This window comes from Micromonospora sp. NPDC000316 (assembly GCF_042898885.1).
GTDB lineage: Bacteria > Actinomycetota > Actinomycetes > Mycobacteriales > Micromonosporaceae > Micromonospora.
In genome coordinates this window covers 1,762-56,965 of sequence record NZ_JBIAZG010000018.1, presented here as the reverse complement: position 1 = coordinate 56,965, position 55,204 = coordinate 1,762, and the positions used below count along the sequence as shown (strand labels likewise).

At 71.1% G+C, this 55,204-nt stretch carries 56 protein-coding genes and 1 pseudogene (1 of these 57 cut by a window edge); 28 read left to right on the top strand and 29 right to left on the bottom strand.

What is annotated here, in order from left to right; genetic code table 11:
• Positions 1-712, top strand: the 3' portion of a protein-coding gene (locus tag ACFY2Q_RS26005; RefSeq protein ID WP_387134490.1) for a substrate-binding domain-containing protein. It extends 1,043 nt beyond the left edge of the window; only the last 712 of its 1,755 coding nucleotides appear in the window; its start codon lies beyond the left edge, outside the window; the stop codon is at positions 710-712.
• Between the two features lie 258 nt (positions 713-970).
• Entirely contained in the window at positions 971-2,437 is a 1,467-nt protein-coding gene (locus ACFY2Q_RS26000; protein WP_387134584.1) for a sugar transferase, read from the top strand.
• Between the two features lie 27 nt (positions 2,438-2,464).
• Here the strand turns inward: ACFY2Q_RS26000 and ACFY2Q_RS25995 are convergent, their stop codons facing one another.
• The gene (locus ACFY2Q_RS25995) at positions 2,465-3,595 is read right to left on the bottom strand and encodes a PP2C family protein-serine/threonine phosphatase (protein ID WP_387134487.1); all 1,131 of its coding nucleotides are present in this window, start codon (positions 3,593-3,595) and stop codon (positions 2,465-2,467) included.
• A gap of 58 nt (positions 3,596-3,653) precedes the next feature.
• On the opposite strand from ACFY2Q_RS25995, the gene ACFY2Q_RS25990 reads away from it, so the two are divergent.
• Positions 3,654-4,373 carry a MarR family winged helix-turn-helix transcriptional regulator gene (locus tag ACFY2Q_RS25990; RefSeq protein ID WP_387134484.1) on the top strand — a complete coding sequence of 240 codons (720 nt, stop codon included), beginning with the start codon at positions 3,654-3,656 and terminating at the stop codon, positions 4,371-4,373.
• 55 nt (positions 4,374-4,428) lie between these two features.
• Here ACFY2Q_RS25990 and ACFY2Q_RS25985 read toward each other — a convergent pair whose 3' ends face one another.
• Positions 4,429-6,102: a SpoIIE family protein phosphatase gene (locus tag ACFY2Q_RS25985; RefSeq protein ID WP_387134481.1), complete on the bottom strand. Its 1,674-nt coding sequence runs from the start codon at positions 6,100-6,102 to the stop codon at positions 4,429-4,431.
• Positions 6,103-6,229: 127 nt separating this feature from the next.
• Complete coding sequence (locus tag ACFY2Q_RS25980; RefSeq protein WP_387134478.1) at positions 6,230-7,468, bottom strand: ROK family protein; 1,239 nt, start codon at positions 7,466-7,468, stop codon at positions 6,230-6,232.
• 87 nt (positions 7,469-7,555) lie between these two features.
• On the opposite strand from ACFY2Q_RS25980, the gene xylA reads away from it, so the two are divergent.
• The 3 genes from xylA to ACFY2Q_RS25965 all read left to right on the top strand — a co-directional run bounded on the left by xylA (position 7,556) and on the right by ACFY2Q_RS25965 (position 11,709).
• Positions 7,556-8,743 carry a xylose isomerase gene (xylA, locus tag ACFY2Q_RS25975; protein ID WP_387134476.1) on the top strand — a complete coding sequence of 396 codons (1,188 nt, stop codon included), beginning with the start codon at positions 7,556-7,558 and terminating at the stop codon, positions 8,741-8,743.
• 9 nt (positions 8,744-8,752) lie between these two features.
• Positions 8,753-10,180 (top strand): xylulokinase, encoded by a 1,428-nt coding sequence (gene xylB, locus ACFY2Q_RS25970; RefSeq protein WP_387134474.1) that lies wholly within the window; start codon positions 8,753-8,755, stop codon positions 10,178-10,180.
• Positions 10,181-10,254: 74 nt separating this feature from the next.
• Positions 10,255-11,709, top strand: a complete 1,455-nt coding sequence (locus ACFY2Q_RS25965) for an MFS transporter (protein ID WP_387134471.1) — start codon at positions 10,255-10,257, stop codon at positions 11,707-11,709.
• 122 nt (positions 11,710-11,831) lie between these two features.
• Here ACFY2Q_RS25965 and ACFY2Q_RS25960 read toward each other — a convergent pair whose 3' ends face one another.
• The 5 genes from ACFY2Q_RS25960 to ACFY2Q_RS25940 form a co-directional block, all read right to left on the bottom strand.
• Positions 11,832-13,505: an alpha-amylase family glycosyl hydrolase gene (locus ACFY2Q_RS25960; RefSeq protein ID WP_387134581.1), complete on the bottom strand. Its 1,674-nt coding sequence runs from the start codon at positions 13,503-13,505 to the stop codon at positions 11,832-11,834.
• A 97-nt stretch (positions 13,506-13,602) separates the two neighbouring features.
• The gene (locus tag ACFY2Q_RS25955) at positions 13,603-14,649 is read right to left on the bottom strand and encodes a LacI family DNA-binding transcriptional regulator (protein WP_387134468.1); all 1,047 of its coding nucleotides are present in this window, start codon (positions 14,647-14,649) and stop codon (positions 13,603-13,605) included.
• Positions 14,650-14,715: 66 nt separating this feature from the next.
• A complete protein-coding gene (locus ACFY2Q_RS25950; protein ID WP_387134466.1) occupies positions 14,716-15,681 on the bottom strand; it encodes a carbohydrate ABC transporter permease in 966 nt (321 codons plus the stop codon).
• A 1-nt stretch (position 15,682) separates the two neighbouring features.
• Positions 15,683-16,729: a carbohydrate ABC transporter permease gene (locus ACFY2Q_RS25945; protein WP_387134463.1), complete on the bottom strand. Its 1,047-nt coding sequence runs from the start codon at positions 16,727-16,729 to the stop codon at positions 15,683-15,685.
• Between the two features lie 66 nt (positions 16,730-16,795).
• Entirely contained in the window at positions 16,796-18,139 is a 1,344-nt protein-coding gene (locus ACFY2Q_RS25940) for an ABC transporter substrate-binding protein (protein ID WP_387134460.1), read from the bottom strand.
• Between the two features lie 250 nt (positions 18,140-18,389).
• Between ACFY2Q_RS25940 and ACFY2Q_RS25935 the strand changes: the two genes are divergently transcribed.
• A complete protein-coding gene (locus ACFY2Q_RS25935) occupies positions 18,390-19,163 on the top strand; it encodes a peptidoglycan DD-metalloendopeptidase family protein (RefSeq protein ID WP_387134457.1) in 774 nt (257 codons plus the stop codon).
• A gap of 53 nt (positions 19,164-19,216) precedes the next feature.
• Here ACFY2Q_RS25935 and ACFY2Q_RS25930 read toward each other — a convergent pair whose 3' ends face one another.
• The 5 genes from ACFY2Q_RS25930 to ACFY2Q_RS25910 form a co-directional block, all read right to left on the bottom strand.
• Complete coding sequence (locus ACFY2Q_RS25930) at positions 19,217-19,714, bottom strand: TspO/MBR family protein (RefSeq protein ID WP_387134455.1); 498 nt, start codon at positions 19,712-19,714, stop codon at positions 19,217-19,219.
• A gap of 154 nt (positions 19,715-19,868) precedes the next feature.
• Positions 19,869-20,012, bottom strand: a complete 144-nt coding sequence (locus ACFY2Q_RS25925; protein ID WP_007464364.1) for a GPGG-motif small membrane protein — start codon at positions 20,010-20,012, stop codon at positions 19,869-19,871.
• On the bottom strand, positions 20,003-20,779 hold the full coding sequence (locus ACFY2Q_RS25920) for a metallophosphoesterase (protein WP_387134452.1): 777 nt from the start codon (positions 20,777-20,779) through the stop codon (positions 20,003-20,005). Before ACFY2Q_RS25920 ends, ACFY2Q_RS25925 begins: the two co-directional genes overlap by 10 nt.
• Before the next feature lie 10 nt (positions 20,780-20,789).
• Positions 20,790-21,065: a hypothetical protein gene (locus tag ACFY2Q_RS25915; RefSeq protein WP_387134450.1), complete on the bottom strand. Its 276-nt coding sequence runs from the start codon at positions 21,063-21,065 to the stop codon at positions 20,790-20,792.
• Positions 21,062-21,709, bottom strand: coding sequence for a nucleotidyltransferase (locus ACFY2Q_RS25910; protein ID WP_387134448.1), 648 nt, complete (start codon positions 21,707-21,709; stop codon positions 21,062-21,064). Before ACFY2Q_RS25910 ends, ACFY2Q_RS25915 begins: the two co-directional genes overlap by 4 nt.
• Before the next feature lie 119 nt (positions 21,710-21,828).
• On the opposite strand from ACFY2Q_RS25910, the gene ACFY2Q_RS25905 reads away from it, so the two are divergent.
• Positions 21,829-22,656 (top strand): dTMP kinase, encoded by an 828-nt coding sequence (locus ACFY2Q_RS25905; protein ID WP_387134578.1) that lies wholly within the window; start codon positions 21,829-21,831, stop codon positions 22,654-22,656.
• On the opposite strand, the gene ACFY2Q_RS25900 is transcribed toward ACFY2Q_RS25905, so the two are convergent.
• Positions 22,641-23,333, bottom strand: coding sequence for an SDR family NAD(P)-dependent oxidoreductase (locus ACFY2Q_RS25900; protein WP_387134445.1), 693 nt, complete (start codon positions 23,331-23,333; stop codon positions 22,641-22,643). The genes ACFY2Q_RS25905 and ACFY2Q_RS25900 overlap by 16 nt on opposite strands.
• 253 nt (positions 23,334-23,586) lie before the next feature.
• Here ACFY2Q_RS25900 and ACFY2Q_RS25895 point away from each other — a divergent pair, with 253 nt between their 5' ends.
• From ACFY2Q_RS25895 to ACFY2Q_RS25885, 3 genes are all read left to right on the top strand, one after another.
• Positions 23,587-24,501, top strand: a complete 915-nt coding sequence (locus ACFY2Q_RS25895) for a MurR/RpiR family transcriptional regulator (RefSeq protein ID WP_387134443.1) — start codon at positions 23,587-23,589, stop codon at positions 24,499-24,501.
• Complete coding sequence (gene murQ, locus ACFY2Q_RS25890) at positions 24,498-25,454, top strand: N-acetylmuramic acid 6-phosphate etherase (protein ID WP_387134441.1); 957 nt, start codon at positions 24,498-24,500, stop codon at positions 25,452-25,454. The genes ACFY2Q_RS25895 and murQ overlap by 4 nt, the downstream gene beginning before the upstream one ends.
• A 410-nt stretch (positions 25,455-25,864) precedes the next feature.
• On the top strand, positions 25,865-26,854 hold the full coding sequence (locus ACFY2Q_RS25885; RefSeq protein ID WP_387134576.1) for an RNA polymerase sigma factor RpoD/SigA: 990 nt from the start codon (positions 25,865-25,867) through the stop codon (positions 26,852-26,854).
• A gap of 72 nt (positions 26,855-26,926) precedes the next feature.
• On the opposite strand, the gene ACFY2Q_RS25880 is transcribed toward ACFY2Q_RS25885, so the two are convergent.
• Complete coding sequence (locus tag ACFY2Q_RS25880) at positions 26,927-27,904, bottom strand: NlpC/P60 family protein (RefSeq protein ID WP_387134439.1); 978 nt, start codon at positions 27,902-27,904, stop codon at positions 26,927-26,929.
• A 538-nt stretch (positions 27,905-28,442) separates the two neighbouring features.
• Here ACFY2Q_RS25880 and ACFY2Q_RS25875 point away from each other — a divergent pair.
• Positions 28,443-28,925, top strand: coding sequence for a DUF6232 family protein (locus ACFY2Q_RS25875; RefSeq protein ID WP_387134436.1), 483 nt, complete (start codon positions 28,443-28,445; stop codon positions 28,923-28,925).
• A gap of 9 nt (positions 28,926-28,934) precedes the next feature.
• Here the strand turns inward: ACFY2Q_RS25875 and ACFY2Q_RS25870 are convergent, their stop codons facing one another.
• On the bottom strand, positions 28,935-29,261 hold the full coding sequence (locus ACFY2Q_RS25870; RefSeq protein ID WP_387134434.1) for a DUF3817 domain-containing protein: 327 nt from the start codon (positions 29,259-29,261) through the stop codon (positions 28,935-28,937).
• Between the two features lie 26 nt (positions 29,262-29,287).
• A complete protein-coding gene (locus ACFY2Q_RS25865) occupies positions 29,288-29,719 on the bottom strand; it encodes a hypothetical protein (protein ID WP_387134431.1) in 432 nt (143 codons plus the stop codon).
• Between the two features lie 130 nt (positions 29,720-29,849).
• On the opposite strand from ACFY2Q_RS25865, the gene ACFY2Q_RS25860 reads away from it, so the two are divergent.
• The 3 genes from ACFY2Q_RS25860 to ACFY2Q_RS25850 are packed head-to-tail and all read left to right on the top strand — an operon-like array spanning position 29,850 to position 31,114.
• Complete coding sequence (locus ACFY2Q_RS25860; RefSeq protein WP_387134429.1) at positions 29,850-30,188, top strand: DUF6158 family protein; 339 nt, start codon at positions 29,850-29,852, stop codon at positions 30,186-30,188.
• Positions 30,188-30,517 (top strand): hypothetical protein, encoded by a 330-nt coding sequence (locus ACFY2Q_RS25855; RefSeq protein WP_387134426.1) that lies wholly within the window; start codon positions 30,188-30,190, stop codon positions 30,515-30,517. Before ACFY2Q_RS25860 ends, ACFY2Q_RS25855 begins: the two co-directional genes overlap by 1 nt.
• Positions 30,518-30,574: 57 nt before the next feature.
• On the top strand, positions 30,575-31,114 hold the full coding sequence (locus ACFY2Q_RS25850; RefSeq protein WP_387134424.1) for a DUF1360 domain-containing protein: 540 nt from the start codon (positions 30,575-30,577) through the stop codon (positions 31,112-31,114).
• A gap of 58 nt (positions 31,115-31,172) precedes the next feature.
• On the opposite strand, the gene ACFY2Q_RS25845 is transcribed toward ACFY2Q_RS25850, so the two are convergent.
• The 3 genes from ACFY2Q_RS25845 to ACFY2Q_RS25835 form a co-directional block, all read right to left on the bottom strand.
• On the bottom strand, positions 31,173-31,367 hold the full coding sequence (locus ACFY2Q_RS25845; protein WP_387134421.1) for a hypothetical protein: 195 nt from the start codon (positions 31,365-31,367) through the stop codon (positions 31,173-31,175).
• A 23-nt stretch (positions 31,368-31,390) separates the two neighbouring features.
• Entirely contained in the window at positions 31,391-31,615 is a 225-nt protein-coding gene (locus tag ACFY2Q_RS25840) for a hypothetical protein (protein WP_387134419.1), read from the bottom strand.
• A 479-nt stretch (positions 31,616-32,094) separates the two neighbouring features.
• On the bottom strand, positions 32,095-33,189 hold the full coding sequence (locus tag ACFY2Q_RS25835) for a 3-deoxy-7-phosphoheptulonate synthase (RefSeq protein WP_387134417.1): 1,095 nt from the start codon (positions 33,187-33,189) through the stop codon (positions 32,095-32,097).
• A 272-nt stretch (positions 33,190-33,461) separates the two neighbouring features.
• Here ACFY2Q_RS25835 and ACFY2Q_RS25830 point away from each other — a divergent pair, with 272 nt between their 5' ends.
• Positions 33,462-33,674 carry a hypothetical protein gene (locus ACFY2Q_RS25830; protein WP_387134415.1) on the top strand — a complete coding sequence of 71 codons (213 nt, stop codon included), beginning with the start codon at positions 33,462-33,464 and terminating at the stop codon, positions 33,672-33,674.
• Here the strand turns inward: ACFY2Q_RS25830 and ACFY2Q_RS25825 are convergent.
• A complete protein-coding gene (locus ACFY2Q_RS25825) occupies positions 33,644-34,399 on the bottom strand; it encodes a phosphodiesterase (protein ID WP_387134413.1) in 756 nt (251 codons plus the stop codon). The genes ACFY2Q_RS25830 and ACFY2Q_RS25825 overlap by 31 nt on opposite strands.
• A 96-nt stretch (positions 34,400-34,495) precedes the next feature.
• Here ACFY2Q_RS25825 and ACFY2Q_RS25820 point away from each other — a divergent pair, with 96 nt between their 5' ends.
• From ACFY2Q_RS25820 to ACFY2Q_RS25775, 10 genes are all read left to right on the top strand, one after another.
• Complete coding sequence (locus tag ACFY2Q_RS25820) at positions 34,496-35,788, top strand: M16 family metallopeptidase (RefSeq protein WP_387134410.1); 1,293 nt, start codon at positions 34,496-34,498, stop codon at positions 35,786-35,788.
• Positions 35,785-37,128, top strand: coding sequence for a M16 family metallopeptidase (locus ACFY2Q_RS25815; RefSeq protein ID WP_387134407.1), 1,344 nt, complete (start codon positions 35,785-35,787; stop codon positions 37,126-37,128). The genes ACFY2Q_RS25820 and ACFY2Q_RS25815 overlap by 4 nt, the downstream gene beginning before the upstream one ends.
• A 185-nt stretch (positions 37,129-37,313) precedes the next feature.
• Positions 37,314-38,339, top strand: coding sequence for an aspartate-semialdehyde dehydrogenase (locus ACFY2Q_RS25810; protein WP_387134404.1), 1,026 nt, complete (start codon positions 37,314-37,316; stop codon positions 38,337-38,339).
• A 204-nt stretch (positions 38,340-38,543) separates the two neighbouring features.
• Positions 38,544-38,984, top strand: a complete 441-nt coding sequence (locus ACFY2Q_RS25805; protein WP_387134401.1) for a PPOX class F420-dependent oxidoreductase — start codon at positions 38,544-38,546, stop codon at positions 38,982-38,984.
• A 224-nt stretch (positions 38,985-39,208) separates the two neighbouring features.
• Complete coding sequence (locus ACFY2Q_RS25800) at positions 39,209-39,625, top strand: CBS domain-containing protein (protein WP_357007972.1); 417 nt, start codon at positions 39,209-39,211, stop codon at positions 39,623-39,625.
• A gap of 361 nt (positions 39,626-39,986) precedes the next feature.
• The gene (locus ACFY2Q_RS25795) at positions 39,987-40,358 is read left to right on the top strand and encodes an SCP2 sterol-binding domain-containing protein (RefSeq protein ID WP_387134399.1); all 372 of its coding nucleotides are present in this window, start codon (positions 39,987-39,989) and stop codon (positions 40,356-40,358) included.
• Positions 40,358-42,418: a glycogen debranching N-terminal domain-containing protein gene (locus tag ACFY2Q_RS25790; RefSeq protein ID WP_387134397.1), complete on the top strand. Its 2,061-nt coding sequence runs from the start codon at positions 40,358-40,360 to the stop codon at positions 42,416-42,418. The genes ACFY2Q_RS25795 and ACFY2Q_RS25790 overlap by 1 nt, the downstream gene beginning before the upstream one ends.
• Before the next feature lie 138 nt (positions 42,419-42,556).
• A complete protein-coding gene (locus tag ACFY2Q_RS25785; RefSeq protein ID WP_387134395.1) occupies positions 42,557-43,309 on the top strand; it encodes a lysophospholipid acyltransferase family protein in 753 nt (250 codons plus the stop codon).
• 84 nt (positions 43,310-43,393) lie between these two features.
• A complete protein-coding gene (locus tag ACFY2Q_RS25780; protein ID WP_387134393.1) occupies positions 43,394-44,002 on the top strand; it encodes an isochorismatase family protein in 609 nt (202 codons plus the stop codon).
• A 4-nt stretch (positions 44,003-44,006) separates the two neighbouring features.
• A complete protein-coding gene (locus ACFY2Q_RS25775; RefSeq protein ID WP_387134391.1) occupies positions 44,007-44,987 on the top strand; it encodes a GlxA family transcriptional regulator in 981 nt (326 codons plus the stop codon).
• Here the strand turns inward: ACFY2Q_RS25775 and ACFY2Q_RS25770 are convergent.
• The 4 genes from ACFY2Q_RS25770 to ACFY2Q_RS25755 all read right to left on the bottom strand — a co-directional run bounded on the left by ACFY2Q_RS25770 (position 44,869) and on the right by ACFY2Q_RS25755 (position 48,735).
• Positions 44,869-45,585 carry a hypothetical protein gene (locus ACFY2Q_RS25770; protein WP_387134389.1) on the bottom strand — a complete coding sequence of 239 codons (717 nt, stop codon included), beginning with the start codon at positions 45,583-45,585 and terminating at the stop codon, positions 44,869-44,871. The two genes, ACFY2Q_RS25775 and ACFY2Q_RS25770, sit on opposite strands and share 119 nt — an antisense overlap.
• A gap of 72 nt (positions 45,586-45,657) precedes the next feature.
• The gene (locus ACFY2Q_RS25765) at positions 45,658-46,371 is read right to left on the bottom strand and encodes a response regulator (RefSeq protein ID WP_387134387.1); all 714 of its coding nucleotides are present in this window, start codon (positions 46,369-46,371) and stop codon (positions 45,658-45,660) included.
• Positions 46,344-47,456: a hypothetical protein gene (locus ACFY2Q_RS25760; RefSeq protein ID WP_387134573.1), complete on the bottom strand. Its 1,113-nt coding sequence runs from the start codon at positions 47,454-47,456 to the stop codon at positions 46,344-46,346. Before ACFY2Q_RS25760 ends, ACFY2Q_RS25765 begins: the two co-directional genes overlap by 28 nt.
• A gap of 100 nt (positions 47,457-47,556) precedes the next feature.
• The gene (locus ACFY2Q_RS25755) at positions 47,557-48,735 is read right to left on the bottom strand and encodes a sensor histidine kinase (protein WP_387134385.1); all 1,179 of its coding nucleotides are present in this window, start codon (positions 48,733-48,735) and stop codon (positions 47,557-47,559) included.
• 256 nt (positions 48,736-48,991) lie between these two features.
• On the opposite strand from ACFY2Q_RS25755, the gene ACFY2Q_RS25750 reads away from it, so the two are divergent.
• Positions 48,992-50,044 carry a hypothetical protein gene (locus tag ACFY2Q_RS25750; protein ID WP_387134383.1) on the top strand — a complete coding sequence of 351 codons (1,053 nt, stop codon included), beginning with the start codon at positions 48,992-48,994 and terminating at the stop codon, positions 50,042-50,044.
• A gap of 50 nt (positions 50,045-50,094) precedes the next feature.
• On the opposite strand, the gene ACFY2Q_RS25745 is transcribed toward ACFY2Q_RS25750, so the two are convergent.
• The 4 genes from ACFY2Q_RS25745 to ACFY2Q_RS25730 form a co-directional block, all read right to left on the bottom strand.
• Positions 50,095-50,988 carry a septum formation family protein gene (locus ACFY2Q_RS25745; protein ID WP_387134381.1) on the bottom strand — a complete coding sequence of 298 codons (894 nt, stop codon included), beginning with the start codon at positions 50,986-50,988 and terminating at the stop codon, positions 50,095-50,097.
• A 208-nt stretch (positions 50,989-51,196) separates the two neighbouring features.
• Positions 51,197-51,616: an ester cyclase gene (locus ACFY2Q_RS25740; protein WP_387134379.1), complete on the bottom strand. Its 420-nt coding sequence runs from the start codon at positions 51,614-51,616 to the stop codon at positions 51,197-51,199.
• Between the two features lie 226 nt (positions 51,617-51,842).
• On the bottom strand, positions 51,843-52,187 hold the full coding sequence (locus ACFY2Q_RS25735) for a hypothetical protein (protein WP_387134377.1): 345 nt from the start codon (positions 52,185-52,187) through the stop codon (positions 51,843-51,845).
• 15 nt (positions 52,188-52,202) lie between these two features.
• Entirely contained in the window at positions 52,203-52,589 is a 387-nt protein-coding gene (locus ACFY2Q_RS25730) for a hypothetical protein (protein WP_387134375.1), read from the bottom strand.
• A 455-nt stretch (positions 52,590-53,044) separates the two neighbouring features.
• Between ACFY2Q_RS25730 and ACFY2Q_RS25725 the strand changes: the two are divergent.
• A pseudogene (locus tag ACFY2Q_RS25725) lies at positions 53,045-55,204 on the top strand (hypothetical protein); the annotation flags it as partial.

Genomic DNA, 55,204 nt, shown 5'->3' with positions numbered 1-55,204 from the left:
CGGCGGCGCGTCGTCCGCGCCGGCGACCGGCGGCACGGCGGCAGGCGGCCTGGACCCGGCCGCGATCCAGCGTGTCGTCTCCAGTTGGTCGATCGCCACACAGTCCGGCCGGATGCTCTGCGTCATCGACGTCTCCGGCTCGATGAAGGAAGAGGTGCCCAGCGCCAACAAGCGCAGCCGGGAGGAGGTCACCGTGGACGCGGCGCGTCGCGGTCTCGGCCTCTTCGACGACTCCTGGTCGATCGGCCTCTGGACCTTCTCCACACGGCTCGTGGGAAACCGGGACTACCGGGAGTTGGTCCCCATCGGCCCGCTCTCCGGCCAGCGGGGTCAGCTCGAGGCGGCGCTCGGCACCATCAAGCCCTCCGACGGTGACACAGGCCTCTACGACACCATGCTCGCCGCGTACCAGGCGGTCCAGGAGGACTGGCAGCCCGGCCGCGTCAACTCGATCGTGCTGTTCACCGACGGCAAGAACGAGGACGACAACGGCCTCAACCAGCAGCAGTTGCTGGCCAAGCTGAAGCAGATCGCCGACCCGGAGCGACCGGTGCAGGTCATCATGATCGGTATCGGTGAGGGCGTCAGCAAGGCCGAGTTGGAGTCGATCACCAAGGTCACCGGCGGCGATGTCTTCGTCACCAAGGACCCGAGTGAGATCGGCAGCATCTTCCTCAGCGCCATCGCCCGCCGCCCACCGGCGCCGCGCTGAGCCGAGGCACAGCACACGGAGCCCGCCGGACCGCTGATGCGGTACGGCGGGCTCCTTGCGTCGCCACGGAGTCGAGGAAAAGTGACGGCAATACGTCGGAAGCAATCGGTGGCCATAGTTACCAGGGCAGGATGTCGACGTGTCCCGGCATTGTCGGTCCGCCCCGGGTTGCTCCGGCCCTCGGTCCGTCTCGACGTGACCAGTCGGCCAGGGTCCGCCTGAGCAGAGTGGGGAGTGCCAGTGATCGCGACGACACTGATGCCTCCCGCCAGCACGCCGCCGAAGCCGGACGGCCGTCCATCCGGGCTGGTCGCCCGCGCCGACGAACGGGCCTACGTCCGCGTCCTGGTGGTGCTGGACACCGCCATCCTCACCATCGCCCTGCTCGTCGGGTACGTCGCCCGGTTCGGTGACGAGGAGCCGAGCGGCTCGAAGATCCCGTACGTGCTTGTGGCGCCGGGGTTGGTCCTCGCCTGGCTGGTCTCGCTCAAGGCGCTCGGTTGCTACGACGACCGGGTGATCGGCTACGGGGCGGACGAGTACCGGCGGGTCAACTCGGCGAGCCTGCGACTGGCCGGTGCGATAGCCATCGCCGGATACATCGCCGACGTCGGCGTCTCCCGGGGTTTCCTCGGCATCTCCTTCGCGGTGGGCACCGTCGGGCTGGAAGTGGCCCGGTTCGCTGCCCGCAAACGCCTGCACCGGGCCCGCTCCCGAGGGTTCGGCTGGTCCCGCAAGGTTCTTGTGGTCGGCGACACCGCCCACGTTCTGGAGTTGGTGCACACCCTGCGCCGGGAGCCGTACGCCGGCTATCAGGTGGTTGGCGCGTGCATCCCGGACGCGCTGTTGGCGCCGGTGGCGCAGCGGCTCGGTGACGTGCCTGTGGTGGGGTCGTTCCGGGGCATTCCGGAGGCGGCCACAGCGATCGGCGCGGACACGGTCGCCGTGACCGCCTCCGGCGAGCTGACCGCCGCCCGTCTGCGCCGGCTCGGTTGGCAGTTGGAGGGCACAGGCGTCGACCTCGTCGTGGCGCCCGCGCTCACCGACGTGGCCGGCCCTCGGATCCACACCCGTCCGGTCGCCGGGCTGCCGCTGATCCACGTCGAGGCGCCCGAGTTCCGCGGTGCGCGCAAATTGGTAAAGGGGTTCGTCGACCGGTCGGTGTCGTCGTTCGCCCTGCTGTTGCTGTTGCCCCTGATCGGGGTCATCGCACTGGCCATCAAACTGGACAGCCGGGGTCCTGTGCTGTTCCGGCAGGTCCGGGTCGGCCGGGGCGGCAAGGAATTCGGTGTCTTCAAGTTCCGGACCATGGTGGTGAACGCCGACGCGATGCTCGCCGAGTTGGCCACAAGCAACGAGACCGACGGCCTCATGTTCAAGATGCGCGACGACCCCCGGGTCACCCGGGTCGGCCGGTTGCTGCGCAAGTGGTCGCTGGACGAGCTGCCGCAGCTGGTAAACGTGCTGCTGGGCCAGATGAGCCTGGTCGGGCCGCGCCCGCCGCTGCCCTCGGAGGTGGCCCGCTACGACGGCGACGTCGCCCGCCGGCTGCTTGTCAAGCCGGGCATGACCGGGTTGTGGCAGGTAAGCGGGCGCTCCGACCTGAGCTGGGAGGACGGCATTCGACTCGATCTCTACTACGTGGAGAACTGGTCCCTCGCCGCCGACCTCACCATCCTCTGGAAGACCTTCGGCGCGGTGCTGAACAGCCGCGGCGCGTATTAACCTGCGCCGGTCACGGACAGGCGCCTGTCACGCCTGCGGGCCCAACCAGTCGAGGCAGACCACCACGGCGTCGTCGATCAGGTCGCCGGCCACGAACGCGCGCAGGTCACCGAGCAGCGAGCGGACGGCGTCCAGCGGCTCCATCGGGCCGGTCCGGCGCAGGAACCGGTCGAGTGCCGTCTCGCCGTAGCGCACCTCGTGCCCGGTGGCGTCCACCACCCCGTCGCTGACCACGAACAGCCGGTCGCCGCGCTCAAGCGTGAACGTCTGCTCGTGGTAGTCGGTCGCCTCGAACATGCCGAGCGGGAACTGCGCCTCCAGCGGCTGCTCGGTGACCTCCCCGCCGCGCAGCAGGACCAGCCGTGGCGAGCCCGCGTCCACAACCGTCATCGTCCCGGTCCGGAGTTCCAACTCCAGCAGTAGGGCGGACAGGTGCCGCTTGCCCCGGTACTCGTCGTAGAGGGCCTGGTCGGCGAGGGCCGCCTGGTCGGCGAGGCCCAGCCCGGCACGGCGGGCGTTGCGCAGCGCGTGGGTGGCCAGCGAGGTGAGCAGGGATGCCGCGACACCCTCCCCGGTGCCGTTGACTGTGGACAGCCAGAGCCGCTGCCCGTCGTCGGACCAGTCGAAGCTGTCGCCCCGCACCGCGTACGCCGGCTCCAACTGCCCGGCCAGGCTGAACGACGGCCGGATCCGGCTGCGGCCGGGCAGCAGGTCCCACTGCATCTCGGCGGCGAGGGTGAGTCGTTGGCTGCGCCGTGCGGCACGGTAGACGTCGGTGCCGGGGGACACGGCGTCCAACTCGTGGGCGAGCGCGGTGGCGATCTCGGCAAGGTCGCCGAGGACCGTCGGATCGTCGGGCACCGGCGCCAGGCGCAGCACACCCCGGCGCTCGCCGCGCATGCTGACCGGCAACCACGCGGTGTCGTCGACGCGCAGGGGTGACTGGTGGTCGAAAGCGCGCCAGGCGGGGTGCCCGGCACCTCGCAGGGGCTCACCCTCAGTGAGGGGAAGCAACTCCGAGAGCCGGTAGTCGACCTGGTACAGCTCGGCCTCGCTGATCCCGTACGCCTCGGCGAGCACCCGTGCGACCCCGCTCACGAGTCGGTCGGCTGGTGTCTCGTTAAGGGTACGTCGTGCCCGATTGACCGGTTCGTTCATCAGGGGGCTCCTTGCTCAAGCTCGACCACCAGCGGGTTCGGAGTAGTCTCGGGCCACCATGGCCGAACTGCCCGGTCCACCGGACCCCGAGACGAGTATGGCTGCCGCGTTGGACGCGGCGGCCGGTGCATTGCTGAGCGTGTGGGATTCCGCCCGGGAGGCGACCGCCAACCGGCTGTCCGGCGTCCAGTTACGTGCGGTGATGGTGGTCGAGCACCACGACGGGATCAACCTGCGCCGGCTGTCCAACCGGTTGGACATGCTGCTCAGCTCCGCCAGCCGGCTCTGCGACAGGCTTGTCGCCGCGGGCATGCTGGAGCGCGAGCCGGGCCGCTTCGACAGGCGCGAGATCTCCCTGCACCTCACCCCGGAGGCCCGTCGGCTCCTCGCGGAGCTGCGGGCGGACCGCCAGGCGCGGCTCGCCGCCGTTCTGGCCGGGATGAGCCCGGCAGGTCGCACCGCGCTGCTGCGCGGAATTCGGGATTTCGACGAGGCCGCCCGCCGGCAGCGGACGCAGAGCATGTCGACGCCGGACGACGGGGGCCAGCCGCGCGGGCGCGGCGACTGGCCGAGCGACAGCGACTGGCCGGACGACGCCGACGAGCCACGCGGGCCGGGGGATCCGGACCGTCCCACCGGACGACCGAGGGACTGGTCGGCGGACCCCGACCGGCCGTCCCGCACGATGCGGCAGAGCGGGCCGACCGCCACCGAGCGGCCGGTGGGCAGCCCGCACGAGTGGCCCACGGGCGAGCCTCCGGTGGCGCGAACAGCCTGATCCGACCGATCGTCGGCCCGACCCCGGTGGTACGCCGTCTGCCCAACCTCGCCGATCACGCCGGTGTCGACGCGCACACCGCCAGCATGGCGATGTCGTCCTGGGCCTGCCCGCCCAGCCATTCGTCCACCAACTGGAGCAGCCTGTCGACAAGCACGGCGGGCGGCAGACCGGCTGCCGAGGCGAGCGCGGCGCGCAGCCGGTGCTCGCCGAACATCTCGCCGGCGAACGGACCACCCCGCGCCTGGGTCACCCCGTCGGTGTACGCGAGCAGCAGGTCACCCGGGTCGAGGTGCACACGGGTGTCGACGAACCGGGCATCGGCAAACGCGCCGACAGGCATCCCGCCGACCGGGACCGGGGTGACCGAGCCGGTGCCGGTGACCAGCAGCGGCGCCGGGTGGCCGCCGCCGCTGATCCGGATGTCCACCCCGGCCGGCCCGCGCTCCAGCGAGCCCAGCAGCAGGGTGGTGAACTGACCGCGCCGCGCCGCGTCGGGTGTGTCGAACAGGGCTCGGTTGAGGAGGTAGATCAGCTCCAGCGGGCGCTGCTCGACCAGCCGCAACGTCTGCAACGACTGGCGGACCCGGCCGGTCAGCACGGCCGCGCCGACGCCCTTGCCGCAGACGTCGCCGAGCGCGAACAGCGCGCCGCGCGAGTGCGGAAACACTTCGTAGAAGTCGCCGCCGATGCGCAGCGTGTCACCGGCGGCCCGATAGCCCCCGGCGATGCTCACGCCGGGCACCGTCGGCAGCTCCGGCGGGAGCAGGCTCGTCTGCAACACCCGAGCGAGGTGGGCCTGTTCGCCGTACAGCTCGGCGGTCGCCAGTGCCGCCCCGGCCCGTGCGGCGAACTCGCGGGCAAGCTCGACGTCGCGCGCGTCGAACCCGGCCCGCCCGTCCCGGCGGATCAGCAGCAGGGCGCCGGCCGGGCCGCCGGCGCCGAGCATCGGGCAGAGCAGCGCGGCGCCCGGTCGGCCGAATTCGGGCGGCAGCACGGCCGCCAGGTCGTCGGGCTCGACGTCCCGCCACGGACTCGGTTCGGTGAGGTCGCCGTCGAGCGTCTCGGCGAGGCCGGGGACGATGGCGGTCAACTCCGGCGCGGCACGACCGGTGACGGGGGCAGGCCCGCCCTCGACGTACCGGGTCCAGCGGGGGTGCTGCTCGGCCGGCGCGAGCGGGCGGTGCAGCGCGATGGCGGCATCGGCCAGGTACGGCACGGCGAGGGTAGTGGTGGTCCGCAGGGCTTGGTCCCGGTGCAGGGAGAGCCCGAGCCGGCTGCCGGCCTGCGCGAGGAACGCGGTGCGGGAGCGCTCGGCCAGCAGGGCCTCGGTGCGGGCGTGCTCCTCGGTGACGTCCCGGACGTACCAGGCGTACCGGCTGCCGGAGAGCTGTCGCCGGAAGCCGCGTAGCTGCCGGCCACGGTGCTCGGCGTCGAATCGCTCGGTGCCGTCGGTGACCGCCCGGGCCAGTGCCGCGACCGGGCACCCGGACAGCTCGGTGCCCGCGACGATTTCCGGGAGCAGCTCCGCCGCCATGGCGTTGACAAGTGTGACCCGGCTGGACTCGTCGGTCGTCACGACGGCCTCGGCGAGCCCGTCGAGCAGCTCGCGTGCCAACGGCGAGTCGGCCGGAAGTGGACCGCCGGTGGGCGGGCTGGCAGGTCGGTGGGACGCCTGCCCCTCGTCGCTGACCGGGCCGGCGTTGCCGCCCCATTGGGTCGTGCTCATCGTCCGACGCCGGCCCGCGTCTGACGCCCTGTGCGCATGCTGCTCCTGCACTCCTTGCCCGGGGATCGTTGCCTGACGGCAAGCGTACCGAGCCCCACTGACAGGCACCCAGAGCGCGGGCCGGTGGTCAGGCGGTGCGGGTCAGCCAGCCGGCGGGGCGGCCGACGATGTGGCGGACCACCGACCCGGCGGCACCCACCACGGCGGCCTCCGGGCCGAGGATCGACGGTCGGACCGTGACCGGTGACCAGGCGGCGGTGAGCACCCGGCCGGCGATCTCGGCGAGCACCGGAGGGCACAGCCAGGGCGCCAGCGGGGCGTACCCTCCGCCGAGCACCACGGTGTCCAGGTCCAGCAGGTTGACAACGCTCGCCACCGCGACACCGAGCGCCGTACCGGCGTCGCGCAGCGCCCGCAGCGCGTCCGGGTCGCCGGCCTCCGCCAACTCCGCCAGCCGCGCGGTGCCGGTGTCCGCCGGAAGCTCCGCCCGGGCCAGCCCGGCGGCTGCCACGATCGCCTCCTGGCCTGCGTACTGCTCCAGGCAGCCCCGCCCGCCGCAGCGGCACGGAACCCCCTGCGGGTCGACCGGGAAATGCCCGATCTCACCGCTCCAACCCCGGACGCCCCGGAACAGCGCGCCGTCCAGCACGATGCCCGCGCCGATGCCCACCTCGCCGGAGATGTGCAGGAAGCTGGCCGGACCGGGAGGTCGGCAGTGCAGTTCGCCGAGCGCGGCGAGGTTTGCCTCGTTGTCCACCACCAGCGCCGGTACGCCGGGCACCTGTTCGGTAAGCGGCGGGTGCGCACCCAGCAGCGCCGGCACCGGTACGTCCCGCCAGCCGAGGTTCGGCGCGAGCCGGACCACCCCGGCGTCGTCCACCAGGCCGGGCACGGCGAGCGCGGCCCCGGCCAGTGTGAGGCCCTGCTGGGCGGCGTGGAGGCGGGCCTGCCCGGCCAACTCGACGAGCTTGGCCAGGGCGTCGGCGGGTGCCACCGGGCGCAGGTCGGCGCGGTGCACGGTGCGGTGTCGCACCTGGCCGGCGAAGTCGACCACGCACACCGCCAGATAGTCGACGTTGACCTCCAGGCCGAGTCCCGCCGGCCCCTGGTCGGCCAGGACCAGCCCGCGGGCCGGACGGCCGGCGCCGGCTCGGGGCGCCGGGTCGGCCTCGCTCACCAGTTGGCCGGCGAGCAGGTCCTCGACCACAGCGGAAACGGTCGCCCGGGTCAGGCCGGTGGCCGTGGCCAGGTCGGCGCGGGACGGGGGGCGGTCGGCAGCCGCGATACGACCGAGCACGAGGGCGAGATTGAGTTCGCGCAGGCTGCCCTGGCGTACGGCGCCGACCGGGGAGTGGGTGAGGCTCACCCCTTGACAGTGCCATATGGTGGGCAAATAATTCAATCGCTGAACAAATAGCGAAACCGCGCACTCCACCACCACCCGGAGGTCCTCATGGCACCACGCCCCACCCCCGCCGACAAGTTCTCCTTCGGGCTCTGGACGGTGGGCTGGCAGGCCCGTGATCCGTTCGGCGACGCGACGCGCCCCGAGCTCGACCCGGTCGAGGCCGTGCACCGGCTCGCCGAGCTGGGCGCGTACGGCGTCACCTTCCACGACGACGACCTGATCCCGTTCGGCGTCGACGCCGCCACCCGGGACCAGCACATCGCCCGGTTCCGCAAGGCCCTCGACGAGACCGGCCTCGTGGTGCCGATGGTGACCACCAACCTCTTCACCCACCCCGTCTTCAAGGACGGCGGCTTCACCAGCAACGACCGCGACGTCCGCCGCTACGCGCTGCGCAAGGTGCTGCGCAACGTCGACCTGGCCGCCGAGCTGGGCGCGAGCACGTTCGTGATGTGGGGCGGCCGGGAGGGCTCCGAGTACGACGTCGCCAAGGACGTCCGCGCCGCCCTGGACCGCTACCGCGAGGCCGTCGACCTGCTCACCCAGTACGTCATCGACCAGGGCTACAACCTGCGCTTCGCGCTGGAGCCCAAGCCCAACGAGCCGCGCGGCGACATCCTGCTGCCGACTGTCGGGCACGCGCTCGCCTTCATCTCCCAGCTCCAACACCCGGACATGGTCGGTCTCAACCCGGAGGTCGGCCACGAGCAGATGGCCGGGCTCAACTACGCCCACGGCATCGCCCAGGCGCTCTGGCAGGGCAAGCTGTTCCACCTGGACCTCAACGGCCAGCGCGGCATCAAGTACGACCAGGACCTGGTCTTCGGCCACGGCGACCTGATGAACGCGTTCGCGCTCGTGGACCTGCTGGAGAACGGCGGCCCCAACGGCGGCCCGACCTACGACGGCCCCCGGCACTTCGACTACAAGCCCTCCCGCACCGAGGACATGGACGGGGTGTGGGCGTCGGCGGCCGCCAACATGGCCACCTACCTCCTGCTCAAGGAGCGGGCCGCGGCGTTCCGCGCCGACCCCGAGGTGATCGAGGCGCTGGCCGCCAGCAAGGTCGGCGAGCTGAGCACCCCGACGCTCGACGCGGGTGAGGGCTACGAGGGCCTGCGCGCCGACCGGTCCGCGTTCGAGGACTTCGACGTGGACGCGGTGGCCGCCCGGGGCTTCGGGTTCGTCCGGCTCAACCAGCTCGCCGTCGAGCACCTGCTCGGCGCCCGCTGAGGCCCGGCCATGCCGCTGGTCGCGGGCGTTGACTCGTCCACCCAGTCCTGCAAGGTGGTCATCCGGGACGCGGAGACCGGTGTCCTGCTCCGGCAGGGCCGGGCGCCGCACCCCGACGGCACCGAGGTCGACCCGGAAGCCTGGTGGCAGGCGCTGCGCAGCGCCGCCGACCAGGCCGGTGGGCTTGCCGACGTCGCGGCGGTCTCCGTCGCCGGCCAGCAGCACGGCATGGTCTGCCTCGACGAGGCCGGCCGGGTGGTCCGCCCGGCCCTGCTGTGGAACGACACCCGCTCCGCCGACGCCGCCGCCGACCTGATCGAGGAGGCCGGCGGCGGCGCGGCCGGGCGCCGATTCTGGGCCGAGGCCACCGGCAGTGTGCCGGTGGCCAGCTTCACCCTCACCAAGCTGCGGTGGCTTGCCACACACGAGCCGGAGCGGGCAGCCCAAGTGGCGGCCGTCTGCCTGCCGCACGACTGGCTGACCTGGCGGCTGGCCGGCGCACCGGGGTTGGGCGCGCTGCGTACCGACCGGGGTGACGCCAGCGGCACCAGCTACTGGTCGCCGGCCACCGGCAACTACCGGCTCGACCTGCTGGAGCGGGGCTTCGGCCGGCAGGTGGTGCTGCCCGAGGTGCTCGGCCCGGCGGAGTCGGCGGGGAAGCTTGCCGACCACCTGGGTGGGTCGGGCGGCGCGCTGCTGGGCGCGGGCACCGGCGACAACGCCGCCGCCGCTCTCGGTGTCGGTGCCGGCCCGGGTGACGTGGTCGTCTCGATCGGCACCTCCGGCACCGTGTTCAGCGTCGCCGACGTGCCGGCCTCCGACGAGAGCGGCGCGGTGGCAGGCTTCGCCGACGCGTCCGGTCGCTTCCTGCCGCTTGTCGCCACGCTCAACGCCGCCCGAGTGTTGGACGCCGCCGCCGCGATGCTCGGCGTCAACCTCGACCAACTGGCCGAGCTGGCGCTCTCCGCGCCGGCCGGGGCGGACGGGCTGGTCATGGTGCCCTACCTGGAGGGTGAACGCACGCCCAACCGGCCGCTGGCCACCGGCGCGGTGCACGGGTTGACCCTGCGCACCTCGACACCGGCGCACCTGGCCCGCGCCGCCGTGGAGGGGATGCTCTGCGCGCTCGCCGACGGCCTCGACGCGCTGACCGCGCAGGGTGCGGTCGCCCGCCGGGTCATCCTGGTCGGCGGCGGAGCCCGGTCGGCTGCGGTCCGTCGAATCGCGCCGCAGGTCTTCGGCTGCCCGGTGGTCGTCCCACCACCCGGCGAGTACGTCGCCGACGGCGCCGCACGCCAGGCCGCCTGGGTCGCCCTGGGCGGTCCGACACCGCCGGTCTGGGCGGTCGAGGGCACCGAGGAGTACGCCGCCGAGCCTGTCCCGGCGGTCCGTGAGCAGTACGCCGCCGCTCGGGGCCTGGTCCTGGACCGCCGCTGACCCGCAGGCGTGGGTGACCGACGACTGCCACCCACGTGACGACCCCCTCAGCGGAGTCTGGTTGGCTGCCGGTCATGACCGTGACCAGTGGCGGGCCAGACCCCGGCCGGGGGCAGCTCGGCCAGCGCCCGCACGGTTGGGGCGGTGGCCGAGCGCACCGGTTGTACAGCGTCGTGGTGTTCGTGCTGCTCGCCTCGCTGGACAACGTGGCGATCGGGCTGGTCCCGCCGCTGTACGGCCCGATCGCCGACACGTTCGACGTGTCGGGGCGGCTACTGGGCCTCGTCACGGCGGCCAGCTTCCTGGTCAGCGCGGTGGCGGCGGTCGGTTGGGCGTACGTCGGCGACCGGACCAACCGCAAGCCGCTGCTGATGGTGGGCACGCTGCTCTGGGCGGCGGGCACCGGCGGCACCGCGCTCGCCGGCGGTTACCTGACCTTCCTGACCGCCCAACTGGTCGCGGCGATCGGTCTCGGCGCGGTCGGTTCGGTGGGCTTCTCGGTCGTCACCGATCTGATCTCGCCGACGCGACGCGGGCTGGTGATGAGCTTCTGGGGGCTGTCCCAGGGGATCGGCACCCTGGCCGGGACGCTTGTCGGTGGGTTGCTCGGCGCGGCCGACTGGCGGCGGCCGTTCTGGGTGCTGACAGGTGTGGGCCTGGCCGCCACGATGGCCTACCTGTTCACCTACGACATTCGGCGAGGCCAGAGCGAGCCGGAGTTGGCCGACAGGCTGGACGCCGGCGCCGACTACGACTACCGGATCAGCCGGGCTGACCTGCCGCGGATCCTGGCCCGGAGGACCAACCTGTGGCTGATCCTGCAGGGCCTGACCGCACAGGCCGCCTTCGGCTCACTGGTCTGGCTGCCGGTGCTCTTCGCCGAGCGGGCCGAAGCCCAGGGCTACTCGGCGTCGACTGCTGTGGTGGTGGGCAGCGTCTTCGCCACGCTGTTCCAGCTCGGCGGGGTGCTCTCCATCGTCGGCGGGCTGGTCGGCGACGCGCTGCAACGGCGTACCCCGAGGGGTCGGGCACTTGTCGCGGCGGTCGGCATCCTCGCCGCGGTGCCGTTCTACCTGGTGCTGTTCTTCGTGCCGGTGACCATCGACGTGCCGGACGGCGCGGGCGGCGGCGCGGTGATCGGCGCGGTGCTGTCCAGTGTGTTCACCGAACCGTCGGTCGGGTTGAGCCTGCTCACCGCTGTGGTGGCGCTCGCGTTGACCTCGGCCAACTCGCCGAACTGGTTCGCGCTGATCGCCGATGTGAACCCGCCCGAGCACAGGGGCACCGTCTACAGCCTCGGCAACCTCGTCAACGGTGTCGGCCGGGCGGCCGGCAACGGGCTGGTAGGCGTGGCCTTCCAGGGACTGCGCGCCGCGTTCCCCCCACCGTTGAACTTCGCCGTCGGGCTTGCCGCATTCCAGCTCTTCTTCATCCCCACAGGCATCATGTACTGGCTGGCCTCCCGGACCTCCCCGCAAGACATCAAAAACGTCCACGACCTACTCCACACCCGAGCAGACCGCCTCTAGCCCCCACCCCACCCCCCACCCCACCCACCCCGCGATCTTGCACTTTCTGCCTCGACATAGGGGGTGTAACCGCCCATACCGGCGACCGAAAGTGCAAGATCGCGGGGGTGAGGGGGGTGGGGTTAGGTTAGGAGCCAGACTGTTACGTCGGTGGGGACGCCGCCGTTGTCGTCTAGCGGTGCGCTGGACGTGAGCACCTTGGCGCCGGCCGGCACTGGCACGGGAGCGTCACCGAAGTTGGTGAGCACTGTCAGCCCTGCGTTGCGGAAGGCGAGCACCTCGTCGTTCGCGGGCAACCACTCAAGGGTGCCGCGACCGAGCCCGTGGTCGCGGCGCAGACGCAGCGCCGTGCGGTACAGCTCGTACGTCGAGCCGGGCACGTCGCGCTGCCGGTCCAGCGCGTACTCCGCCCAGGACGCCGGTTGCGGCAGCCAACTGGCGTCGGTGGGCCCGAAGCCGTACGACGGTGCGTCGGCCTCCCACGGGATTGGCACTCGGCAGCCGTCCCGGCCCCGCTGGGTGTGCCCGCTGCGCGCCCAGGTCGGGTCCTGCCGGGCCTCGTCGGGCATCGTGGTGTGCTCGGGTAGGCCCAGTTCCTCGCCCTGGTAGAGGTACGCCGAGCCGGGCAGCGCGAGCATCAGCAGGGTGGCCGCCCGGGCCCGGCGCAGGCCGAGCGCGGCGTCCGGCTGCGGGTCGTCGACACCGATGCCGTTGGGACGGGGAGTGCCGACAGGCAGGCCGAGCCGGGAGGCGTGCCGCACGACGTCGTGGTTGGACAGCACCCAGGTGGTCGGCGCGCCTACCGAATCGGTCGCCTCCAGAGAGCGGGTGATCACCGCGTACTGGGCCGGAGCGGACCAGGCGGCGAGCAGGTACTCGAAGTTGAACGCCTGGTGCATCTCGTCGGGGCGGACGTAGCGGGCCAGCCGCTCGGCCGGCTCCACCCACGCCTCGGCGACGAGCACCCGCTCGCCGGGGTAGCTGTCCAGGACCTGCCGCCACTGCCGGTAGATCTCGTGTACGCCGTCCTGGTCCCACATCGGCGGGCGGGGCTTGTCCACCTCCTGGCCGGAGAGGATCTCCTGCGGGTCCTGCCAGTCGGCCAGGTCGGCCTGCTTGACGAGGCCGTGCGCCACGTCGACGCGGAAGCCGTCGACCCCGCGGTCCAGCCAGAACCGCAGCACGTCGAGGAACTCCGCGTGCACCTCGGGGTTGTCCCAGTTGAGGTCCGGCTGGCCGGTGTCGAACAGGTGCAGGTACCACTGGCCGGGCTGGCCGTCCGGGTCGGTCGTCCGCGTCCAGGCGGGGCCGCCGAAGACGCTCTGCCAGTCGTTGGGCGGCTGGTCGCCGGCCGGGCCGAGGCCGTCCCGGAAGATGTACCGGGCCCGCTCCGGGCTGCCCGGCGCGGCGGCCAGGGCGGCCTGGAACCAGCGGTGCGCCGAGGAGGTGTGGTTCGGCACCAGGTCGACGATCACCCGAAGGCTGCGGGCGCGGGCCTCGGCGATCAGATTGTCCGCGTCGGCGAGGGTGCCGAACAGCGGGTCGACGTCCCGGTAGTCGGCCACGTCGTAGCCCGCGTCGGCCTGCGGCGACGGGTAGAACGGGGAGAGCCACACCGCGTCCACGCCCAGCTCGACCAGGTGGTCGAGGCGGGCGGTGATGCCCGGGAGGTCGCCGACCCCGTCGCCGTCGGAGTCGGCGAACGAGCGGGGATAGATCTGGTAGATGGCTGCCTCGGTCCACCACCCGGTGATCGGGCCGGCGGAGGAGGTCTGCTGCGTCGGTTCGGTGTTCAGGGTGGTCTCCCGTGTCGAGCCGTATGTGGACTGCCGGGCGGTGCTGTTGCCGGCCGCGTCGCCGCCAGCCGCCGGCCGGTGGCGGACTGTTGAGGTTTCAGTGTGCCCGGGGTGGTGCGGTTGACTCACGGACCACCAGCCGAGTGGGCAGGATCACCGGCGTGTCGGGGGCGGCGACCCCTTGGCCGACGATCGGGTCAAGATTGCCAGCCCCGAGCGGGTCCAGCAGCATGCGGGCGGCGAGCCGGCCCTGCTCCGCGGCGGGCTGGGCGATGGTGCTGAGCCCCAGCAGACCGGCGAGGTCGTGGTCGTCGATGCCGATAACGCTCACATCCTGGGGTACGCGCAGCCCGGCGTCGCGCAGCGCGGTCATCGCGCCCATCGCCATCTCGTCGCAGGCCGCGACGATGGCGGTCGGAGGTTCACCGCGGGTCAGCAGTTCGGCGGCGGCCCGGTTGCCACCGTCGATGGTGAACGACGACTCGACGTCCAGGCTCGGGTCGGGTCGAAGGCCGGCGGCTCGTAGCTCGGCCTGGTAGCCCCGGCGCCGGTCGATGTGGGTGGTGAACGCCAACTCGTCCTCGGGGTCGCCGGAGATGTGGGCGATCCGGCGGTGTCCGAGGTCGAGCAGGTGGCGGGTCGCCGTCCGGGCTGCGGCGACGTCGTCGATGCGTACGCACGGCCAGTTGGGAACCCTGCTGCCGGAGCTGATGGTCACCCCCGGCAGGTCCAGGGTGGCAAGCGCGGTCAGGTCGGCAGGTCGCAGTGGCGTGGCGACAAGCATCATGGCGTCGACTCGCTTGTGCAGGTTCGCGGTACGCAGCACCCGTTGGCGGATCTGCTCCCGGCCGCCGAGGTTGTAGAGCAGGAGGTCGTAGCCGGACTGGTGGAGGTGCTCCTCGACCGCCTCGACGACTGTGCTGAAGAACCAGCGGGTGATCCGGGGGACGACGACCGCGACGGTGCCGGTGCGGCCTCCGGCCAGCCGGGACGCGCTCGGCGAGACCGCGTAGTCGAGTTGCTCGGCGGCGGCGAGTACGCGCCGTCGGGTGGCGGCCGAGACTGTCGGCAGCCCGCGTAGGGCCCGTGAGACGGTGGCCGTGGAGACCCCGGCCAACCGGGCGACATCATCAATCTTCGTCACGGTTCCCTCGCTTCGTGCCCGGCGCCCGCCGCCGCCCGAGGGGCCAGGCGGCGGCGGGCAAGCGGGTCAGCCCTTGACGCTGCCGGCGAGCAGACCTCGCACGAAGAAGCGCTGCAGGGACAGGAACACGACGAGCGGAACGATGATCGACACGAACGCGCCGGCGGTCAGCCGTTGCCACTCGTTGCCGCGGGTGCCGGCCATCTCGGCCAGCCGAACCGTGAGCGGGGCCGTCTCGTTGCCGCCACCGGCGAAGATCAGCGCGACCAGCAGGTCGTTCCAGACCCAGAGGAACTGGAAGATGCCGAACGCGGCGAGCGCCGGCGTGATCAGCGGCAGCACGATGGTGCGGAAGATCTTCGGGTGGGTGGCCCCGTCGACCCGGGCCGCCTCCATGAGGTCTCCCGGCAGTTGCGAGATGAAGTTGTGCAGCAGGAAGACGGCGAACGGAAGCGCGAAGCAGGTGTGCGCGAACCACACCTGGGCGAACTTCTGCTCGTCGACCAGGTCCCAGGCCGGCATCAGGGTGACACCGCCGAGGGAGACGCCTGTGGAGAAGAACTTCAGCAGCGGCACCAGGGCCATCTGTAGCGGGACGATCTGCAACGCGAAGATCGCGATGTAGAGCCAGTCCCGGCCTCGGAAGTTCATCCAGGCCAGCGCGTACGCGGCAAGGGCCGCGAAGGCGAGCGGGAAGAGCACCGACGGGATGGTGATCGCCAGCGAGTTGATGAAGTAGCTGGCGAGCTGCCCGGATGACGACGATCGCCCGAACAGGACCTGCTGGTAGTTCTCAAGCGTGAACTGCGGGTTGGTGAAGGCCGTCCACCAGCCGGTGGTCTTGATCTCGTCCTCCGGTCGGAGGGACGAGATGAACAGGCCGAAGGTCGGGATGGTCCAGACCACCGCGATGACGATCGAGACGAGCGTCGCGGTGCGGCTGTTCAGCCGGCGGCGGACTCGCCCGGCGGTGGTCTTCGGTGCGTCGGTCTTCTGTGTGCCGGCGGCAACGGTCGGCGTTGCGGTGGTCATCTCAGCCCTCCCGCTGCTGACGGAGGTTGCGGATCTGGTAGATCACGACCGGGATGACCAGGATGAAGAGGAAGACCGCGAGCGCGGAGCCCTGCCCGTTCTGGCCGTACCGGAACGCCTGGTTGTACATCTCGCTGGCGATCACGCTGGTGTCGTAGTTGCCGTTTGTCGAGGTCCGGACGATGTCGAAGACCTTGAGCGTGGCGATCGTGAGGGTCACCGCCACGACGATCAGCGCCGGCCGGATGCTCGGTATGGTGATCTGCCAGAACATCTGCCAGGGGCTGACGCCGTCGAGCCGGGCGGCTTCCACGATGTCACCGGGGATGGATTTGATCGCGGCGGAGAGCACCACCATGGCGAAACCGGCCTGGATCCAGACCATGATGACGATCAACAGCAGCGTGTTCAGCGGTGATTCGAGCAGCCATTGCTTCGGCTCGCCGCCGAGACTGACCACGATCTGGTTGAGCAGACCGATCTGGTCGCCTTCGCCGCGGTAGGCGTAGACGAACTTCCAGATGATGCTGGCGCCGACGAACGAGATCGCCATCGGCAGGAAGATCAGCGACTTGGCCACGGCCTCGAACCGGGCCTTGTCCACCAGTACGGCGTAGATCAGGCCGAACCCGGTCGCCACCAGCGGGACCAGGACCACCCAGACCAGGGTGTTGATCAGGACCCGGACGATCGAGCTGTCGGAGAACATCCAGCCGTAGTTGCGCAGCCCGACCCAGTCGTTGCTGCCTGCGTCCATGAAGGACAGCAGTGTGGTGCGGATGGCCGGAACGACCAGTCCGACCGTGAGCAGCAGCAGCGTCGGCAGCAGGAAGAAGAGCGCGAAGAGTCCCTCCCCCCGCTTGGGCCGGCGGGGGAGCGGGGTGCCGCTGACGGACGCGGCGACCAGCTGTGCCTCACGCCGCCGAGCGAACCAGGCCGGCACCACGTCGAGAAGCAGGAGCAGACTGCCCACCACCGCGACGAAAGCGATCAGCCCGTACATCAGCATGAGGAACTTCGGCTGCTCCTCCGCGAAGTCGAACTCCATCGACCCTCCCAGGTCTGGATCCGCCGGTGGGCCGGCCCATGGGTACGGACCGGCCCACCGCTCAGATCACTTCCAGCTGCTCTCGATGCCCTGGAGCACCGAAGCGGTGTCCTTGCCGTTGATCCACTCGACCATGCCCTTCCAGAACGTCCCCGCGCCAACCGCGGCCGGCATCAGGTCCGACCCGTCGAAGCGGAAGACGCCGGTCTTGTCCTGCAGGATCTGGACGGAGAGCTTGTCGATGGGGCTGGCCACGTTGGCGATGTCCAGCTTGTTGTTCGCCGTGACCCAGTTGCCGAGCTTCGCGCGGCTGTTGACGTACTCACCGGAGGCGAGGTAGGTCTGCACCGCCTGCACCTCGGGGCGGTCGGTGAAGCCGACGACGAACTCGCCCGCGCCGAGCACCGGCTTGCCCTTCGCCGCGTCGATCGCCGGGAAGTAGAACGCGAACGCGTCACCGTCCTCGGCCACCTTGGTGCCCTCGGGGAACTGGTTGGCGTAGAACGACGCCTGCCGGTGCATGGCGCACTTGCCGGTGGTGACCGGCAGGCCGGCCTCACCGAAGGCGGTGGTGCCGATGCTCTTCACACCGCCGAAGCCGCCGTTCATGTACTTCTCGTTCTTGAGGATGGTGCCGGCCCGGTTGACCGCGTCGATGATCCGCGGGTCGTTGAACGGGATGGCATGGGTGGTCCACTGGTCGTAGACCTCGGGGCCCTGCGTACGCAGGATCACGTCCTCGATCCAGTCGGTGGCCGGCCAGCCGGTGGCGTCACCGGACTCGATGCCGGCGCACCACGGCTTGGTGCCGGTTGCCGCGATCGTGTCGCTGAGCTTGATCATGTCGTCCCAGCTGGTGGGGACCGTCCAGCCCTTCTCCTTGAAGAGCTTCGGCGAGTACCAGACGAAGGACTTCACGTTGGCGCCGAGCGGCACGCCGTAGAGGGTGCCGTTGACGGTGCCGTACTTCAGCCAGTCGGCCGGCATGTTCTGCTCGGCCATCGCCTTGGTGTCGGCGCCGAGCGACTTCAGCTTGTTGGCGTCGGCGAACCGCTTGACCAGGCCCGGCTGGGGCACGAAGGCCAGGTCGGGCGCGTTGCCGCCGTCGACCCGGACCGGGAGTTGCGCCTCGAACTCGGCGTTGCCCTCGTAGTCGATCTCGATGCCGGTGCAGTCCTCGAACGTCTTCCAGGAGTTCCTCAGCAGGTCGGCCTCGGCGTCACGGATGGACGCGTAGATGGAGACCTTCTTGCCGTCGTTGCCCTGGTACTTCTCGTATGCGGCACACTCCGCGGAGCCTGCCTTGTCGCTCTTCTTGTCGTCACCGGTGCCGCAGGCGGTGGCGCTGAGCGCCAGCCCGAGCACACCGGCGATCACGAAGGCCTGGCGTGGTCTGGTAAAGACCGCCATGCCGTCCTCCTTCCTAGCCGGCGCGGTCGTGCTGATGACCCTCGCCGGTCCGATTGGGCGTGCACACATGTAAGCGCTTGCATCCGGCTGGGTCCACCCCCCGTCAGACACGAGCGAGTAACAATCCCGAAATCTGGAACCCCCAGCTGGGCGCGCTCCCAGGCGGCCCAACTTTCGCTCTTTCGAAGATTGGCGATATCTGTCAGTCTGATTCCACTGCATCGAAGGTTTTCGACATAGGAGGTGCTGTATGCGCAAACGGTGGATCAGCCTGCTGGCGACCGGTCTGCTCGTCGCGGGATTCCTCACGCCGGCCAGTCCGGCGATGGCCGCGCCGACCTTCAGGGTTCCCTTCCCGTGCGGCCAGTCCTGGTCCGGGCAGACCCGATCGGACCACAGCCCGGCGTACGCCGTGGACTTCAACCGCACCGACGACCTCGGTGACCCGGTGGTCGCCAGCGCCCCCGGCACCGTCGACCGGGTGACAAACCTCGGCAACACCAGCTACGGCAAGTACGTCCGGATCAATCACGGCGGCGGCTACAGCACCTACTACGCCCACCTCAACGGCTTCAACGTCTCGGTCGGGCAGACGGTCGGCTACGGCAAGGTCATCGGCTGGGTCGGCAGCACCGGCGGATCCACGGGCCCGCACCTGCACTACGAGCAGCGCCTCAACGGCAGCGACATCCAGGTCCGGTTCAACGGCAGCCTGGCGCTCTACTGGGGCACCAAGTCCTACAGCAGTGGCAACGGTTGCAGTTCGGGCGCCGGCTCGGGCACTGTCGACACCAGCGGCACCCCGCTGACCGTCCGCTCCGGCCCCGGCACGGGGTACGCCTCGGTGGGCACCGTCGCCGACGGCGCCAAGGTGACAATCGCCTGCCAGACAAGCGGCACCAGCGTCACCGGCACCTACGGCACCAGCACGATCTGGGACCGCATCGGCAGCGGCCGGTTCATCGCCGACGCGTACGTCTACACCGGCTACGACGGCTACATCCCGAACGTGCCCCGCTGCTGACTGCGGCGGTCAGGGTCTCCGGCTGGCACCGCCGGCCGGGGATTCTGCGCGGGTCAGGAGTTCAGCTGCCAGATCGACAGGTTCAGCGCGGCGGCGAAGCTGACCCACGCCCAGTACGGCAGCAGCAGCGCCGCCGCGACCCGGGACACCCGGGCGAAGAGCACCACGGTAAGCCCGATCGCCAGCCACATCACCACGATCTCGGCGAACGCCAGCCCGTACTTCCCCGCGCCGAAGAAGAGCGGGGTCCAGATCGCGTTGAGCACCAGTTGGGCGGTCCACGCCCAGAGCGCGGGGGAGAAGCCGACCCGCCGCCACACCAGCCAGCCGGCCACCGCGATCAACGCGTAGAGCGCCGACCAGACCGGGCCGAACAGCCAGGAGGGCGGTGCCCAGGTGGGCTGTTGCAGGCTCGCGTACTCGTCGGTGGTGCCCTGCACACCCAGCCCGCCGATCGCGGCCGCGACGAAGACCGCCACCACGAAGCCGGCCAGGGCCAACCAGGATCGCCGGCCGGAGGCGGTTCGGGTCTGCCGAGTTGTCTCCATCATCGAGATATTGCCGATCCGCCTGCGGCTCAAACCGGATCGGGCCCGGCGACGGGACATGACAGCGCCGGGGCCGCTGCGGCCGATGCTCCTGTCGGGAGGACAGAGCTCCGGTCGCGGCGACCCCGGCGGGTCCCGGTCTTACGAGGTGCGGACGTCAATTGAAGATGCTGACACCACCAGGGCCGACCAACAGCCCGACAACGATGAGGACGATGCCCCACAGGATCTGCCGGCGGAACAGCGCGAGGATGCCGGCGACCACGAGTACGACTGCGAGAATCCAAAGAATCAGCTCCATGACCTCTGACTACCCGACCCGCCGATTCTGGAAACCTGGTCGGTGTCGAGTTGATCGCCGACATGAAACACGCTGTATGCCTGCTTGATCACCGGGTGCGCCACGTTGCGGACGCGCACCCCGCCGGGGGTGGTTCCGCGCTCGGTGCCCGCGTGCGCGTGGCCGTGTACGGCAAGCGCTGTGGGTGCCGAGTCGATGGCCTGCCCCAGCTGGTACGAGCCGAGGAACGGGTAGATCTCCAGCGGCTCGCCGACCAGGGTGTCCGGCACCGGGGCGTAGTGGGTCAGCGCGACGAGCATGTCGCAGTCCAGTGAGCGCAGGGCAGTGCCGAGGCTCTCCGCGCTCTCGTTCGTGGTCCGGACGAACGCCTTCATCTCCGGCTCGCCGAAGTCGCTCGCGCAGCGCCCCGCGAACCCACCGCCGAAGCCCTTGACGCCGGCGATGCCGAGCCGTCCGCCCGCGCAGTCCAGCACCACACCGTTGCCCTCCAGCACCGTGATGCCCGCGTCTTCGAGCACCTTGACCACCTGTGGCACCTCGTCGCACTGGTGGTCGTGGTTGCCCAGCACCGTCACCACCGGCACTGCGAGGCCACCGAACTCCTGCGCCACGCAGCGCGCCTCGGCCTCGGTGCCGTGCCGGGTCAGGTCTCCGGCCAGCAGTAGCACGTCGGCGCAGTCCGGCAGCTCCTCCAACGCCGGGCGGAACCGGCCGACGACGTCCTCGTCCAGATGCACGTCACCCACGGCGGCTATCCGGATCACCATCGAACCTCCCTCAGGGCAGTTGCTCGATCTCCGTGGGCGCCTGGGCGCGGATCACCCCGATGTCGCTGGTGATCGGCACGTCCGGGAAGCGCTCGGCCACGCGGCGCAGGATCTCGTCGCGCCGGTGTGGGCTCTCCACCTCGCCGTTGAGCACGAGGGTGCTTTCCCGCCGGACCACTGTGATCCCCTGTTCGGCGACCGCGGGATCCTCGGTGAGCAACCGTTGGATCTCCGCCTCGACGTACTCGTCGGGTGGCCCGGTGCCGATGTCGCGGTGGTCGGTCACGGTGTCCCCTCTCCTGCCTGGGTGCCGCTGTCCGGCACGACCTCCAGCCGGTCCAGCAACACCAGGAACGCCTCGGCGTACGGCGAGTGCTGCGTCTCCTTGCGTACCCGTTCCCAGTCGATCTGCTCCCGCAGCGACCGGGCCAATGGCAGGCCGCGGGCGAAGTCGCAGTAGTGCTGGGAGAAGCTCAGCAACTTGTGCACCATCAGTTGGGTGGCCGACAGCACAGGCATTTGGATGGCGTCCACCGGCCGCACCACCGTGTCGGCGAATGTCTCCTCCGTCACCGGCGTCTCGATCGGCCGGTGGATCAGATCCACCATTCGCCCGTCGTCGAAGACCTTCACCAGCCAGTCCTCCGGCGGGTACTCGGCGCGGAAGCCGGCGGCCACCAGGGCCTCCAGCGACCGCTCGACGTCGGCCTCGCGGATCAGGAAGTCGACGTCGTGATCGCTGGAGTGGCCGCCGTGGGCGTAGACGGCGAAGCTGCCGCCCAGGGCGAACGGGATCTCGGACTGCTTGAGCACGGCGGCGACCTTTTTGAGGGTGTGCACCAGACTCTCGTCCCCGCGCTCAGCCATCTGGTTCTCCCGTCGGTCGTGTTGGTGGACAGGCGGTTGGATTCGAACTCCCGTACCCGGCATTCCGGTTGCCCACACCTGGCGGGGTAGCGGTCGGGCGTCAACGGGGACGAAGCACGACAAACATCGCAGGACCTGAGCGTGGGTCGGATAACCTGTCAAGGGTGGCCAGATCACGGGGGATGCGACGCGGCAAGACCCGATTACGCACGATCGCCCTGATCGGCATCGACGGTTCGGGCAAGACCACTCAGGCGCACCGGCTGGCCGACGCGCTCACCGCCGCCGGCCGCCCCGCCACGTACCGCCGCAACGCCAGTGGGCGTCGCTGGCTCGGCCGGGTCGCGCAGCGGTTCGGCCGGCCGGACGCTCAGCGGCTGGTCGGGCGCGACGGCATGTTGGCGGTGGAGTCCGTGCTGCGCTGGTTCGCCATCGCGCTGGCCCTGCTCAGTTGCCTGCTCACCGGCCGGACGGCGGTGATGGACCGCTACTCGGCCTGCCAGTACGCGAGCATCCGGGCGCACGGAGGGCAACGCTGGGAGCGGCTGGCCCGGGCCGGCTACCGGCTGTTCCCGACACCGCAGGTGACGTTCCTGCTCGCCGTCGACCCGGAAGAGGCGTACCGACGCATTGAGCGGCGGGGCACCGACCACGAGACGATGGGGTGGCTGACGGCGGCGGACACCGCGTACCGGGCACTGCCCGAGTATCCGACATTCGTGCTTGTGGACGCTGGTCGCTCAACCGACGAGGTGACCGAGCAGATCCGGGCGCACCTGGCAGCCTGGCTGCCGTCGGACGTCAGCCCTGACCCCCGCCAGCCCTCGCTCGGCGCCCCACAGTTGTCGGACGGGCTGCGACCGGAGGCGCCACCGCCGCCCGTCGTGCCGGCGGCGGACGGTGCGTCAGTTGTCGCGTCGAGGTCGCCGGCCGCGCTGCCGACCGTGCCGGCGGGGGAGCGGTCGGGGCGCGCCGGTGCCGGCCCGCTTGTGGCTCAGGCGCGTCCGTAGACCGGAACGGAGGCGCCGCTTGTCGGCGCGGAATCGGCCGACGCGAGAAAGTGGACCACCGACGCGATCTCGACCGGGGAGACCCAGCGCGAGTGGTCGGCGTCGGGCTGGTCGGCCCGGTTCGCCGGGGTGTCGATGATGCTTGGCAGCACGGTGTTGCAGCGCACGTTCCGGGACCGGTACTCCACCGCGACCGCGTTGGCGAAGGCGAGCACAGCCGCCTTCGCGGTGACGTAGCCGGCCGCGCCGGGGAACGGCGCGACCGCCGCGCGGGCCGACACGCAGACCACCGCGCCGCCGCCGGCGGCCACGAGGTGCGGCAGCGCGGCCTGGGTGACCAGGTAGGTGGGCCGCAGGTTGACGGTGAGCATCCGCTCGAACTCGTCGACAGGTGTCTCGTGCACCAGCCCGCCGCTGGCGTACCCACCGACCAGGTTGACCACCGCCCGCAGCGGCGCCGCCGGGTCGTCGGTCGCCGCCTCGACGGCGTGGGCCGCGCCGACCGGATCGCCCAGGTCCGCGATCAGCCGGACCAGGTCGGCCGGCGCCGGCTCCGACCTGGGCCGACTCTTCCTCTCGGGTACGACCACACGCCAGCCTGCCGCCAGGAAGGTGCTGGTGACCGCACCGCCCAGCCCGCCCGAACCTCCGGTGACCAGCACACTGCGTTCCGCCATGCGGCCCACGCTAGTGCCTTGGGAGGCCGCGGCCCTGCCCGGCCTGTGGGGTGGAGTGGGCTGTACGGTCCGGCCGGACACGGTTCGCCGCGCCTGCGGCACCGTACGGCGAGGTGACCGGACCCGCCGGGGGAGGCGATGCCGTCTGGACGGTGGCACGCTTGGCCGGACGGGAGTCGCCCGTTCGTCGGTACTTTGCCCAACACGTGGAGTCATGGTTGACGCTCACGCTTGGTGAAAGTAAGTTTCATCCGTGGCGAAGAGTCCGAAGATTTCTGCGAATCACGAGCCCGGTGGGCTGATCGTCCACATCAGCGGGCTGCTTCCCTCGCTGTCGCCGGCCGAGCAGCGGGTCGCCCGCCTGGTCGTCTCCGACCCGGCCGCCGCCGCGCGTCGGACGATCACCGACCTCGCCACCGCAGCCGAGACGTCCGAGGCGACAGTCATCCGGTTCTGCCGGTCGGTAGGCATGGACGGCTACCCGCAGCTGCGCATCCGGCTCGCCGCCGAGGCCGCCCGCCGGATCGAGCCGCCGGACGCCCGGGTGGTCGGCGGTGACATCCCGCCCGGCGCCGACCTCGCGCAGATCATCGCCACGATCGCGTTCAACGACGCACGCGCGGTCGAGGAGACCGCCGAGCAACTCGACCCGGCCGTCTGCGAGCAGGTGGTCGAGGCGATCGCCGGCGCCGGACGGATCGACATCTACGGCGCGGGCGCAAGCGGTTTCGTCGCCTCCGACTTTCAGCAGAAGCTGCACCGCATCGGCCGGATCGCCTTCTACTTCCCGGACGTGCACACCGCGTTGACGTCTGCCGCCCTGCTCGGCCGGGGTGACGTGGCCATCGGCATCTCGCACACCGGCACCACCTCCGACGTGATCGAGGTGCTGGAGCAGGCCCGGACGCGGGGCGCCAGCACTGTGGCGCTCACCAACTTCCCGCGCTCGCCGATCACCGACGTGGCCGACTTCGTGCTGACCACAGCGGCCCGGGAGACGACCTATCGCTCCGGTGCGACGGCCAGCCGGCTGGCCCAGCTCACAGTTGTCGACTGCCTCTTCGTCGGGGTGGCGGCCCGCAACCGGGCCCGCGCCCGCAAGGCCCTTGAGGCGACCGCCGAGGCGGTCCAGTCACACCGGGTGGGTGCCAACCGGAGGCGGGCATGATGGCCGGTTCGGTGGAGCCGGACGAGGCCATGTCAGCATCGCCCGCACGCCCGACGGTCCGGGTGGGCGCCCCCACCGAGCGCCGTAACCCGCTGAGCGTCGACCTCGACCTGATGTCGACCCGGGACGTGCTCACCGTGATCAACGAGGCCGACCGGCGGGTGCCGGCGGCGGTCGCCGCGGTGCTCGACGAGATCGCCGCCACTGTCGACCTGGCCGTCGCGGCGCTGCGCGGCGGACACCGGGTGCACTACTTTGGGGCCGGCACCTCGGGCCGGCTGGGCGTGCTCGACGCGGCCGAACTGGCGCCCACCTTCAACTCGCCCCGGCACTGGTTCTGCGCCCACCTCGCCGGCGGGCCGGACGCCATGTGGCGGGCCGTGGAGGACGCCGAGGACGACGATAAGGGCGGGGCGGTCGAGGCCGCCGGATGTGTACGCGCCGGTGACCTGGTGGTCGGTCTCGCCGCCAGTGGGCGCACCCCGTACGTCCTCGGGGCGCTCGCCGCGTCCCGCGCCACGGGCGCCTCGACGGTGCTGCTCTGCGCCAATCCGGAGGCGGAGGCGGCCCGGTCCGTCGACGTGTTCATCGGGGTGGACACCGGACCCGAGGTGGTCACCGGGTCGACTCGGATGAAGGCGGGCACGGCGCAGAAGTTGGTGCTCAACACGTTCTCCACAGCCGTCATGGTGCGCCTGGGTCGGGTCTACTCGAACCTCATGATCGACATGGTTGCCACAAACGCGAAGCTTCGCGGACGAATGATCTCGATCCTGGTCGAGGCGACCGGATGCTCCGAGGAGGTCTCTCGGCGGGCACTCAACGAGGCCGACGGCGACCTGAAAACGGCGTTGGTCTCGCTGGTCTCCGGTGCCGAGGTCGCTGCCGCGCGGGCCGCGCTGGCGCGCTCCGCCGACCAGGTTCGCGGCGCCCTCGCCCTGCTCGCCTCCTAGCCCACGGCGCCCACCGCGCGGCGGGAAGCGAACTGGGCTCCGGATTGTTCATCGGGGCGGGGGGTAATAACACCCCCGTGGATGAACCGACAGGTCCGCCGGTGCGTATCTGGCAGTGACCAGGATCGCAGCGCGGCGGTGACCCGGGTCGCTGTGCCCCCGCGGCGGGCGGTGTTGCCATTGGTGCGGGCGTTTCGGCGATTCGTCGACCCGCCAACCCGTTCGAGGTGCCCAGCGGCGAGCTTCCCGGCGGGTGCTGACAGCAAACATGGACCGTGCTCTCAGCAAATACTCAGGCATTCGTGACACTTTCGACTCACGACATGGAATCCCCGAGACGTCTCATCTGTTGTGTAGGTGTCAGCACCGATGGGCACAGCAGAAGTTACCAGGGGCTGACCGACGTGGGACTGGCAAGGAACCGGGCAACCGGCGCGAGCGAGGGGACCGTGGGCAACGTGGACAAGAACATCGGCATGCGCACCGACGAGGTGGCCGAGGAGCGCGACCTGGTCGGCGTCTACCTGCACGAGATCTCCCGGACGCCACTGCTGGACGCCGCCAAGGAGGTCGAACTCTCCAAGGCGATCGAGGCCGGCCTCTACGCCGAGCACCTGCTTGGTGAGGACGCCCTTGCCGCCGGTATCGACCGGACCGACCTGGAGTGGCTTGTCGTCGAGGGCGAGCGCGCGAAGGACCTCTTCATCCGCGCCAACCTGCGGCTCGTCGTGTCGATCGCCCGCCGTTACGTGCGCTCGGGCATGCCCATGCTGGACCTGATCCAGGAGGGCAACACCGGCCTCGTCCGGGCGGTCGAGAAGTTCGACTACGAGCGTGGCTACAAGTTCTCCACCTACGCCACCTGGTGGATCCGCCAGGCCATCAGCCGGGCGATCGCCCAGCAGGAGCGCACCGTCCGACTGCCTGTGCACCTGGTGGAGGACGTCAACCGGATGCGCAACGTGGCCCGACAGCTCACCCGTGAGCTGGGCGCCGACCCGGAGCCGGAGCAGATCGCGGCATCGCTCGGCGTCACCGTCGAGCGTGTCAACGAGCTGCGCCGCTGGTCGCAGGACACTGTCTCGCTGGACACCCCGGTGGGCGACGACGGCGACACGAACCTCGGCGACCTGGTCGCCGACAGTGACGCGCCGTCGCCGGAGGACATCGTCCTCAGCGGCCTGGAGCGGCAGCGCATCGAGGGTCTGCTCAACCACCTCGACGACAGGTCCGCCGGCATCATGCGGGCCCGTTACGGGCTGGAGGACGGCCGCGAGCACTCGCTCACCGAGGTCGCCTCCCGGTTCTCGCTTTCCCGCGAGCGGATCCGCCAGCTGGAGATCCAGGCCCTCGGCCGGCTGCGTGAGCTTGCCCGCGCGGAGGGGCTGCAGGCAGCCTGACCTGGTAGTAATGACGGTGAACGGCCGGCGTCCGATAGGGGGACGCCGGCCGTTCGCCGTTTCCAGTCGTTACTAGCGGACCCGACCGTAGCCCTGAATCGGCATCATGTTCATGCCGCGCTTGAGGACGTTGCGGCCGGCGCTCGGTGCGTCGATCACCTGGCCGCCACCGACGTAGAGGGCGACGTGCCCGAGCCCGCTGTAGAAGACCAGGTCCCCCGGCCGCAGGTCGCCCTTGCCGATGTGGCTGACCGCACTCCACTGCATGCGGGTGTTGTGCGGCAGCGACTTGCCAGCGGCCCGCCAGGCAGCCGAGGTCAGCCCGGAACAGTCGTAGCCGTTCGGACCGTCGGCCGCCCACACGTACGGCTTGCCCAGCGCGCCGAAGGCGTAGCGCACCGCAGTGCCGGCAGCCCCGGAGACGGCCGGCACGTTCTTGGCCTCGGCCGTCGCCGCCTTGGGAGAGGGTCGCTCGGTGGCCGAGCCGTACGCCTGTCGGCGCAGCTCGTAGAGCTTGGACAGGTCGTTCTCGATGCGTTTCTTGCCTGCCGCGAGTTCGCGGGCCTGCGCGGCCTGCCGGGCCAGCGTGGCGTCCAGACGCGACTTCTCGTCGAGTAACCGCTGCTGGTTGGCGGTGAAGCCGGAGATGCGTGCCTGCCGCTGGCGGGTCAACTGGTCGAGCGTGCCGAGCCGGTCCAGCAGCGCCGCCGAACCGCCGGGCCGCAGCAGGGCGTCAGCGGTACGCAGGCCACCGCTCTTGTATGCCGAGTTGGCCAGTTGGGCGACGTCGGCCCGGCTCTGCTCGACCTGCTGCTCCAGCGGGCCGATGCGGGTCTGTAGGCGAGCCACTGTGGCCTTGTTGGCCTTGATCTCCTCGTTGAGTTTGTTGTACGACTCCACGACCCGCTCCAACTCGGTCGAGGAAGCCTCGATCCGGCGGGTCAGGTCGGCCGGGGATGGCTCTGCGTGAGCCACCGCCGTTGGCGCGACCAGCGCGGCCGACATGCCGACCAGCGCCACGGTGCGCAGCAGATATCTCAGGGATGACAAGAGCGAAAGGCCCCTCTCCCACAGTCGTCGACGACGCTGCTGACGCCTCGGCGACACCGGCCGGGGCCATCCGGGTGGACGGCACTGGGCCAGACCGGCCTGCACAACCTAACCCGGGACGGTTGTCGCTCGCAGTTGAAGCAGGGGCGAATGTTGGCCGAGTGACGGGAAGTACCGTTGCGATCGGTGGCGCAATCGTGGCTGTTGACACGGGCGCAAGGCACCGGTAGTCACCTTTGTCGCCAATTGGCCGGTATCCGACTTTCGTCGTTCCGGGCGCATGCCGCCGGATAGCGGGCAGCGATAACCGACAAAACCTGAAATGGATGCTGTTTCACGACCATGTCACCCGGCCGGGTGAGCTGTCGGAAGCCGGTAATCGCCCAGGTGGGCTGGCGCAAGCCGAACACAATTGAGGCCGGAGCCGGGAATCCCGTCGATGGACGACGATGCCGTGATTGACGCAACCCCCGGTGGATCGTTCTTGGGGGGAGGAACCGTGAATCGTGAAGGCGCAACGACGCGACCGCAGCGACCGGTGCCCGGCGCCAGGTCGACCCTGCTGTACGCGCGCCCCGGCATCATCGTCACCGTCGACCGGTTCACCGTCGGCCGCACCAGCTACCACATCGTCGACCTGACCCACCTGCGCACCACCCGAGGCCCGCACGACCGGATCGCCGTCCGGGCCGTCGTGGTCACCGCGTCCATGATCGGCGCGGTCGGTCTGCTGCTCGGCTTCACCGGCGGCCTGCAACGGCTGACCGCCGGGGCGTACCTCATTCTCGGTGCGGTCTTTCTGCTGCCGGCGGCGCTGGCCCTGGTCGGCGACCGCTGGCGGCCCCCACCGCACGAGCTGTGGGGGTGGTACAGGGGAACTGAGGTGCTGCTGTTCAGCGCCGACGACGAGCGGCAGTTCGGCCAGGTCACCCGGGCATTGCTGCGAGCGCGGGAAGTCAACAGGTACGGCGGCTGGGTGGACCCGGTCGCCTCGGCCGACCCGTGGCGGCCCAGTCGCTGACCTGTGCGGTCAGCTGGCGACCGGCTCCGGGGTGCGCTCCGCCGGGCGGTCCAGCCAGCCGGTCACCCGGCGCTCGGCGTAGAACGAGACGAACGGCACCGTGCCGGCGAGCATCACCAGGAGCATCCGCTTCAGCGGCCACTCGGCCCGGCGGCTCAGGTCGAACGCGGCCAGCAGATAGACCATGTAGAGGAAGCCGTGCGCCTGCCCCACGGTCTCCACCACGATCGGGTTGTCGAACCCGTACTTCATCGGCATGCCGATCACGACCAGCAGGATCAGCGCCACGCCCACGATCCAGGCGATCACGCGGTAGCGGGTAAGGGCTGCGCCCACCGTCGTCCGTCCTTCCGAGCCCCGGCTCAGCCGGGATAGTCACCGGGCCGGGCGCCCGGATTGGCGTTCAACCATGACAGGTAGTCGTTGTAGGCGGCCAGGTCGGCGTCGTCGGCGGGCGGGGCCGTCGCCGGCACCCGGGACACCCGGACCGGTCGACGTACACCCGGGCGGGAACCGCTTGTCGACGCCTCAGCGGCATCGGGCGAGGGCTCGGCGGTGTCGGCCGGCGGCTCGGCGGCTGCCTCCGCGCTACGGCGGGCCAGCCGCACCTCCCGCCACCAGACGTAGACCACGAAGCCGGCGAAGACCGGCCACTCGACCGCGTACCCCCAGCTGATGCTGTTGCCGGCGGTGGCCCGGCTGATCTGCCACCAGCCCAGCCCGAGGAAGCTCACGACCAGCACGACCATGGCCACGTGACGTGCGATCCACGCCGGGGTCCAGAGCCACCTCATGCCGTCGAGAGTACCGGGGAACGAGCCAGTCTCCGACACCGTGTCGTAGTTGTCGGGCGGGCCGGATGGTTTGGCGGCACCGGCTTTGGGCATCCGTCTAGACGCCAGCCCAAACGAGACCAGGGGGGCGATGATGACCGGATCGGTACGCGAGGACGGTTCCGTGTCCAGCGGCAGCGCGGACATGAGCCCCGAGCAGCGGGTGCCCGAATGGAGCGGCGACCACCTCGCCGACCCGGGCGGCGCGGTTCTCGACGGCGACGCGTTCGGCGTCGACCCGACGGAGCTGACCGACGAGGATCTGATCCGCGAGATGCACAGCCTGCACCGCACGCGGCTGGACACGCTCCGGCACGCCTCGGACTCCGCGCTCGCCACCCACCTGCGGCGCACGGCCGAACTCGAAACCGAGTACCTGGCCCGCCACCCCGGCCGGGAGGTCGACCCGAGCCGCCTGCGGGACGACTGATGGCGGCGCGTGCCGTACGCGGCATGTCCGCGCCGCCCGAGGTGGTGTTCAACACAGCCACCGACCCGTCGCGGGCTTCGGCGTGGCTGCCCGAGCCGCTGCGCGGCGACGGCAGCCCCGCCGCCGAGATCGACGGCGAGGAACTGCGGGCCCGCTGGGGCGACGCCGACTGGTCCGCGGAGATCCGGGTGTATCCCGCGGACTCCGGTGGCGCTCGGATCCAGCTCGACCTGACCGACGGCTCGGGCGGGTCGGGTCCGGACCAACTGGCCGACGAGGCGTTGACCAACCTCGTCCGCGAGGTCGCCGACAACCTCCAGGCCGGCTGAGAGCGCCCCGACCCCGCACCGCCAACCCCGCACCACCACGACATGCGAGGAGACCGGGTGACCGACACTGGCCTGCGACACAGGGTGGCGCGGCTGCGCCGGGCGTACGCGCCACACGAACACCGCCCGCTCGGCGGATACCTGGTGGCGATGGGCACTTATGCCGGAGTGACAGGGGTGCTCGCCGGCCTCGTCAAGGCGACCGGTCGCGAGGTGCCCGAGCGGCCGGCCCCGGCCGACGTGGTGCTGCTCTCCATCGCCACGCACAAGCTCAGCCGGCTGCTGTCCAAGGACGCGGTGACAAGTCCGCTGCGGGCGCCGTTCACCAGGTATGACCGGCCGATCGGCAGCGGCGAGGTGATGGAGCAGGTCCGCGACTCCGGCAGCTCCACCCGGCACGCCATCGGGGAGCTGCTGAGCTGTCCGTTCTGTCTGGCGGTGTGGGTGGCGACCGGGCTGACCGGGGGCCTGGTGCTCGCTCCCCGGCTGACCCGGCTGGTGGCCACCGCGCTGACCGCGGTCGCCGCCTCCGACTTCCTCCAGATGGCGTACGCGACGGCGCAGCAGGCCGCCGAGGGCGGCCACGACGACGACTGAAGACCTGCAGACGGAAGCGGGGGCCGGCAGATGCCGACCCCCGCTTTCCGTGTGCGCGTCAGCGCTGCATGCCGGACCAGCCGTGCGGCGACTCCGGCTCCCGCTCGTCCTCGTCCGCCCCGGTGATGATGTCCCGGTCCACCGCCGTCTTGTCGTGCTCGTTGGCGAAGTCCGGGTCGGGCGTGGTGTCCCTGCCCTTCGGCGGTTCGCCAAGCGCCGGCACCTTCTCGTCGTGGTCCTCGTGGTGCGTCATGTCGATGTCCCTTCTGCGGTCGCTCACCCGACCGAACCGCCCAGCAGGTCGCTGGCCTCGTCCACCGCGTACTCGCCCTCGGGCAGCGCGTCGATCCGGGCGAGCAGGTCCGGCGGGAGTTCGGCGGCGACCGCCCGACGGTAGATGTCGGCCTGGGTGATCCGCTCCTGACCCCGGTAGAGGTCGTCGAGCAGGTCGTCGAGAGCTCGGGTGTCCGGCTCGCCGGTAACGGATGCGTCGTCGGTCACGCGGATCAGCTACCCGGGGCGGAATCGGTCAAACGTCGCGCCAGCGGCTCGCACCGGGACCCTGTGCCTCTCCTTTGCTCTGCTTCAACCCACGCACCACTTTTGGGGTCCGACCGTTGCGTCGGTTGAAGCAGAGCAAAGGAGGCATTGAGGGGTGCGGGGGTCATGGAGCGGGGCGCGGGGGCGCGCGGAGTGCGGAGTGCGGAGCGCGGGGACGCGGCGCGGGGTGCGGGGACGCGGCGCGGGGGCGCGGCGCTCGCCGGTAGAGACAGCGCCGCCCCCGGCCTCGTGAGCCGGGGGCGGCGCTGGTGTCGGTGTGCAGGTCGCCTCTCGGCGAGTGGCGCGACGCGGCTCCAGCCGAACGGTATTCCGCGAGGGCTATTTAGGTGAGGCCCGGGGACACATGACACACCGACACCTCAGTCAACGGACCGACCCCCATCGGTGTTCCGGCCACGACAGTGACCACGGCCACATGGTCAGGATCGGGCCGGCAGGGCGGCCCGGCGGGCACGAACGGCCGTGGCCAGGTGGTCGAGCACCTCGGCGGTGTCGTCCCAGCCGAGGCAGGCGTCGGTGACCGAGCGGCCGTACACCAGCTCGCGGGTCGGGTCGAGATCCTGCCGGCCGGGCAGCAGGAACGACTCCAGCATCACGCCTGTGATCCCGCGCTGGCCGTCGGCCAGTTGGGTGGCGACGTCGGCGGCGACCCGCGGCTGGTTGCGGTGGTCCTTGCCGCTGTTGGCGTGGCTGGCGTCGATCACCAGCCGCTCCGGCAGCCCGGCCGCGCGCAGCAGGTCGAGCGCACCGGCCACCGACTCCGCGTCGTAGTTGGGACGGCCGCCACCACCGCGCAGCACCAGGTGCCCGTCGGTGTTGCCGCGGGTGTGCATGATCGCCGGGGTGCCGGAGAAGTCGATGCCGGGGAAGACGTGCGGCACGGCGGCGGCGCGGATCGCGTCCACCGCGGTGCCGATGCTGCCGTCGGGGCGGTTCTTCATCCCGATCGGCATCGACAGGCCGGAGGCGAGCTGCCGGTGCACCTGGCTCTCCACCGTGCGGGCGCCGATCGCGCCCCAGCCCACCGTGTCGGCGATGTACTGCGGTGAGATCGGGTCGAGGAACTCGCAACCCACCGGCAGGCCGAGGCGCAGCACGTCGAGCAGCAGCGCACGGGCCAGACGCAGGCCGGTGTTGACGTCGCCACTGCCGTCCAGCCCCGGGTCGTTGATCAGGCCCTTCCAGCCGACCGTGGAGCGCGGCTTCTCGAAGTAGACACGCATGACGATCAGCAGGTCGTCGGCGAGCCGGTCGGCGGCGACGCGCAGGCGCTCGGCGTATTCGAGGGCGGCGGCCGGGTCGTGCACCGAGCAGGGGCCGACCACCACCAGCAGGCGGTCGTCCTCGCGGTCCAGCACGCGGGAAACCGCGCGACGGCCCGTCAGCACGGCCGAGGCCAGTGAGGCGTCCAGGGGCAACTCGTGGTGCAGCAACGCGGGGGTGGTCAACGGCACGACACGGTCGATCCGTTGATCGCTGACGCGATCGGTCTCCGGGGTGGTCACGGTGGGCATCCTTCCGCCGACCGTGCCCGGGGCCGGTGCCCGGGACGAGCCGGCTGCTCGTACGCAAAAGGGCAGGAACGAGAGCTCCTGCCCGGCCGGCTTGGTCCGTGGTGACGTCAGATCATGGAGAAGTCACCGGCGTGCCAGCCGGCTGCCTAAACCATTGATACGAACACGTCACGCCGCCTAGCGTACCCGACCCGCTGCGCAACGCGACCGCCGTCCCAAGATGCGGGGTGAACACCGCGTGCCGGAGGCGAGGTCGGGGTAACAGGGGTGCCATGACACACGAGCAGAGCGACCAGGAGCGGGTGGAGTCCCGCGCACACCTGCTACCCGAAGAGGCGGCGGTGGGCAGCGACGACCCGGAGGCGCAGGCGGAGGCCATCCTCACCGAATCGGACATCCGCGAGGCGGACCAGAACGCGGCCCCCGACACGGTGCTGGAGCGCCGTACCTCGGATCAGACAGTGGCCGTCGAGCCTCCCGACTGATCGGCCGCGCCGCGCGCCCGACGCGACCCCCGGTACGTCTGCTCCCGCAGCCAGGCCAGCGGACCGGCCGCCCGCAGCTCAGGTGGCAGGTTGCGCAGCGGGTCGAAGGCGAGCGCGGCATCCTCCCGGGCACTGAGCTGGGCACCGATGCAGAGCTGCCCGACCGGCCGCCACGGCCCCACGGCGGACGCGACCGCGAGCACCAGTCGCGGCGCCTCCGTCCGGGCCGCGGCGGCCACCGAGGACAGGCTGCGGCCGAGGTCTACCGACTCCGGGTCGGCCAACGCGGCAAGCCAGAGCCGGCGCGGACCCACCCGGTAACTCATGATCGTGCTGTACGTCCCCGTGAAGCGCCGCCGGGGCAGCGGGAGGCTCCGCAGCACCGGGGCGGCGCCGCTGGAGCTGACCAGCAGGTCGAACGGCGTGCCGCTGTCGAGGCGCACCCGCAGCGCCAGGCCCAGCACGTCCGGCCAACCGCCGGGCGTGGGCGTGCCCTTGGAGAGCCGCACCGTGCCCCGGTACCGGCCGGGGTCGTCAAGCATGCCGACGCCGGTGGGCGGGCCGGACGTACCCCAGATCGTCACGTCGGTGGCGAACGACGCACCGGCCGGATGCAGCAGCCGGCCGCGGCGCAGTCGGCCGAGCGCGGCGCTGGCGCGCTCGACGGCGGTGGCGGCCCGCCCGGCGGCTCGGCGCGCGGATGGGGTGGCGGTCGGCGGGGTCATGCCCCTCCGGTACCCCGACCGGCGGGCTCGATGCGGGCGGCTCGCCGGCCGACCACACGTCACCTTTCCGCCTCCGAGATCGGATAGCGTCGTGGCATGCCCGACAGTGGTTACCCCTGGCCCATCGAGACGTCCCGACTGGACAACGGCCTGCGCGTGGTGGTGAGCGAGGACCGCACCGCACCCGCCGTGGCCGTCAATTTGTGGTACGACGTCGGCTCCCGACACGAGCCGGAGGGGCAGACCGGTTTCGCCCACCTCTTCGAGCACCTGATGTTCGAGGGCTCGGTCAACGTCGCCAAGACCGAGCACATGAAGCTGATCCAGGGCTCCGGTGGCTCACTCAACGCCACCACCAACCCGGACCGGACCAACTACTTCGAGACGGTCCCGGCCGAGCACCTGGAGTTGGCGCTCTGGCTGGAAGCCGACCGGATGGGTGGCCTGGTCCCCGCGCTCACCCAGGAGACCCTGGACAACCAGCGTGACGTGGTGAAGAACGAGCGTCGGCAGCGCTACGAGAACGTCCCGTACGGCGACGCGTGGCTGCGCCTGCTGCCCCTGCTCTACCCGCCGGGGCACCCGTACCACCACTCGACGATCGGCTCGATGGCCGACCTGAACGCCGCTGACCTCGCCACCTTCCAGGCGTTCCACGAGATGTACTACGCGCCGAACAACGCGGTGCTCACAGTCGTCGGCGACGCCCAGGCCGCCGAGGTGTTCGCGCTTGCCGACAAGTACTTCGGGGCGTTGCCCGCCCGCGACGACATCCCGCCCGCGCCGGACGGTCGGACCGTCCCGGCGACCGGCAAGCCCGCCGTGGAGACCGTGACCGCCGAAGTGCCGGCGCCCCGCGTCTACATGGCCCACCGTGGCCACCCGTTCGGCAGCCCCGGGTACGACGTGCTCACCGTGCTCGCCACAGTGCTCGGCAGCGGCCGGGGCAGCCGGCTCTACCAGCGACTCGCCGACGGCGAACGGATCGCCCAGCCGGACCTCGTCGGCGCGTACGGGGTGGACCTCGCGCACGCACCGGCACCGCTTATCGCCACCGTCACCGCCCGCCCCGGCGTCAGCGCCGAACGGCTCACCGAAGGGCTGGCCGAGGTCGTCGACGAGCTGGCCACCGTGCCGGTGACCGCCGCCGAACTGGACCGGGCGAAGGCGCTGCTGAGCACCGCGTGGTGGCGGCAGATGTCGACCGTGGACGGCCGCGCGGACACCCTCGGCCGATACACCACCCAGTTCGGCGACCCGGCCCGTGCCGCCGACCGGCTGCCCGCCTGGCTCGCGGTGACCGCCGAGCAGATCGCCGAGACCGCAGCCGAGGTGCTCGGCGCCGCCGACCGGGCGACCCTGACCTACCTGCCCGAGGAGACCGCATGACGCTGATCGCCGACCGTCCCGGCCCGGGTGCCGCACGCCCCTACCGGTTCCCGCCGGTGGTCCGCCGCACGGTGGCCGGCGGCCAGGTGGTCGCCGCGCACCTGCCCGGGCAGAACCTCGCCGTCGCGCTGCTGCTCCTCGACGCCGGCGCGGCCCGGGAGCTGACCGGCAAGGAAGGGCTGGGCGGGGTGCTGGCCAAGGCGTTGGAGGAGGGCACCGCGCAGCGGGACGCCACCGCGTACGCGCTGGCCATCGAGGCGCTCGGCACCGAGCTGGTGACCGGGCTGGACTGGGACTCGTTCCAGGTAAGCGTCCAGGTCCCGGTGGACCGGCTGACCGCCGCCGTGCAGTTGCTCGCCGAGGCCGTCCGTACGCCCCGACTGGATCCGGTCGACGTCCGGCGGGTCCGCGACGACGAGGCCACCGCGCTGCGGATGGACTGGGCAAACCCCGGCCCGCGCGCCGACGCCGCCCTGCGGGCGGACCTGTTCGGCCCGGACAACCGGTGGGGACGACCGATGTACGGGGACCCGGACTCGGTGGCCGCCCTGGACGTGGAGGACGTCACTGTCTTCCACTCCGAGTGGTTCCTGCGGCCCGGCACCCTGATCGTCGCCGGTGACCTGGACCGGATCGACCTGGACGCGCTGGCCGGCGCGGCCTTCGCCGGCACCGGCGGTGGCCCGGCCGAGCGGGGCGGCCCGATCGAGGTGCCACTGCACACCGGCCGGCGGATCATCCTCGTCGACCGGCCCGGCTCCGTGCAGTCGACACTGCGGCTCGGTCACCCGTCGCCGCACCGGGCGCACCCCGACCACGTACCGATGATGCTTGCCGGCACGGTGCTCGGCGGGGCGTTCACCTCCCGCCTCAACCACCTGCTCCGTGAGGTGCACGGCTACACGTACGGCATCCGGGGCGAGTTCGCCTCGTCCCGGCGGTTCGGCCGGTTCGCGGTCAGCTCCGGGGTGCAGACCGCGGTCACCGCGCCGGCCCTGGTCGAGGCAGTGGGGGAGATCACGCGTACCCAGGCGGCGGGAGTGACCGAGGACGAGCTGGCCGTGGCGCGCTCCTGGCGGGCCGGCCAGCTCTCGGTCGAGTTGCAGAGCCCTCGGGCCATCGCCTCCGCGCTGACCACGCTTGTGGTGCACGACCTGCCGGACGACTACCACGCCCAACTGCGGGAGGCGCTGCTCTCCGCCGACGTGGCGCAGGTCTCCGCAGCGGCGGCGACCCACCTGCACCCCGACGCGCTGACCCTTGTCATCGAGGGCGACGCGGCCGTCATCCGCGACGACCTGGCCGCAGCAGCCCTAGGCGATTTGATCGAGCACGCCTAAAACCCTTCCCCGGCCGTCCGGTCCCCCCATTGATCATGAAGTTGTTGTCACTCGCTGCGGTGTGTCGTGACAACAACTTCATGGTCGACGGGGTGGGGTGGGGGTGTGGGGGCCATGGGGGGTGTGACGTGGGACTGGTGGGAAAGGGCTCCCGGTTGTGGGGGTGGGCTGGGTAGCCTCGCGAGATGAGGATCGGCATTGTGGGGGCCACCGGCCAGGTCGGTGGCGTAATGCGGCAGGTGCTGGCGGAACGGGAGTTCCCGGCGGAGCAGGTGCGGTTGTTCGCCTCGGCGCGATCCGCCGGCCGTACGCTTCCATGGCGTGACGGCGAGGTGACAGTCGAGGACGCCACCACCGCGGACTACGCGGGGCTGGACATCGTGCTCTTCTCGGCCGGTAAGGGCACCGCCAAGGAGCTTGCGCCCCGCGTCGCCGCGACCGGCGCCGTGGTGATCGACAACTCCTCGGCGTTCCGGACGGACCCCCAGGTGCCGCTGGTGGTCGCCGAGGTCAACCCGCACGCCGCCGCCGACCGCCCGAAGGGCATCATCGCCAACCCCAACTGCACCACCATGGCCGCGATGCCGGTGCTGCGCCCACTGCACGCCGAGGCGGGCCTGATCGGGCTTGTCGTCTCCACGTACCAGGCGGTCTCCGGTGCCGGGCTGGCCGGCGTCGCCGAGCTGGACGAGCAGGTCCGCAAGGTCGCCGAACACGCGGCCGGGCTCGCCTTCGACGGCTCGGCCGTGGAATTCCCCGCGCCGCGCTCGTTCGCCGAGCCGATCGCCTTCAACGTGCTCCCGCTCGCCGGCTCGATCGTCGACGACGGCTCCTTCGAGACCGACGAGGAGCAGAAGCTGCGCAACGAGAGCCGCAAGATCCTGGAGATCCCCGACCTGAAGGTGTCCGGCACCTGCGTCCGGGTGCCGGTCTTCACCGGCCACTCGCTCCAGATCAACGCCCGGTTCGCCCGGCCGATCACCCCGCAGCGGGCCCACGAACTGCTCGCCGACGCCCCCGGCGTCGCGTTGACCGCGGTGCCGACGCCGCTGAAGGCGGCCGGAAAGGACCCGACCTTCGTGGGTCGGATCCGCGCCGACGAAACCGTCGAGTACGGGTTGGCGCTGTTCTGCTCCAACGACAACCTCCGCAAGGGCGCCGCTCTCAACGCGGTGCAGCTCGCCGAACTGGTCGCTGCCGAGCGCCGCTGACCGTCGCTGTCATCCGAGGCCCCCGCCGGGAACGGCGGGGGCCTCGGCGGTGCTGGCCGTCGTCGCTCGGCGGCGCTGATCCGTCGCCGGCGCTGCTGGCACCCCCGGCGGTGCCCCGGTCTGGCGGCGCCTGGCGGGACGGGGGCGGGACACCGCCGGTCGTGCTTGGATGAACGGAGCCGACCGTGCCACCTGGAGGAATCCGTGCCGGATGATCTCACCCAGCAGTCGCTGACCGACCTGATCGCCAACCGTTCGATGGGTGTGCTGGCGACGATCAAGCGCGACGGTCGGCCACAGCTGTCCACAGTGGTCTACTCCTTCGACCGGGAGGCCGGCCTGATCCGGGTGTCCGTCACCGACGGCCGGGCCAAGACCGCCAACCTGCGCCGGGACCCGCGCGCGAGCTTCCACGTCGGCAGCGAGGACGGCTGGGCGTACGCGGTGGCCGAGGGGCGTGCTGAGTTGACAGCCGTCTCGGCTGACCTCGACGACGCGACAGTCGAGGAGTTGGTGGGGCTCTACCGGTCACTGCGCGGCGAACACCCGGACTGGGACGACTACCGCCGGGCCATGGTCGCCGAGCAGCGGCTGGTGCTGCGCCTGCACGTGGAGCGGGTGTACGGGGTGCCGCCGCGCGCATGACGGGCCACCCCGCTGGTCGGCACTGATACGCCGGCGCTGGCAAGGTCGACACCAGATCCCCGACCTGGGGGCATCGTCGCAGCGGGATCCCGCAATGTCGCCGACACGGACTCGATCACCCCGGCGTCGACCCGCGACCAGCCGCGACGGCCGACGCGGCGCACGCGTTAACCCGCCCCGGGCGGCGGGTAGACGTGCCGTGCCGACACCGAGAGGGGAGCACCATGACAACGGTCGGAGAGTTCATGACGACCCGGTTGGTGACGATGGACGGCAACGACACGCTTACCGCCGCCGCGCAGGAGATGCGTGACAGCGCGATTGGTGACGTGGTGGTGACCGATGGCGACAGTGTTGTCGGTATCGTCACAGATCGGGATATCACGGTCCGGGGTGTCGCGGAGAACATGGATCCGGGCTCGACCCGGCTGAACGAGATCACCAGCCGGGATGTGATCACCGTGAGCCAGTACGACGACGCGGTGTCCGCTGCGGACCTGATGCGTACCTACGCCGTACGCCGGCTGCCGGTGATCGAGGACGGGCGTCTGATCGGCCTGGTGTCGATGGGCGACCTCGCGGTCGAGCGCGAACCGCAGTCGGTGCTTGCCGACATTAGCGCCGACGACCCGAACAACTGACGTCCGCCGCGGGCGCGCCGGCTCTCCCCTCCGGGGAGGGCCGGCGCTGCGCGTCGCCGGGCCGACCCGCCGGGCTGACTGCGTGCCGGACCTGGGCTGACCCGCCGGGCTGACCTGCGCGCCGGACCTGGGCTGACCCGCCGGGCTGACCTGCGCGCCGGACCTGGGCTGACCCGCCGGGCAGCGCCTGCGCGGCTGGCCTGGGCTGGCCCGCCGGGCTGATGCGCCGGCTCACCCGATCTGGGCGAGGTTGACCCGGGTTGGCGGCGGGGACCCGGGTGGGGACTGCGACGCCGGCCTGCGCGGAGCGAGCGCGTCGGGTGGGATCCCGAACCGGCCGACTGGGGAAGGAGTGGACCCGATGGTGGACGCGACCACAAGGTTCTTCGAGGACCTGGACCGGCGGGGGTACGAGCCCCTGCTGGCTAAGACCGCCGGGACAGTACGGATCGACCTGCAGGAGGGGGCACAGACCCGACACTGGCTGCTGGCGATCGACCACGGTCGGGTGAGCGTGACTCAGGAGGATCGGGAGGCCGACACGGTGGTCGGGACCAGCCCAGCGCTGTTCGACGACATCGCCGCCGGCCGCGAGCACGGCTTGGCCGCTCTGTTTCGGGGTGACGTGACGGTGTCGGGTGACGCCCGGCTGGTGGTGCAGGTGGAGCGGATCTTCCCCGGGCCGCCGGATGCCCAGGGGCCGCGTCGCCGCTTCGTGGGGGAGGCGAACTGATGGGCCAGAGCAACACGGTCCGGATCCTCGACGGCAACACGTTCGTCGTCTGCGAGGACACCGGTGACATCGAGGCGACGCCGAGCGAGCCGACGGGGCTCTTCTCCCTCGACACCCGATTCCTGTCCACCTGGGTGCTTACCGTGAACGGTGAGCGGCTCAACTCGCTCTCCTTCGACGACCTGCAGTACTTCGAGTCGAGGTTCTTCCTCGTGCCGGGGATGGCAACGCACTACGTGGACGCGAAGCTGTCGATCATCCGCGAGCGAGCGGTCGGCGGCAGCTTCCGGGAGCAGTTGACCATCCTCAACCACGACGAGAATCCGGTGGACCTGGAAGTACGGATGGAAGCGGCGTCCGACTTCGCCGACCTGTTCCAGGTCAAGGACGAGATCCTGAACAAGAAGGGTGAGATCTACGCCGAGGTCGAAGCTGAGCGGCTGCGGTTGGGCTACCGCCGGGGCAACTTCCAGCGGGAGACGGTCATCTCCTCGTCGATGCCGGCCCGGTACGACAGCAAGGGTTTCGCGTACACCGTGCGCCTGGAGCCGAACGAGCAGTGGGAAGCCGCGATCGACGTCAAGACGCACGCGGTCGGACCCGGCGGTCGGGACCTGCGGATGGGGCTTCGTGTCCACGGCAACGAGCGGCTCGCCCTCCAGCACGACCTGGAGCAGTGGATCGCGGACGCACCCAAGGTCAACAGTGAGCACGGCCGGGTCTCGGCAACCTACCGGCGCAGCCTCATCGACCTTGCGGCGCTGCGCTTCTCGCCGCTGTCGCTGGGCGGCGCCACCCTGCCCGCGGCGGGCCTGCCCTGGTTCATGACGATGTTCGGCCGGGACAGCATTCTCACCTGCCTCCAGACGTTGCCGTTCACCCCGCAGTTGTCGAAGACGACGCTGCGCATCCTGGCGTCACTACAGGGCACCCGGTTCGACGACTTCCGAGACGAGGATCCGGGGCGGATCCTGCACGAGATGCGCTACGGCGAGACCGCCGCCTTCGAGGAGCAGCCCCACTCGCCGTACTACGGCTCGGTGGACGCGACACCACTGTTCGTCGTGCTGCTCGACGAGTACGAGCGGTGGACCGGCGATGCCGCGCTGGTCAAGGAGTTGGAGCGGGAGTCGCGGGCGGCGCTGCGGTGGATCGACAGCTACGCCGACCTGGTCGGCAACGGCTACATCTGGTACGAGCGCCGCAACACCGAGACGGGCCTGGAGAACCAGTGTTGGAAGGACTCCTGGGACTCGATCTCCTATTCCGACGGCACGCTGCCGCCGTTTCCTCGGGCTACCTGCGAGGTGCAGGGGTACGCGTACGACGCGAAGATCCGTGGGGCGCGGCTGGCCCGGCAGTTCTGGGGTGACCCGGAGTTCGCCGATCAGTTGGAGCGGGATGCGGCGGAGCTGAAGGAGCGGTTCAACCGTGACTGGTGGGTGGCCGACGGCGGGTACTACGCGCTCGCCCTGGACCCGGACGGACGCCAGTGTGACGTCCTCAGCTCCAACATCGGGCACCTGATGTGGAGCGGGATCGTCGAACCCGAGCGGGCGGAGCAGCTCGCGCAGCACCTGGTGGGGCCGCGTCTCTTCTCCGGGTGGGGCGTGCGGACCCTCGCCGAGGGGGAGGCCCGGTACAACCCGATCGGCTACCACAACGGCACGATCTGGCCGTTCGACAACTCCTTCATCGCGTGGGGTCTGCGCCGGTACGGCTTCGCCGAGGAGGCCGCGACAATCGCCAACGGCATGCTGGACGCGGCCACGTACTTCGACGGGCGACTGCCGGAGGCGTTCGGCGGCTACCCGAGGGAGTTGACGAAGTTCCCCGTGGAATATCCGACGGCGTGTAGCCCGCAGGCGTGGTCGACAGGTACTCCGCTGCTGTTGTTGCGGACCATGCTCGGCCTGGAGCCGCACGAGGGGCACCTGGCGGTCGAGCCGCGGCTGCCGGTGGGGATGGGCCGGATCGAGGTGCTTGACATCCCGGGCCGGTGGGGTCGGGTGGACGCGTTCGCCAGGGGCCGGCTCGACCTCGACAACCTGGCCGACTGACCCACGAACCGGCTGAGTCACGAATCACGAACAGACTGACCCGGCGATGACTGACCCACGGACCGGCGGCGGCGCGAGCAACAGGCGTCGCCGCCCGCCGCCCAGCCGACCCACAGCCGGGCACGGTAGATTCTGCGGATGCCGGAGCTCGTGTACCCGCCCGTTATCGCCACCGCCAAGACGCTGTTCCGGGTCCTCGACCTGAAGATCAACATCGAGGGCGCCCACCACGTACCCCGCACCGGCGGGGCGGTGTTGGCCAGCAACCACGTCAGCTACCTCGACTTCATCTTCGCTGGCCTCGGTGCCAACCCGTCGGGTCGGCTGGTCCGGTTCATGGCCAAGCACTCGGTCTTCGAGCACCGGATCGGCGGGCCGTTGATGCGCGGGATGAAGCACATTCCGGTGGACCGCGAGGCCGGCGCGGCTTCGTTCCGTTCGGCGGTGGACGCGCTCAAGCGCGGCGAGGTGGTCGGTGTCTTCCCGGAGGCCACGATCAGCCGGTCGTTCACGGTCAAGGAGCTCAAGAGCGGCACCGTCCGGATGGCCCGTTCGGCGAAGGTGCCGGTGCTGCCGGTCGCGCTGTGGGGCACCCAGCGGCTCTGGACGAAGGGCCGCCCGCGCACGCTTACCCGCCGCCACACGCCGATCACGATCCTGGTGGGCGAGCCGATCGAGCCGGCGGACTTCCGGGACCCCAACGTGCTGGCCGCCGAGTTGACGACCCGGCTCACGGCGCTCGTCGACCGGGCGCAACGGGAGTACCCGGACGCGCCGTCCGGCCCGGACGACACCTGGTGGCTGCCGGCGCACCTGGGCGGCAGCGCCCCGACGCCGGAGGAGGCCGCCGCCCTGGACGCCGCGGGGGAGCGGCGCACCCCCAGCGTCTGAGCGGCCGCTCGATGACCAGATCGTTCCGCAACCGGTCGTGATGGTGTCTGCCGTCGCGGCTGCCACCCGGCCAGGATCGACGTCATGAGCAGAGCAGCACTCATCGTGATCGACGTCCAGGAATCGTTCCGGCAGCGCCCGATCTGGGCGCACGGCTCCAACCCCGACCTCGTCGGGCAGGTCTACCGGCTGGTCACCGCTGCCCGCGACCGCGGCGACCTGGTGGTCTGGGTCCTGCACGCCGAGCCGGGCACCGGCGGCTTGTTCGATCCGGCGCGGGGCTTTGTCCGCCTGCTCGACGGGCTGGCGCCGGTCGAAGGTGAGCCGAGGCTTGTGAAGACCGCGCACAACGCGTTCACCACCACAAACCTCCAGCAACTGCTCACCCTGGCCGGCGTGTACGACCTCACCGTCTGCGGCATCCGCACCGAGCAGTGCGTCGAGACCACCGCGAGGGTGGGCTCGGATCTCGGCTACCGGATGACAGTCGTCACCGACGCCACGCTGACCTTCCCCATCCCGCACCGGGACATGCCGGAGGCCGCGACCGTGGAGGAGATCCTCGCCGACCCGCGCACGCTCACCGTCGAGGAGATCGTCAACCGCACCGAGTACGCGTTGGCCGGCCGCTTCGCGACCATCCGCACCGTCGACGAGGTGACCGGCGCGACGTTCGCCGACGCGCGGGGCTGACTCGATGACCCGTGTCGTCTTCCTGCTGGTCCCGCAGTTGCACCTGCTGGACCTCGCCGGGCCGGCCCAGGTCTTCTCCAGCGCCGCCGACCTCGGCCACGACTACCGGCTGCACTACGTGGCCGAGCGGGTGCAGGTGCCCACCGTGCAGGGCGTACCCCTGGTCGCCGAGACCCGGTGGCCCGATCTGACGCCTGACGACCTGGTGATCGTGCCTGGCTGGCGGCCGGCGGCGCACGGCCCGGAGGGGCCGGTGTCGCCGGCCGACCTGCGGCGCCTGGCCGACCATCACGCGGCAGGTGGAACAGTGGCCAGCGTCTGCGCCGGCGCGTACGCGCTGGGCCGGGCCGGATTGCTCGACGGGCGGCGCTGCACCACCCACCACGAGGTGCAGGACGACCTGGCCCGCCGGTATCCGGCGGCCCGGGTGGCCCGCGACCTGCTGTACGTGGTCGACGACCGGGTGGTCACCTCGGCCGGCATCGCCAGCGGCATCGACGTGGCGCTGCACCTCGTGGCGACCCGGCACGGCCCGGCCACCGCCGCCCGGATCGCCCGCACGCTTGTCGTCTATGCCCGGCGCAACGGGCACGAGCCGCAGGCCAGCGCCATGATGCGACACCGCCTGCACCTGTCCGACGCGGTGCACCGGGTGCAGGACGTGATCGACTCCCGGTATGCCGAGCCCCTGCCGTTGGCCGAGCTGGCCGCCGCCGGTGCCGTGGCGGAGCGGACGCTGACCCGGCTGTTCCGTGCGGCCACCGGGCTCACGCCGCTCGGCTATCAGCAGTCGCTGCGTGTGGAACGCGCCGAGCACCTGATCGGGCACGGCGCGACGGTGGAGGCCGCCGCGCGCACCGTCGGCTTTACGGACGCCCGGATGCTGCGCCGCCTGCGAACCCGTCCCAGGGGGTCGAGTCCGGCCCCGAGCGGTAGTAGTCGTCCCGGGAGCGGAACTCCACAGGCAGCGAACCGGGCAGGGTGACCCGGGTTTCCCCGGCGAGCAACGCCGGGCCGGCCCGCAGCAGCAACACGTCGTGTTCCTGAGCCGAGAGGTCCACGAGCTCCGGGCGGGTGAGCCGGAACACGGCCACCGCGCGGCGGACCTGCCGGGCCAGCGCGATGAGCTCGTTGGGCGGCCCGCCGAGGGCCAGCGCCGGCTGCTGGATGGTCCGCAACGCGTCGCAGACGATAAGCAACTCCGCCGGATCGGTAGGCGCGCACTCCAGTCGGGACGGCCACTGCCAGCGGACCTGCCCGGTCATCAGGCCTGTCAGCCGGCTCCCGGGCCGGGACCGGGGCGTGCGGTCGCCGGCGACCAGGGACAGCTGAGAGCCGGTGCCCACCCAGCAGATTCGCTGGTCGGTGACGGTCACCGAGACCGCGCCGGGAAGCTGCCAGCCGAGCCGCGCGTCGGTCGGCCCGAGCAGATAGCCCGCGACCGACAGCCGGTGCCGGCCGAGCACCTTCTCGCCGGGCAGCGGGCGCATGTCGTAGTGCCGGTCCAGAGCCGGACCCGCATCGTCGTCGGGTGCGTCGAACCGGTGTGGACCGATGAAGAAGGGGGACGCGTCGGTGTGCATCGTCACGACCTTCCGGTCAGCTGGCTGTGCGTCTGAGCCTCGCGGATCACGAGGCCAGTGTCATGACGGTCGTTAGGGGGTCGGCCGGTCGTGCATCGCCTGCGACCGGTAGATGCCGATCTCCTCCGGGCGGACGAGCCCGTCCTCGATCGCACGGGCGAGCAGCGCCGACTTTGTGGCGGCAGGCCGCCCCGCGCGGGTGTACTTGATGCGCGCACGGTCCACGTACTGCTTCACGGTGTGCTCGCTGATCTGCATCCGCCGGGCCACCGACGCCTTGGACATCGACTGGAACCACAGCAGCAGCGCCTCACGCTCCTTGTCGGACAGCACGGGCCGGTCCGGCCTCGGGTCACCGACCATCGCGCCGGCCAGCGCCGGTGGCACGTACGGGCGGTCGCTCGCCGCCGCCAACACGGTAGCCACGCAGTGCTCCCGGCCCTCGTGCTTGGCCAGGAACGCCACCGCCCCGGCGTCGAGCGCGGCGAGCATCGTCTCCGGATCGGTGTGCTCCGAGTAGACGACCACCCGGCGGCCGGCGGCACTCAACTCGGCCAGCTTGTCGAGCGCCATCCGGCCGTGCAGCCGCAGGTCGAGCAGGATGACGTCGGCGCCCGGCGCCGCGCGCAGCACCTCGTCCGGGTCGTCGCCGGTGGCCAGCACTGTCAGACGCGGCTCGGTGTCCAGCCAGGCGCGGACCCCGTCGACGACCACCGGGTGGTCGTCGACGATCGCCACTCCGATCGGCCGGTCGCCGCTCACTTCCGCCACCGGGTCTGCGCCCATCTGATGTCCCCGTCCCGTTCGTAGAGGTGCTGTACCGGACCGTGGTCGTACTCCCCGGGCGGTGGGCCGGTCGCCTCCGGCCCGCCCTGGTCCGGCGTGACCAGGCTGATCACCACCTCGTCGGGGCCGGAGACGACTGTCAGCCGGGCCCAGCCCTGCGCGTCGGCGAGGTGCCCGACGAGTGGGTCGGCCAGCCGACGGCGGATCTCGACCGGCAGCGGCGGTGGACTGCCGATGGTGACCAGGTCGATCGGCAGCCCGTTGCGTTCGGCCAGGTCGGCGGCGGCCCGCAGCTCGTGCAGCAGCGGGTCGGGCACGTCGTCGGACTCGGCGATCATGCGGCGTAACCGGGCCGCCGCCAGCACGCAGCGCCGCTGCACCTCCGGGTCGTTCGGGTTGGCCGTGCCGTCGGCCAGCTCACCGAGCACCCGCCCGGCCGCCGCGCCGGCCAGGGCGAGCCGGTCGCGGCGCTCCCGCAGGCCCCGCTCGGCGGCGGCCCGCTCGGCGGCCATCGTGTGCATCGCGGTAGCCGTGGCGGCCCGATCCCGGGCCAAGCCGACGATCGTCGTGCCGCCGACGAAGACCGCCAGCTGTAGCGAGAAGGTGCCGTAGACGTACATGGTGAATCGAGCCAGGTCGGCGACGCCCGCGCTGTGGCCGAGCACGGCTACCAGAGCGATCACCGTGTGCGTGACCAGCAGCGCGACCAGCCCGACGGCCCGGCGGCCCCACAGCATGAGCACGAAGAACCAGCCGAGGGTGCCCCACACCCAGTTGGCCGCACCGAACAGGTGCCGTTCACCGACCGCGGCGAAGACCGCCACGTCGGCGGCGAGCAGCAGCCCGGCGAGCGGCCACGGCGGCAGCGGCGTACCCCGCAGCAGCAGGATGCCGGCCGCCGCGCCGGCCACGGCGACAAGCACCCAACAGCCGAGCACGACCGCCGGCACGGCGAGCTCCGTGCGTACGCCCAGCACCGCCGGGAGCCCGATCGCGACGTGCCAGGCCCACGCGATGCCTACGAGAACGATCCGGGCACCTCGGTCGGAGGCCTGCGCCACGGCCGCCGGCGCGGCGCCGAGCACCGCTGCCCCGGCCGCCTCCCGGGGCGCCGGCGCCGTGCCCGACTGCTGCCGCGGAGGCGGTGCTGCGCGGATGCCAACGCGGTCCGCTGGGACGTCGAGGTCAGCCGACACCGGGCCACTCCAGTCGGATCCGAGTGCCCGCACCGGGCGCGGACCGCACCTCGGCCCGGCCGCCGACCGCCGCCATCCGGCCACCTATCGACTCGCGCAGCCCGTACCGGTGCGATGGGACGGTGGCCGGGTCGAAGCCCGGGCCGTCGTCGACGACCTCGGCCACGACGGTCACCGCGTCGCGGGTCAGCCGCAGCGTGGCCCGCGCGCCGGGCGCGTGCCTGTCGACATTGGACAGTGCCGCGTAGGTGCTCTCGCTGATCGCGTCGGCCACAGAGGTGGGCACCTCGCACGCCGCCAGGTCCAGGCTCACCGAAAGGCCGGGCAGCCGGGCGGGCACCGTCCGCAGGCGACCGTCGAGGGACACCGGGCCGTCGCCGGGCGCCGGGCCGCTGTCGGTCAACGCGACGAGGGTACGCAGGTCGGCAGTGCACCGGTCCCGGAACGCCCTGGACGGCCCGGCCACCGCGCCGAGCCCCACCATCGTCAGGGTGCCGAGCACTGTGTCGTGCAGGTCGCGGTTCTGCTGGCGTTCCGCCTCCCGAGCCGCCCGGGCGACGAACGTCTCGCGGGTCAGCCGCTGGTGCTCGGCGAACGCCTGGTCCGCCCGCCCGATCCGGCGGCGCATCACTGCCGTCACCATCGCCGTGAGGGCCGTCTGGACCAGCAGGGTAGCCGTGTGCGCCTTCGCCTCGGTGATGTTGCCGGCCGCCTGTGTGCCCACGGCGTACGTGGCGGTGACCAGCAGCCCGGCCGGGACCGACCAGCGGGGGAGGGCGGTGGCCTGTGCGTTGATCACCGTGGTGCTGGCCAGCACCGCTATCCAGCTGCCCTCGCCGGGCAGCACCTCGGGTGCCACGAGCCGGGGGATGAGCAGGCACGCCGCCGCGGTGATCGCGACATCGCCGGCGACCAGGGCCGGGGTGATGCCGTGGCGCAGCGCGCGGAAGCCATACCAGAGTGACCAGCCGGTCAGCACGGCCACGCCGGGCCACAGCAGGGCCGGCTCGACAGGTGGGGTACGCACCGACAGCGCCACCGCCGCACCGACCAGCCCACACGTCAGCCGCAGCAACGCGGGAAGCGTGGTGAAGATGAGACCGAACGCGCCACCCGCCGGGTTGTCCAGCGCGGGTGACGGCACGGTCGGGGCGGCTGACGCCGGCATCGGGAGGTGTCCTTCCGACAACGACCCGGTGCGGGTCCGCGCGGCGGAGATCGACATCGGAGAATAGCATGGCGGACGGTGAGCGTTCACCCACTGTCCGCATGGTGTCACTTATTCGTGACGCTCCGCTGTCGGGCTGTTGTCGATCTCGCCCGATTGCCGTACAGGTCGGTCACACCGCCGCCGGGCGTCCCCGGAGGGAACCCGCTGCCGCCACTGCCCGTCCGAACTGGTGACGGCGAGATGGAGGGTCCGGATGCGCTCGGGTCGAACGGCACTGACTGTGGCTCTGCTCGGCGTGGCGCTGAGCGGCTGCGTGGGCTCCGGCACCAGTCCGAACGCACAGGACGATCCCGGCCCGGCCCAGATCGTCGAGAGGTGGACCTCCTGCGCCGAGGCCGCACCGCACGCCGGCACCATGCCGATCGCCCCACCAGCACCGGGCAGGTCGGCGTCCCCTGCCCCGCGAGGGTTGGCGTCCCCGGCCCCGCAAGGGTCGGCGTCCCCGGCCCTGGACGCGCCGGCGGTGGGCCGGATCGACTCCGCGTTCACCCCGGTCACGGCCGTGCTCTGCGGCGGGGAGATCCGGCCCCGTCCCGGCGGCGGCCGGGAGCAGGTAGCCACCGAACGACGCGCCGACGAGATCGGGTCGCTGACTGCCGCACTGCGACTGCCGGACCAGCGGGCTGACGGGGAGGCCGTCTGCACTCTCGACCTGCTCGTGCCGCCCTGGCTGGCTCTGCTCGACGACAGGGGTCGCTGGCTGCGGCCGTACCTGCCGGCGGACTCCTGCGGTAAACCCCGCAGGGAGGTGCGCGCGGCGTTGGACGGGTTGCGCCTGACCACTGTCGACAGCCGTACCGTCAGGGAGATCGAATCCGCGGCGGCCGAGGCCGCCGGCTGCGGGCAGCGGTGGGCGGACATGGTGTGGGTGGAGACGACAGTCGGCCGCCCCGGGCCGCTCGCACCGGGCGCCGTCGCGGACGCCGGGCCGCTGCGGCTCTGCGTCTACCGGGTGTCCCCCGCCGAGCAGGGCGGCGTCAAGCCGGCCGGTGACTTCGCGTACGGCGGGGCACTGCCGCCCGATCGGCAGGCAAGCGTTGTGCGGGCGCTCGCCACGACGCGGCCCGCGACCCACTGCGTCATCCCGGCGTCCCGCTTCGCGGTGCTACGACCGATGGACGGTGGCGGCCGCGAGTCGTACGTCGAACTCGACGGCTGCCGGCGGGTCATGGTCGTGCCGCCAAGCGGTGGGCCACGACTCGGGCAGGGTGACGCCGCGTTGGCCGCGCTGCTCGGGCCGGTCTGAGCAGCGCGCACGGCCCCGCGCCCGCCGCCCGCAGGCGATGGGCCGGTCGGTCAGTCGATCGGCAACACCGCCGTGCCGCCCCCAGCGATCGACCGCTTGATCGTTTTCCCGCCCGACCAGAAGTAGCAGCGCACACCCCGGTCGCCACGGTCCCACAACTCCGGAGAGGGGAAGCGGTACGTCGTGCCGGCCCGGTAGCGCAGGTTGGCGTCGACGGGCACCTTGGCGTAGCGGGCGACCACGGTGCGGCAGGCCGCGTGAACCGCCGCCTCGTCCCGGACGGCGACCTCGTAGGAGCGGTCCGGGGCGGTCCAGGTGCCGACGTACTCGAACTGGTGGCCGCTGGTGCAGCCAGCCGGCCGCAACTGCTCCCACTCGTCCTCGATCATGCATCCGTACGTCAGCGGGGAGCGGCTGCTCACCGCGTTGCGCAACGTGTCGGTCCGGTCGATGGCCCGGTCTCCTTCGCCGTTGGTGCCGTCCACCTCGTCCAGCTCGAAGATGTCGCACCGGTACCAGCGGCTGCCGCCAGCCCAGCCCGCAGGTGACGTCGGCGAGACCTGAATCGAGAGCCGGGCACTGCGCCACTCGCCACCGACGAACTCCTTGGCGCGGGTGTCGCAGTCAGCGAACACGGCGCGCATCGCAGCCGACCCCACCGTCGGCGGAGTGCTCCGCGCGGCCAGCTCGCCGGTGAAGGTGCCGACGTGGAACGTCTCCACCACGTGGGTCTTCGCGCAGTCCACCGGGTTGTAGCTGGCCAGGTACGCGCTCGCCTCGGGAATGACATGGCACTCACCGGCCTGCGGCGTGAACTGCTGCGCCTGGGCCATCGGCCGCCAGTCGTCGGACAGGTCCCCGTCCGTGCCGGCGGGCGTGCCGCAGCCCGCCAGCGCCACAGTGATGAACGCAGCCGCGAGCGCTGCCCTGACGTGCCGTCGCATGTGAATCTCCCCGTGGCCCCCGTGCCGACGCGCGCAGCATATGGCACTAAGGCACGACAGCGCGGTAGGCGGTGGGCTCGACGTACCCGGTTGGATTCGGCTGACCGGCCACGGCCTCGACAGGCGCTTGGTGAGGATTACGGAGCCGCCGCCGACCTCGGTGAGAGGGTCGGCGGCGGTCGCTGCGGCGTGCCGTTCGGTTGGCGGGTCAGGCGGCGAGCTGCTGTCGTACCGTGTCGGTGTCCATCAGGTACCACATGTTCTTGAACTTGCCGTCCTGGATTTCGTAGAAGGCGGTTTCGGCGAACCGCACGGACTTCCCGGTAGGGGTCAGGCCGTTCCACTCCTTGACCGGCGTTCCGGTGTCGATCAGGCGGGCGGCCACCCGGTCGCCTTCGACGACGAGCTCCTGGATCTCCCAGTGGAGGTCCGGCACCGCGTCGACGTGCCTGTAGAACTCGGCGACCATGTCGGCCATCTTGACCGGTGTGCCGTTCATGATCACCTCGTCGTGGGCGAAGTCGGCCATGCGGTCGAACTCGCGCTTGTTCGCCAGCTCGACGTAGCGCAGGTAGAAGTCGCGCAGTTCGTTGGTCGACATGCTTGTGGTCGTCGCGTTGGCGCTCATGATCAGCTTTCCCGTTCTGTCGGTGCCGGCCGGTTGATCCAGGTCGGTCGCTGGTGTGAACCCGCGTCCAGGTTCTGTACCGCTCGGTATGCGCCAACCATAGCAGCTTCTGTACCGATCGGTATGTGGGTCCCGTCACCGGAGGGAGTGGGTGATGATCTGCGCCGCCAATCCGCCGATCGCCAGACCAGGTAGAAGGCCGGGGTGTGGGGCGGAGCCCTACGGTTTACCGAGTGGGCGGTAGGACGCCGTCGGCGGTGTATCGCTCTCCTTCGTCGCCCTGGAGGTTGGCTCGCAAGTCCGTGGCAAGGGCGCTGAACTCGCGGTAGGGGTCGCTGTCGAAGTGACCCTTGATGTCGATGCCACCTTCGAACCAGGTAAGCGAAACCACGCTTCCGTCAACGCAGGTGTACTCGAAAATGGGCTGCCGGTCCTCACCCCAGGCGAGCCATCCGCCTGCCCTGAGCGCGGGGTTGCTCTCCGCGTAGGACAGCCATTCCTCCAGAGCAATGGGGTGCTCTTCGCTGTCGCAGTACTCATCGGCTCGGCTGATGTGAATCTCGTATCCCACGCTGCCTCCGCGTCGTCAGCCGCCCGAACGGGCACGTGAGGGGCACGCGACGCCTCGCTCGTCGGCGGTCGGGCGAAGGCGTTCCCACTGCGGGTCGTAGCAGACCAGCCCGTGGTCTGCCGCCATGCGAGCCGCCTCGGCCGACACCTCCTCGCACATGCTGTACCGCATGGTGAAGTAGACGAAAGGGCCCGATGCCTCGTCCATCAAAGGACCAGCGGACCAAGGGCTCACGTCGTGCTCGTCGTCAGGCATGTCGACCCACCGGTTAAGCAGTGCAAGGACGTAGGCGCGGACGCACGGGGTCGGTGGCAGTTCCTCACCCTCCATGTACGCGGCGTAGGGGCGGTCATAGACCTCGCCAGCAGCACCGTCGTTGGCCGGCAGTTCGCCTTCCCACACCGCGCAGTTCTGAACGATTGTCGGCAGGGCGTGGTCTGCGGACCGTGTGTGCCGTCGGCATGGCTGTACAGCCATCGAGTTAGATTCTTCGTTGGATGTGGATGGTTGTTCACGGTCGGTACGGTGCGCTGGTGCCGAGGTGGTTGGTTCGCGGGCTGTGTGGTTTGGCGTTTGGTGCCCCGGCTGCGTTGACGTCGTTGGCTTCGGTGGCGGAGAACAAGCCGTTTTGGGTTGTGTTCAGCGGTGGGCTGGCGGCGACGGTCGGGGCGTTCGCTCCTGCGGGGTACGAGCGGGCATCGGCGGTGCTGCGGCGACCGGATTTCGCTGGGGTGGCGACTGTTGAGCCGCGGTCGGTGGTGTGGTTGCTGTACCCGTGGCAGCAGGTTGTTCCGTTTCGGGGCCGGGAGACGGAGCTTCGACAGTTGTCGGCGTGGTGTGAGGATCGCGGCGGGGCCGTGGTCCGGTTGGTCCACGCTCCGGGCGGGTTCGGCAAGACCCGGCTGGCGCTCAAGCTGCGTGAGGAGTTGACGGGCCGGGATTGGCAGTGTGAGTTTGTTCAGCCCGGGAGTGAGGAGCAGGCGGCGGAGCGGGCGACCGCCGGTGGTGCTCCGGGCCGGTTGCTGCTGGTTGTGGACTATGCCGAGTCCCGCACACCTAGCGGGTTAGCGCAGTTGCTGGCGGCGGCGTCGCGGCGGCATGGGGACCGGGTTCGGGTTTTGCTGCTGGCGCGTACCGCTGGTCCGTGGTGGACGTCATTGTCTGCCGCCGTGCACGAGCATGCGGCGTTGTTGGACGCGTTGACCGGCGATCGGCGCAACCTGTTCGCGCTGGGTGCGCGCGTTGATTCCCGTACGCCGGGTGAGGTGGTGGCGCACGCGGCGGAGGTGTTCGCGCGGAAGGTGAAGCGGCCGGTTCCAGCGGGCTTGGCGGATCGCGACTATCCGGAGGATGCGCCGGTGCTGCGGTTGCACGCGGCGGCCTTGGTGGCGGTGCTGGGTGGTCCCGCCGACGGTTTCGGCCGGGACGATGTGCTGGATGAGGTGTTGGGGCATGAGCGCCGGTACTGGCGTGCCTCCGCGGCCCGCCTCCGGATCGATCTGCCAGCCGACGAAGTCGATGGTGATGCGCTGCTGGCTCGGGTGGTGGGAGTAGCGGCGTTATTCGGCGCCGCCGACGAGCACGCCGTTGCGGATCTGGTACTGCGGGCGTTGTCGGGTATGGCAGATATAGGGACGGATGACGCGGCTGGTCCGGCTGCCGGCAGGCGGTGGGTGCGGTGGCTGCGTGGTCTGTACCCGGCCGGCGAGCATCAGGCGGCGGGTCGGTTGGGCACGCTGCAGCCGGACCTGCTCGCTGAGTATCTCGCGGTGCAGGTGCTGACCGATAGCACCGGGCAACAGCGGGCGACGTTGTTCCGTAGGCTCGCGGTCGGACAGGCGGTGCAAGCGTTGACCGTGCTGGGCCGGGCGGCGGCTGATCCCGCTAGGGCCGATAGCGCCGACGTGGACGGGTTCATCGGTGAGGCGTTGGCCGCGGACGTGCCGACCATGGCCGAGGCGGTGGTACGGGTTGCTGTCCAGTTTCCCGGCCGCTACGCCTCACGCATGGCCAAGCTGTTGACTGAGCGACCGCTGCCCGACCTGGCGTGGCTGCGTGACCTGGCGCAGCGGGTGCCTTACCCGTCGCTTGAGCTGCACCGGCTGGCGCTGGCACTGACCACAATGATCGTTAGCAATGACATGGCCGCGCCAACCACTGACCGCGCGATATGGCGCGTCCGGCACGCCCTGCGGTTGGCGGAGGCGGGTCGGCGGGCCGAGGCCCTCAACACCAGCAGCGAAGCCGTTCAGCTCCGCCGGGAGTTGGTGGACCTCAGCCGCGACGCCTACCTACCCCGCCTGGCGGCATCGGTGAACAACCACGCTACGTTCTTGGCGGAGGCGGGTCGGCGGGCCGAGGCCCTCAACACCAGCAGCGAAGCCGTTCAGCTCTACCGGGAGTTGGTGGACCTCAGCCGCGATGCCCACCTACCCGACCTGGCGGCATCGGTGAACAACCACGCCCTGCGGTTGGCGGAGGCGGGTCGGCGGGCCGAGGCCCTCGACACCAGCAGCGAAGCCGTTCAGCTCCGCCGGGAGTTGGTGGACCTCAACCGCGATGCCCACCTACCCGACCTGGCGGCATCGGTGAACAACCACGCCCTGCGGTTGGCGGAGGCGGGTCGGCGGGCCGAGGCCCTCGACACCAGCAGCGAAGCCGTTCAGCTCCGCCGGGAGTTGGTGGACCTCAACCGCGATGCCCACCTACCCGACCTGGCGGCATCGGTGAACAACCACGCCCTGCGGTTGGCGGAGGCGGGTCGGCGGGCCGAGGCCCTCGACACCAGCAGCGAAGCCGTTCAGCTCCGCCGGGAGTTGGTGGACCTCAACCGCGACGCCTACCTACCCGACCTGGCGGCATCGGTGAACAACCACGCTACGTTCTTGGCGGAGGCGGGTCGGCGGGCCGAGGCCCTCGACACCAGCAGCGAAGCCGTTCAGCTCCGCCGGGAGTTGGTGGACCTCAACCGCGACGCCTACCTACCCGACCTGGCGGCATCGGTGAACAACCACGCC

Coding starts and splice junctions, on each gene's coding strand:
- ACFY2Q_RS25855 (WP_387134426.1), top strand. CDS start 30,188: ATGGCGGCGCGTGCCGTACGCGGCATGTCCGCGCCGCCCGAGGTGGTG.
- ACFY2Q_RS25745 (WP_387134381.1), bottom strand. CDS start 50,988: ATGCGACGGCACGTCAGGGCAGCGCTCGCGGCTGCGTTCATCACTGTG.
- ACFY2Q_RS25780 (WP_387134393.1), top strand. CDS start 43,394: ATGAGCAGAGCAGCACTCATCGTGATCGACGTCCAGGAATCGTTCCGG.
- ACFY2Q_RS25995 (WP_387134487.1), bottom strand. CDS start 3,595: ATGAACGAACCGGTCAATCGGGCACGACGTACCCTTAACGAGACACCA.
- ACFY2Q_RS25965 (WP_387134471.1), top strand. CDS start 10,255: ATGACCGTGACCAGTGGCGGGCCAGACCCCGGCCGGGGGCAGCTCGGC.
- ACFY2Q_RS26000 (WP_387134584.1), top strand. CDS start 971: ATGCCTCCCGCCAGCACGCCGCCGAAGCCGGACGGCCGTCCATCCGGG.
- ACFY2Q_RS25945 (WP_387134463.1), bottom strand. CDS start 16,729: ATGGAGTTCGACTTCGCGGAGGAGCAGCCGAAGTTCCTCATGCTGATG.
- ACFY2Q_RS25810 (WP_387134404.1), top strand. CDS start 37,314: ATGAGGATCGGCATTGTGGGGGCCACCGGCCAGGTCGGTGGCGTAATG.
- ACFY2Q_RS25940 (WP_387134460.1), bottom strand. CDS start 18,139: ATGGCGGTCTTTACCAGACCACGCCAGGCCTTCGTGATCGCCGGTGTG.
- ACFY2Q_RS25820 (WP_387134410.1), top strand. CDS start 34,496: ATGCCCGACAGTGGTTACCCCTGGCCCATCGAGACGTCCCGACTGGAC.
- ACFY2Q_RS25865 (WP_387134431.1), bottom strand. CDS start 29,719: ATGAGGTGGCTCTGGACCCCGGCGTGGATCGCACGTCACGTGGCCATG.
- ACFY2Q_RS25920 (WP_387134452.1), bottom strand. CDS start 20,779: ATGGTGATCCGGATAGCCGCCGTGGGTGACGTGCATCTGGACGAGGAC.
- ACFY2Q_RS25765 (WP_387134387.1), bottom strand. CDS start 46,371: ATGGGCGCAGACCCGGTGGCGGAAGTGAGCGGCGACCGGCCGATCGGA.
- ACFY2Q_RS25930 (WP_387134455.1), bottom strand. CDS start 19,714: ATGATGGAGACAACTCGGCAGACCCGAACCGCCTCCGGCCGGCGATCC.
- ACFY2Q_RS25845 (WP_387134421.1), bottom strand. CDS start 31,367: ATGACGCACCACGAGGACCACGACGAGAAGGTGCCGGCGCTTGGCGAA.
- ACFY2Q_RS25950 (WP_387134466.1), bottom strand. CDS start 15,681: ATGACCACCGCAACGCCGACCGTTGCCGCCGGCACACAGAAGACCGAC.
- ACFY2Q_RS25740 (WP_387134379.1), bottom strand. CDS start 51,616: ATGAGCGCCAACGCGACGACCACAAGCATGTCGACCAACGAACTGCGC.
- ACFY2Q_RS25750 (WP_387134383.1), top strand. CDS start 48,992: ATGCGCTCGGGTCGAACGGCACTGACTGTGGCTCTGCTCGGCGTGGCG.
- ACFY2Q_RS25785 (WP_387134395.1), top strand. CDS start 42,557: ATGCCGGAGCTCGTGTACCCGCCCGTTATCGCCACCGCCAAGACGCTG.
- ACFY2Q_RS25770 (WP_387134389.1), bottom strand. CDS start 45,585: ATGCACACCGACGCGTCCCCCTTCTTCATCGGTCCACACCGGTTCGAC.
- ACFY2Q_RS25905 (WP_387134578.1), top strand. CDS start 21,829: ATGCGACGCGGCAAGACCCGATTACGCACGATCGCCCTGATCGGCATC.
- ACFY2Q_RS25815 (WP_387134407.1), top strand. CDS start 35,785: ATGACGCTGATCGCCGACCGTCCCGGCCCGGGTGCCGCACGCCCCTAC.
- ACFY2Q_RS25990 (WP_387134484.1), top strand. CDS start 3,654: ATGGCCGAACTGCCCGGTCCACCGGACCCCGAGACGAGTATGGCTGCC.
- ACFY2Q_RS25755 (WP_387134385.1), bottom strand. CDS start 48,735: ATGCCGGCGTCAGCCGCCCCGACCGTGCCGTCACCCGCGCTGGACAAC.
- ACFY2Q_RS25985 (WP_387134481.1), bottom strand. CDS start 6,102: ATGAGCACGACCCAATGGGGCGGCAACGCCGGCCCGGTCAGCGACGAG.
- ACFY2Q_RS25830 (WP_387134415.1), top strand. CDS start 33,462: ATGACACACGAGCAGAGCGACCAGGAGCGGGTGGAGTCCCGCGCACAC.
- ACFY2Q_RS25935 (WP_387134457.1), top strand. CDS start 18,390: ATGCGCAAACGGTGGATCAGCCTGCTGGCGACCGGTCTGCTCGTCGCG.
- ACFY2Q_RS25825 (WP_387134413.1), bottom strand. CDS start 34,399: ATGACCCCGCCGACCGCCACCCCATCCGCGCGCCGAGCCGCCGGGCGG.
- ACFY2Q_RS25910 (WP_387134448.1), bottom strand. CDS start 21,709: ATGCCGGGTACGGGAGTTCGAATCCAACCGCCTGTCCACCAACACGAC.
- ACFY2Q_RS25790 (WP_387134397.1), top strand. CDS start 40,358: ATGGGCCAGAGCAACACGGTCCGGATCCTCGACGGCAACACGTTCGTC.
- ACFY2Q_RS25800 (WP_357007972.1), top strand. CDS start 39,209: ATGACAACGGTCGGAGAGTTCATGACGACCCGGTTGGTGACGATGGAC.
- ACFY2Q_RS25835 (WP_387134417.1), bottom strand. CDS start 33,189: ATGCCCACCGTGACCACCCCGGAGACCGATCGCGTCAGCGATCAACGG.
- ACFY2Q_RS25860 (WP_387134429.1), top strand. CDS start 29,850: ATGATGACCGGATCGGTACGCGAGGACGGTTCCGTGTCCAGCGGCAGC.
- xylB (WP_387134474.1), top strand. CDS start 8,753: ATGCCGCTGGTCGCGGGCGTTGACTCGTCCACCCAGTCCTGCAAGGTG.
- ACFY2Q_RS25795 (WP_387134399.1), top strand. CDS start 39,987: ATGGTGGACGCGACCACAAGGTTCTTCGAGGACCTGGACCGGCGGGGG.
- xylA (WP_387134476.1), top strand. CDS start 7,556: ATGGCACCACGCCCCACCCCCGCCGACAAGTTCTCCTTCGGGCTCTGG.
- ACFY2Q_RS25775 (WP_387134391.1), top strand. CDS start 44,007: ATGACCCGTGTCGTCTTCCTGCTGGTCCCGCAGTTGCACCTGCTGGAC.
- ACFY2Q_RS25900 (WP_387134445.1), bottom strand. CDS start 23,333: ATGGCGGAACGCAGTGTGCTGGTCACCGGAGGTTCGGGCGGGCTGGGC.
- murQ (WP_387134441.1), top strand. CDS start 24,498: ATGATGGCCGGTTCGGTGGAGCCGGACGAGGCCATGTCAGCATCGCCC.
- ACFY2Q_RS25925 (WP_007464364.1), bottom strand. CDS start 20,012: ATGGAGCTGATTCTTTGGATTCTCGCAGTCGTACTCGTGGTCGCCGGC.